At 50.1% G+C, this 56,466-nt stretch carries 49 protein-coding genes; 8 read left to right on the plus strand and 41 right to left on the minus strand.

The features are described 5' to 3' along the window. Positions 1 to 358: 358 nt before the first annotated feature. From HMPREF1548_RS02145 to HMPREF1548_RS02180, 8 genes are all read right to left on the minus strand, one after another. Positions 359 to 913, minus strand: coding sequence for a flavodoxin family protein (locus HMPREF1548_RS02145; protein WP_021634040.1), 555 nt, complete (start codon positions 911 to 913; stop codon positions 359 to 361). Beyond that, a complete protein-coding gene (locus HMPREF1548_RS02150) occupies positions 901 to 1,905 on the minus strand; it encodes an NAD-dependent epimerase/dehydratase family protein (protein ID WP_021634041.1) in 1,005 nt (334 codons plus the stop codon). The genes HMPREF1548_RS02145 and HMPREF1548_RS02150 overlap by 13 nt, the downstream gene beginning before the upstream one ends. Positions 1,906 to 2,418: 513 nt before the next feature. Beyond that, complete coding sequence (gene pfkB / locus HMPREF1548_RS02155) at positions 2,419 to 3,345, minus strand: 1-phosphofructokinase (RefSeq protein ID WP_021634043.1); 927 nt, start codon at positions 3,343 to 3,345, stop codon at positions 2,419 to 2,421. Positions 3,346 to 3,563: 218 nt separating this feature from the next. Then, entirely contained in the window at positions 3,564 to 5,333 is a 1,770-nt protein-coding gene (gene recJ / locus HMPREF1548_RS02160) for a single-stranded-DNA-specific exonuclease RecJ (RefSeq protein ID WP_035320726.1), read from the minus strand. 134 nt (positions 5,334 to 5,467) lie between these two features. Continuing rightward, positions 5,468 to 7,645, minus strand: a complete 2,178-nt coding sequence (locus tag HMPREF1548_RS02165; RefSeq protein WP_035320708.1) for a protein translocase subunit SecDF — start codon at positions 7,643 to 7,645, stop codon at positions 5,468 to 5,470. A 19-nt stretch (positions 7,646 to 7,664) separates the two neighbouring features. Then, the gene (gene scfB / locus HMPREF1548_RS02170; RefSeq protein ID WP_021634046.1) at positions 7,665 to 9,092 is read right to left on the minus strand and encodes a thioether cross-link-forming SCIFF peptide maturase; all 1,428 of its coding nucleotides are present in this window, start codon (positions 9,090 to 9,092) and stop codon (positions 7,665 to 7,667) included. Between the two features lie 206 nt (positions 9,093 to 9,298). Continuing rightward, positions 9,299 to 9,442: a six-cysteine ranthipeptide SCIFF gene (scfA, locus tag HMPREF1548_RS02175; RefSeq protein WP_009250044.1), complete on the minus strand. Its 144-nt coding sequence runs from the start codon at positions 9,440 to 9,442 to the stop codon at positions 9,299 to 9,301. Positions 9,443 to 9,687: 245 nt separating this feature from the next. Continuing rightward, positions 9,688 to 10,062: a TIGR04086 family membrane protein gene (locus HMPREF1548_RS02180; protein WP_021634048.1), complete on the minus strand. Its 375-nt coding sequence runs from the start codon at positions 10,060 to 10,062 to the stop codon at positions 9,688 to 9,690. A gap of 340 nt (positions 10,063 to 10,402) precedes the next feature. Here HMPREF1548_RS02180 and HMPREF1548_RS02185 point away from each other — a divergent pair, with 340 nt between their 5' ends. Next, a complete protein-coding gene (locus HMPREF1548_RS02185; protein ID WP_025490876.1) occupies positions 10,403 to 11,752 on the plus strand; it encodes an HlyC/CorC family transporter in 1,350 nt (449 codons plus the stop codon). A 111-nt stretch (positions 11,753 to 11,863) separates the two neighbouring features. On the opposite strand, the gene HMPREF1548_RS02190 is transcribed toward HMPREF1548_RS02185, so the two are convergent. Next, on the minus strand, positions 11,864 to 12,544 hold the full coding sequence (locus tag HMPREF1548_RS02190; protein WP_157065616.1) for a hypothetical protein: 681 nt from the start codon (positions 12,542 to 12,544) through the stop codon (positions 11,864 to 11,866). A 255-nt stretch (positions 12,545 to 12,799) separates the two neighbouring features. Further along, positions 12,800 to 13,402 (minus strand): hypothetical protein, encoded by a 603-nt coding sequence (locus HMPREF1548_RS02195; RefSeq protein WP_021634052.1) that lies wholly within the window; start codon positions 13,400 to 13,402, stop codon positions 12,800 to 12,802. Between the two features lie 471 nt (positions 13,403 to 13,873). Between HMPREF1548_RS02195 and HMPREF1548_RS02200 the strand changes: the two genes are divergently transcribed. After that, a complete protein-coding gene (locus HMPREF1548_RS02200) occupies positions 13,874 to 14,419 on the plus strand; it encodes an N-acetylmuramoyl-L-alanine amidase family protein (protein WP_021634054.1) in 546 nt (181 codons plus the stop codon). A 158-nt stretch (positions 14,420 to 14,577) separates the two neighbouring features. Here HMPREF1548_RS02200 and HMPREF1548_RS02205 read toward each other — a convergent pair whose 3' ends face one another. The 5 genes from HMPREF1548_RS02205 to HMPREF1548_RS02225 all read right to left on the minus strand — a co-directional run bounded on the left by HMPREF1548_RS02205 (position 14,578) and on the right by HMPREF1548_RS02225 (position 19,282). Continuing rightward, positions 14,578 to 14,955, minus strand: coding sequence for a DUF6709 family protein (locus HMPREF1548_RS02205; RefSeq protein ID WP_021634055.1), 378 nt, complete (start codon positions 14,953 to 14,955; stop codon positions 14,578 to 14,580). A 63-nt stretch (positions 14,956 to 15,018) separates the two neighbouring features. Beyond that, on the minus strand, positions 15,019 to 15,966 hold the full coding sequence (locus tag HMPREF1548_RS02210; protein ID WP_021634056.1) for an AEC family transporter: 948 nt from the start codon (positions 15,964 to 15,966) through the stop codon (positions 15,019 to 15,021). Positions 15,967 to 16,004: 38 nt separating this feature from the next. Beyond that, a complete protein-coding gene (locus HMPREF1548_RS02215; protein ID WP_051358296.1) occupies positions 16,005 to 17,900 on the minus strand; it encodes a GH25 family lysozyme in 1,896 nt (631 codons plus the stop codon). Positions 17,901 to 18,039: 139 nt separating this feature from the next. Further along, positions 18,040 to 18,291, minus strand: a complete 252-nt coding sequence (locus HMPREF1548_RS02220) for a fatty acid kinase subunit FakA-related protein (RefSeq protein WP_021634058.1) — start codon at positions 18,289 to 18,291, stop codon at positions 18,040 to 18,042. Positions 18,292 to 18,331: 40 nt separating this feature from the next. Next, the gene (locus HMPREF1548_RS02225) at positions 18,332 to 19,282 is read right to left on the minus strand and encodes a peptidoglycan recognition protein family protein (protein ID WP_021634059.1); all 951 of its coding nucleotides are present in this window, start codon (positions 19,280 to 19,282) and stop codon (positions 18,332 to 18,334) included. A 177-nt stretch (positions 19,283 to 19,459) separates the two neighbouring features. On the opposite strand from HMPREF1548_RS02225, the gene HMPREF1548_RS02230 reads away from it, so the two are divergent. Beyond that, positions 19,460 to 20,644 (plus strand): DUF4190 domain-containing protein, encoded by a 1,185-nt coding sequence (locus HMPREF1548_RS02230; RefSeq protein ID WP_021634060.1) that lies wholly within the window; start codon positions 19,460 to 19,462, stop codon positions 20,642 to 20,644. A gap of 146 nt (positions 20,645 to 20,790) precedes the next feature. On the opposite strand, the gene HMPREF1548_RS02235 is transcribed toward HMPREF1548_RS02230, so the two are convergent. The 8 genes from HMPREF1548_RS02235 to HMPREF1548_RS02270 all read right to left on the minus strand — a co-directional run bounded on the left by HMPREF1548_RS02235 (position 20,791) and on the right by HMPREF1548_RS02270 (position 32,094). Further along, complete coding sequence (locus tag HMPREF1548_RS02235; RefSeq protein ID WP_021634061.1) at positions 20,791 to 22,335, minus strand: bifunctional diguanylate cyclase/phosphohydrolase; 1,545 nt, start codon at positions 22,333 to 22,335, stop codon at positions 20,791 to 20,793. Positions 22,336 to 22,453: 118 nt separating this feature from the next. Next, positions 22,454 to 24,250: an aspartate--tRNA ligase gene (gene aspS / locus HMPREF1548_RS02240; protein ID WP_021634062.1), complete on the minus strand. Its 1,797-nt coding sequence runs from the start codon at positions 24,248 to 24,250 to the stop codon at positions 22,454 to 22,456. A gap of 68 nt (positions 24,251 to 24,318) precedes the next feature. Beyond that, positions 24,319 to 25,578: a histidine--tRNA ligase gene (gene hisS / locus HMPREF1548_RS02245; protein ID WP_021634063.1), complete on the minus strand. Its 1,260-nt coding sequence runs from the start codon at positions 25,576 to 25,578 to the stop codon at positions 24,319 to 24,321. A gap of 323 nt (positions 25,579 to 25,901) precedes the next feature. Further along, positions 25,902 to 27,365 (minus strand): coproporphyrinogen dehydrogenase HemZ, encoded by a 1,464-nt coding sequence (gene hemZ / locus HMPREF1548_RS02250; RefSeq protein ID WP_021634065.1) that lies wholly within the window; start codon positions 27,363 to 27,365, stop codon positions 25,902 to 25,904. Between the two features lie 120 nt (positions 27,366 to 27,485). Then, entirely contained in the window at positions 27,486 to 28,118 is a 633-nt protein-coding gene (locus tag HMPREF1548_RS02255; RefSeq protein WP_021634066.1) for an MBL fold metallo-hydrolase, read from the minus strand. A 4-nt stretch (positions 28,119 to 28,122) separates the two neighbouring features. After that, on the minus strand, positions 28,123 to 30,384 hold the full coding sequence (locus tag HMPREF1548_RS02260; protein WP_235930743.1) for a RelA/SpoT family protein: 2,262 nt from the start codon (positions 30,382 to 30,384) through the stop codon (positions 28,123 to 28,125). A 250-nt stretch (positions 30,385 to 30,634) separates the two neighbouring features. Next, entirely contained in the window at positions 30,635 to 31,159 is a 525-nt protein-coding gene (locus HMPREF1548_RS02265; RefSeq protein WP_021634068.1) for an adenine phosphoribosyltransferase, read from the minus strand. A gap of 191 nt (positions 31,160 to 31,350) precedes the next feature. Further along, positions 31,351 to 32,094 carry a YdcF family protein gene (locus HMPREF1548_RS02270; RefSeq protein WP_021634070.1) on the minus strand — a complete coding sequence of 248 codons (744 nt, stop codon included), beginning with the start codon at positions 32,092 to 32,094 and terminating at the stop codon, positions 31,351 to 31,353. A 195-nt stretch (positions 32,095 to 32,289) separates the two neighbouring features. Here HMPREF1548_RS02270 and HMPREF1548_RS02275 point away from each other — a divergent pair, with 195 nt between their 5' ends. Further along, a complete protein-coding gene (locus HMPREF1548_RS02275) occupies positions 32,290 to 33,183 on the plus strand; it encodes a sensor domain-containing diguanylate cyclase (RefSeq protein ID WP_035320716.1) in 894 nt (297 codons plus the stop codon). Between the two features lie 72 nt (positions 33,184 to 33,255). Here the strand turns inward: HMPREF1548_RS02275 and groL are convergent, their stop codons facing one another. From groL to HMPREF1548_RS02290, 3 genes are all read right to left on the minus strand, one after another. Further along, a complete protein-coding gene (gene groL, locus HMPREF1548_RS02280; RefSeq protein ID WP_021634072.1) occupies positions 33,256 to 34,878 on the minus strand; it encodes a chaperonin GroEL in 1,623 nt (540 codons plus the stop codon). 44 nt (positions 34,879 to 34,922) lie between these two features. After that, positions 34,923 to 35,210: a co-chaperone GroES gene (locus HMPREF1548_RS02285; RefSeq protein ID WP_021634073.1), complete on the minus strand. Its 288-nt coding sequence runs from the start codon at positions 35,208 to 35,210 to the stop codon at positions 34,923 to 34,925. A 410-nt stretch (positions 35,211 to 35,620) separates the two neighbouring features. Beyond that, positions 35,621 to 36,547: a GGDEF domain-containing protein gene (locus HMPREF1548_RS02290; protein WP_021634076.1), complete on the minus strand. Its 927-nt coding sequence runs from the start codon at positions 36,545 to 36,547 to the stop codon at positions 35,621 to 35,623. A gap of 251 nt (positions 36,548 to 36,798) precedes the next feature. On the opposite strand from HMPREF1548_RS02290, the gene HMPREF1548_RS02295 reads away from it, so the two are divergent. Then, a complete protein-coding gene (locus HMPREF1548_RS02295) occupies positions 36,799 to 37,713 on the plus strand; it encodes an alpha/beta fold hydrolase (RefSeq protein WP_021634078.1) in 915 nt (304 codons plus the stop codon). A gap of 429 nt (positions 37,714 to 38,142) precedes the next feature. Here the strand turns inward: HMPREF1548_RS02295 and HMPREF1548_RS02300 are convergent, their stop codons facing one another. From HMPREF1548_RS02300 to HMPREF1548_RS02315, 4 genes are all read right to left on the minus strand, one after another. Next, positions 38,143 to 38,394, minus strand: coding sequence for a Smr/MutS family protein (locus HMPREF1548_RS02300; protein WP_021634079.1), 252 nt, complete (start codon positions 38,392 to 38,394; stop codon positions 38,143 to 38,145). A gap of 20 nt (positions 38,395 to 38,414) precedes the next feature. Beyond that, the gene (locus HMPREF1548_RS02305; protein WP_055725848.1) at positions 38,415 to 38,960 is read right to left on the minus strand and encodes a DUF2812 domain-containing protein; all 546 of its coding nucleotides are present in this window, start codon (positions 38,958 to 38,960) and stop codon (positions 38,415 to 38,417) included. Positions 38,961 to 39,051: 91 nt separating this feature from the next. Then, positions 39,052 to 39,426 carry a PadR family transcriptional regulator gene (locus HMPREF1548_RS02310; RefSeq protein ID WP_021634081.1) on the minus strand — a complete coding sequence of 125 codons (375 nt, stop codon included), beginning with the start codon at positions 39,424 to 39,426 and terminating at the stop codon, positions 39,052 to 39,054. Between the two features lie 148 nt (positions 39,427 to 39,574). Further along, entirely contained in the window at positions 39,575 to 39,964 is a 390-nt protein-coding gene (locus tag HMPREF1548_RS02315) for a hypothetical protein (RefSeq protein ID WP_157065619.1), read from the minus strand. On the opposite strand from HMPREF1548_RS02315, the gene HMPREF1548_RS02320 reads away from it, so the two are divergent. The 3 genes from HMPREF1548_RS02320 (at position 39,948) to HMPREF1548_RS02330 (ending at position 43,464) form a co-directional block, all read left to right on the plus strand. Then, positions 39,948 to 41,585, plus strand: a complete 1,638-nt coding sequence (locus HMPREF1548_RS02320; protein WP_035320718.1) for an ABC-F family ATP-binding cassette domain-containing protein — start codon at positions 39,948 to 39,950, stop codon at positions 41,583 to 41,585. The genes HMPREF1548_RS02315 and HMPREF1548_RS02320 overlap by 17 nt on opposite strands. A gap of 195 nt (positions 41,586 to 41,780) precedes the next feature. Continuing rightward, on the plus strand, positions 41,781 to 42,638 hold the full coding sequence (locus HMPREF1548_RS02325; RefSeq protein ID WP_035320720.1) for a PHP domain-containing protein: 858 nt from the start codon (positions 41,781 to 41,783) through the stop codon (positions 42,636 to 42,638). Further along, a complete protein-coding gene (locus HMPREF1548_RS02330; protein ID WP_021634086.1) occupies positions 42,631 to 43,464 on the plus strand; it encodes an HAD family hydrolase in 834 nt (277 codons plus the stop codon). The genes HMPREF1548_RS02325 and HMPREF1548_RS02330 overlap by 8 nt, the downstream gene beginning before the upstream one ends. Positions 43,465 to 43,624: 160 nt before the next feature. Here the strand turns inward: HMPREF1548_RS02330 and HMPREF1548_RS02335 are convergent, their stop codons facing one another. The 11 genes from HMPREF1548_RS02335 to folP all read right to left on the minus strand — a co-directional run bounded on the left by HMPREF1548_RS02335 (position 43,625) and on the right by folP (position 55,908). Then, on the minus strand, positions 43,625 to 44,713 hold the full coding sequence (locus HMPREF1548_RS02335; RefSeq protein WP_021634087.1) for an acyltransferase family protein: 1,089 nt from the start codon (positions 44,711 to 44,713) through the stop codon (positions 43,625 to 43,627). Between the two features lie 443 nt (positions 44,714 to 45,156). Further along, entirely contained in the window at positions 45,157 to 45,423 is a 267-nt protein-coding gene (locus HMPREF1548_RS02340; RefSeq protein ID WP_021634089.1) for a hypothetical protein, read from the minus strand. Between the two features lie 108 nt (positions 45,424 to 45,531). Beyond that, positions 45,532 to 46,365, minus strand: coding sequence for an HAD family hydrolase (locus HMPREF1548_RS02345; RefSeq protein WP_025490851.1), 834 nt, complete (start codon positions 46,363 to 46,365; stop codon positions 45,532 to 45,534). A gap of 64 nt (positions 46,366 to 46,429) precedes the next feature. Then, positions 46,430 to 47,080 (minus strand): HAD family hydrolase, encoded by a 651-nt coding sequence (locus HMPREF1548_RS02350; RefSeq protein ID WP_021634092.1) that lies wholly within the window; start codon positions 47,078 to 47,080, stop codon positions 46,430 to 46,432. Between the two features lie 85 nt (positions 47,081 to 47,165). Next, entirely contained in the window at positions 47,166 to 47,753 is a 588-nt protein-coding gene (locus tag HMPREF1548_RS02355; protein WP_021634093.1) for a Maf family protein, read from the minus strand. A 118-nt stretch (positions 47,754 to 47,871) separates the two neighbouring features. Then, entirely contained in the window at positions 47,872 to 50,013 is a 2,142-nt protein-coding gene (locus tag HMPREF1548_RS02360; protein WP_021634094.1) for an RNA degradosome polyphosphate kinase, read from the minus strand. A gap of 51 nt (positions 50,014 to 50,064) precedes the next feature. Further along, complete coding sequence (locus HMPREF1548_RS02365; protein ID WP_021634095.1) at positions 50,065 to 51,600, minus strand: Ppx/GppA phosphatase family protein; 1,536 nt, start codon at positions 51,598 to 51,600, stop codon at positions 50,065 to 50,067. A 35-nt stretch (positions 51,601 to 51,635) separates the two neighbouring features. Next, positions 51,636 to 52,928, minus strand: a complete 1,293-nt coding sequence (locus HMPREF1548_RS02370; RefSeq protein WP_025490848.1) for an ATP-binding protein — start codon at positions 52,926 to 52,928, stop codon at positions 51,636 to 51,638. 59 nt (positions 52,929 to 52,987) lie between these two features. Next, a complete protein-coding gene (gene pheA / locus HMPREF1548_RS02375; RefSeq protein WP_021634097.1) occupies positions 52,988 to 54,112 on the minus strand; it encodes a prephenate dehydratase in 1,125 nt (374 codons plus the stop codon). Positions 54,113 to 54,186: 74 nt separating this feature from the next. Beyond that, positions 54,187 to 55,047 (minus strand): 2-amino-4-hydroxy-6-hydroxymethyldihydropteridine diphosphokinase, encoded by an 861-nt coding sequence (gene folK, locus HMPREF1548_RS02380; RefSeq protein ID WP_021634098.1) that lies wholly within the window; start codon positions 55,045 to 55,047, stop codon positions 54,187 to 54,189. Between the two features lie 45 nt (positions 55,048 to 55,092). Then, positions 55,093 to 55,908, minus strand: a complete 816-nt coding sequence (gene folP, locus HMPREF1548_RS02385; RefSeq protein ID WP_021634099.1) for a dihydropteroate synthase — start codon at positions 55,906 to 55,908, stop codon at positions 55,093 to 55,095. Positions 55,909 to 56,466: the final 558 nt, after the last annotated feature.

Here is a 56,466-nt window from a genome sequence, read left to right on the forward strand (position 1 = left end):
GGTATCCCCCTGACAGACCATCCCCCCATATAGCCCCCCAGGGAAACACAGGGACACGCAGGACTCTCCTTCGCCCCCCCCACCGCAAGATCTTCTTCTCTTTTTCTAAAGAAAACCTTAAGACTTTTTATTTTCTTTTTCTAAAATAGACACACTCACGTCACAATTTTCCGTTATCATATATTTCAGATAGTTAAACAACTCAAAACTATCTCCCCCCTCATAAGAAAACGAAAAGCTGTCATGCGGATTTCCGCCGGCAGCTTTTTCGTTTGTATACCGCAGAAAAAATGACATACGGCCGCATCCCCCATGCCTGCCGTATGTCATTTTTTTACTTCCCCTACATACTTTATACTTACCTTCCGGGATTTTCCATCCATTCCCACGCCAGCTCCACCAGCCTGCTTCTCACCTCCCGGCTCTCAATCATCCTGTCCTGTGTAGCTTTCATTCCATACTTCACTGAAGAAAAGGCCGTTACAGCCGGTTTCACCCCGGCGTTTTCATATATATCCTTCAGCGTCTGAACGGCCGGTTCCAGGCCATGTTCCGGATTCCCAACCAGAATAATTTTCACCTTTTTCCAGAAACGCTTCTCCTCCGCTTCATCGTGAAGCCTGGGAGACATGCGTTCCAGCAGCCGGTAGAAAGCCGACGGTAAATTACCATTGTAAAGCGGCATGACGAAAATGCTCTGTTCTTCCTTATCCATCCACGCCGTCAGCGCGGTCAGCCCGTCCTTTTTCGGGCAGCTGCCGTGGATGCACTCATATTCACATGGTCCGCAGCCCTCCAGGCTGAAATCATGAATTGACCGGATCACAAGCCGGTTATTCGTCTGCTGACGCAGAAACAACAGAAAATCTCCGCAATTGCCGTTCTTTCTGGAACTGAAATTTAATCCAAGCATATCTGCCGCTTCCCTTCCTTCAGCCACCGCACCGTATCCTGAATGGTCTGCATCAGGTCACGCGGGCTGTAGCCTAATTCTTTTGTAGCCTTATCATGTGAGAACCTGTCATTGCTTCTCAGCGTATACAATGAATAAACCGTGTACAGCGGACGTTTCTTTTTCCATCTGGCATAGCCCGCCAGCAGAGGGGCGGCCGCCTTCGCCAGCCACATGGGAAGCACCGGGACGCTTCTGCATTTACAGGTTTTTTTAGCCATGGCAAGCACCTCGCGGATTTCGTAGTGGCGGTTGGAAAGAATATAGCATTCCCCCTTTCTGCCTTTCTCCGCCGCCAGCAGGCAGCCCGTTGCCACATCACGCACATCCACAAAATCATAACCGCCTTTGACGCAGGCCGGAAGCCGTCCCTGAATATAATCGCTTACCAGCTGTACCAGGTAATTTCCCGTGCCGCCAAAGGGGCCGAGAATTCCCGACGGATGGACAATCACCGCATCCAGCCCCTGCTTTACCATATCAAGCACCGCTCTGGTCGCTTCCGCCTTGGTTTTGGCATAGCCGCCGAACACTTTCTTTTCAGAAAAATCCGTTACTTCCTGCATAACCCCAAAGCTTCCGTTTTCCGGAATGGCATGGACCGAGCTCACGTAAACCAGACGTTTTACATGCTTTTCCAGACACAGCCCGGCTACTGTCTTCGTTCCATTCACATTCACATCATAGATCAACGGGGTTACCTCATCGGAAATATCAATCATTCCCGCCGTATGAATAACATAAATCTGCATTCCCTCCAAACCTTCAAAAAGGGGAAGAAGCGACTCTTTTTCCCTTACATCCCCTTTATAATAGGTGACATTTTCAAGCTCCCTCTCCTCCTGTCCCGGCAGTATCAGTCCCCTCACCTGACAGTTTTCATTTGCAAGCATACGGACAATCGTGTTCCCAAGATGTCCGTCCGCGCCCGTGACGATATACATTTTCTTCATGGTGAACCTCCCAATCCAGAATAATTTTCCTCAGGCCGCAACGCATCCCGTCTGATGCCAGTCTGTCTGCACCAGGGTATTAACCGACGTTTCAGTATGGAAATAAAACATCTGATTTCTTTCTTTATTTGTAACAGTTCAGGACGGCATATCGTCCTGAACTGTTCCCTTTACTTTATTATATCAACCTGTTTTTTTCTCTACAATGGACAGTTCCACGCCAGTTGTGCAGCTTTTGAACACATTGGAAAAATTTGTTGTCCATTCGATTTCTTTTATGTTTTATAAAGAAACAGTTAATAAATTTTATAGCTTTTTATGAAAATAGTCATACTCCTGACACATTTTTCGGGTATCATAAATTTCAGATAGATGAACAACACCTATCTCCCCCTCATAAAAGATAAGATAAAAAGGCACCTGTCCGCAGGCGCCTTTTTATCTTATCTTTTCACGGCCAGCCGGCCGCTTATTATCCGGATGGATATTATTCCCGACACTCCACAATTCCGGTTATATTTCCATAATCTCTATATCCTTCATCATTTCCTCCGCCAGCTTCAGAGGCACATTCCCGCTTTCCAACGTGGTCGCATTGGCCGCGGAAACAGCCGCCGCTCTTTGCAGCAGTTCTTCTTCCCCGATGCCAGCCGTCATGGACATGGCCAGGGAAGCCACCACGCTGTCCCCGCAGCCCACCGTGTTCATCGCCATAACCCTGGGCACCCTGGCGTAAAGGCAGCGTCCTTCCCTTGCCAGTATCAGCCCCTTGTCCCCCAGGGAAATCATGACCATCCGGATGCCGGAAGCCAAAAGCACATTGGCCGCATCCTTCACATCCTCCCGATCCTGCAGCCGTCTTCCGATAATGTATTCCAGCTCCTTACGGTTGGGCTTCACAACAGCGGGAGCAGCCTGAATCCCTTCCTTCAGCAGCTCTCCGCTGGTATCCAGAATCACTTTTTTCCCCATCGCGGCCGCGCTGCGTATCAGCCTTGCGTATATATCTGCAGAAATGCCCGGCGCCGCGCTGCCTGAAAGGATAATCAGGCTGCTCTCCTCCGCCAGCCGGATAAAGCTTGCGCCGAACTCCTTCAGATGCGCTTCACTTATGTGCGGTCCCGGCTCCAGAATCTCCGTTACATAGCCGTTATCCGCCACAATATTCATACTGCTGCGTGTTTCCTCCTCCACATGGACAAATGCGCTGCGTATTTTCAGCCTGTCCAGCTGGGCCTCCATCCATTTTCCCTGATAGCCTCCAAGGAAACCAGTGGCAGTCACCTCATAATCGTACTGCCTGAGGATTTTGCTTACATTGATTCCCTTTCCGCCCGGGATATTATCCACCGACCGCATTCTGTTCACACGGCCGGGAAAAAGTTCTCCTGTCCTGTAGGTCTTATCCACCGCCGGATTCAATGTTACCGTCAAAATCATATCTGCCTTCCGTTCCGCCCGCCGGCTTCCGTTTTCCTGCGGGCCTTCTGTTATTTTCTGTAAATTGCAGCTGCTTCGTCCCACCACAGTTACTGCAAATCCTTCTTCATTCCTATTTTATCATACTTCCCCGTTTCACGGCATCATATATGGAGAAATTTTATAACAGCCAGCAGCAGCCCGCCTGTTACCCAAAATCTGTTTTTCCGGCGGCTTGCTTACTGATACTGCTGCATCACCAGCTGGAGCTTCGTATTTCCCTGATAGGTATTGAGGGAAGGATAATAGGTTACGGACATGCGTATATCCTGGGTCTTTCCCAGATAAAGCCTGTCCACAGCTTCCTGCCCGAACCGTGCAGCCATGTACGCATTCAAAGGCGCCGGATCGCCGAAGGCCATCATCTCCCATCGCTTTCCGCAGTCATCCAGCACGGTAAAGCGCACGGCATTCCCATTTTTCCCCAAAATGCGGGCTGAAAGGAAGGCCATATCCTTCTGGGCAAATACCGGCTTGGGATTTCCGTTGCCAAAAGGCTCCAGCAGCTCCAGTTCCCGCACAAAATCCATGGATACATGGGAAACAGGCATCGGTACGTCGATATGTACTCTTTCCTCCAGATCGCTTTCCGTCAGGGTGCAGACAGCATTGATTTCCCTGCGGAAATTCTCCACATCCTTTTCCTCCAGGGAAAGGCCGGCCGCCATTTTATGTCCGCCGTATTTGGTAAAAAGCTGTTTTACCTTCGTCATTTCCTCAAACATATGATAGGTTTCGATGGAACGTCCGCTTCCCTTCACCCCCTCTTCCCCTTTTGTGAGGACAAAAACGGGCTTGTAGTATTTTTCCCGCACCCTTCCGGCAATGATTCCCGCCAGGCTTTCATGGCAGTCGGGCAGGTACACCACCAGCACCCGATCCTTTCCAAGCCCGCTTTCTTCCACCAGCTTAACCGCCTTTTTGACAAAAATATCGGTCATTTCCTTCCGGCTGTCGTTAAGCTGCTTCAGATCGGCCGCTATCCGCACTGCTTCCCCTCTGTCCTCAGCTTCCAGTAGCTGAAGGGCTCTTACCGCCGTATCCAGCCGCCCGGTGGCATTCAGGCACGGCCCCATGACAAAACCGATGTGATAGGCAGAAAGCTTTTTCTTATCGATGCCGTTTACCTCCATCAGCGCCCGAAGCCCCTGGTTAACAGTACTCTGCATGTGGGAAAGGCCGAATTTCACAATTATCCGGTTTTCATCCAGAAGCTCCATAACGTCACATACCGTGGCGAATGCCGCCAGCTCCAGCAGTTCTTCCAGAAGCGCACTCTCCCTTTTCTCCAGCCCCAGCCTCCTGAAAAGGCTCATAATCACCTTATAAGCCACCACAGCGCCGCAGATGCCTTTGTAGGGATAATTATCCCCTTCCTGCTTCGGGTCAATTACCACGTCCGCCGGAGGCATCAGATAGCGTCTTTCCCCGCCGCTTTCCTCATAGGGAACCTCATGGTGATCCGTGACGATCACCGTCATTCCCTTCTTCTTTGCCAGCTCAATCTGGGGCGCGGCGGCGATGCCGTTGTCGCAGGTAATGATGGTATCAACTCCTGCCTCCCACGCATCCTCCACCAGATGCTCATTCAGGCCATAGCCGTCCTTCATCCGGTGCGGAATGGCGGTATCCGCCAAGGCCCCCGCATGTAGCAGGCCCTTATGCAGGATAAAGGTGGAGCAGATACCGTCCGCATCATAGTCTCCTATAATCCTGATCTGCTTATTTTCCCTGATTTTTCTTTCCAGAATTTCCACCGCGCACTCCATGCCCAAAAGCAGCCCGGGATCATACATTTCCTCCACGGTCCCCTGCAGGTATTTCCGGATATCGTCTTCCTCCACAATATCCCTGTTTCTGATAATCCGGGCGAGTACCGGACTGATACCGAAGGTTTCACCAATTTTCTGAAAGTCCGCTCTCTTTGCGGCTACGAACCATTTTGCCATATCAACATTCTCCGTTATAATCCAGAGCGGCAGAACCATTCAAAAAATCCGCCCCGGACAATACAGTTTCTCTTACATTTATGGGTTTAAAAAGGCGTTCTGACAAGCAGAACGCCTTTCCTATCAATCAGCTTTTATCTGGACTTGACTTTCACCGCTGTGTTCTTGCTCTTTCCCGCAATCCTGGTACGCAGGACAAACCACAGCGCACCGGTAATGCATACGGAAGAATAAGTACCGCAGACGATACCAACCATCAGAGGCAGTGCAAATTCACGGATAGAGCTTACGCCCATGATATAAAGCACTGCAACCATAATAAAGGTTGTCAGCGAAGTAAAGATACTTCTGGACAGTGTCTGTGTGATACTCTTGTTCACCAGTCCGTTCAGCTCACTCTTTCCTTCCAGATTAATATTTTCACGGATACGGTCGAAGATAACGATGGTAGCATTGATGGAGTAACCTACAATGGTAAGCATACATGCAATGAAGGTGCTGCCCACGGATACCCGCACCGCCGCATAGAAGGCCAGTACCACCAGTACGTCGTGAATCAGGGCTGCAACAGCGCTGGCGCCGAAACGGATATCCTTGAAACGGAACCAGATGTAGATCAGCATGCAGACAGTTGCTATCACTACCGCAACGACTGCTTCCCTTCTCATTTCACCGCTGATGGTAGAGCTGATGGTTTCTGCCGTAATCTTCTCCTGATCCACGCCGAAGCTCTCCTCCAGGGTATTATTCAGCTCTTCTCTTTCCGTCACATCCAGTGTCCTGGTTTTGAAAATTACCTCATTGGTTCCCTGTACCTTCTGGGTCTGCACGTTACCGTCGCCGGTAATCTTCTCGATCATGGGAACCACATTGGCATCGATATCCTCAATGGACATATTTTCATTAAAGGTAACGTTGGTGGAGGTACCGCCGATGAACTCCAGGCTGTAGTTCAGGCTCTGGCCGGTTCTTCCCTTGTTCACACCCATAAATACGAAGCCTGCAACAATCAGGACGATAGAAATTGTAAAAAATACCGCTTTTTTGGAAAGGAAGTTCACAGGCTTCTTTTCCTTTGCGCGTCCGTACAGCTTTTCGTTCTGCATGCCCACTGCATAGAAAGCATTCAGAATCAATCGCGTTATCACCAGCGCCGTGAACATGGAAACCACGATACCAAGAGCCAGTGTCTGTGCAAAGCCCTTAACCGTACCTGAGCCCATGAAGCCCAGCACCGCAGCTGCGATAAGTGTGGTAATATTTCCGTCCAGAATTGCGGAAAGCGCCTTCTGGAAACCGATTTTTATAGAAGATTTCACCGTCTTGCCGGTGGCGATTTCCTCACGGATACGAGCGAAAATAATAACGTTGGCATCCACCGCCATACCGATAGACAGGATAATACCTGCAATACCGGGAAGTGTCAGGGTGATTTCAAAACCGTTGAGCAGCAGGATCATCAGCACTACGTACATGCACAGTGCCAGGGAGCTTGCCACACCGGGAATCCAGTAAACAGCGATCATGAATACCATAACGATAGCCATGCCGATAGCTCCTGCCATAAGGCTCGTCCTGATGGCTGCAGAACCAAGCTGTGCGCCGACCACGTTGGAACGCAGCTCTTCCAGCTCCAGCTTCAGTCCGCCGATACGGATGGTGGAAGCCAGCGTTTCCGCCTCTTCAAAGGTGCCCATACCGGTAATTACCGCAGAACCGTCTGTAATTTCAGACTGTACTGCCGGCGCGCTTACCACGGAACCGTCATAAATGATGTAAATAATGTCCCGTGTGGGAGCCGCCTTCTTGGTGGCTTCTGCAAATTTGACTTTTCCTTCTTCCGTCAGCGTCAGCTGAACTACCGCCTCCTGGTTGCCCAGGCTGTTCTTCTGGTAGCCGGCCTGTGCATCCGCCACATCCGTGCCTTCCAGAACCACATTTCCCTGGGAATCCTGGAAGGAAAGGGAACCGGGCTTGCCCAGCTCCTCCAAAACCGCATTGGCATCGGATACACCGGGGATTTCAATATTGATACGATCTGAACCCTCCTGGTATACCTGCGCCTCGGTGGAGTAATTTTCCACACGCTTCTGCAGCTTGTAGATGGTGTCATTCATGTCAGCGGCGCTGGGTGCCTCGTCCCCAACCACCTGATAGGTGATGCTGACGCCGCCCGCCAGGTCAAGTCCCTGCTTAACGCTGGAAGCGGAGCCTGATTTGTTCTCGCCTACACCAAAAATGGACACATAGCCCAATCCGGCCAAGATGACGATGAACGCAATCAGGGTAAAGATTCCTTTTTTCTTGTTCATTGCTTTTTTCTCCTTCATTCTAGTCGGCCAGTGCCGCTTTTATCATAATCGCACATTCGATACGCTTTTTCTGGAGTTCGCAGCCCAAATCATAGGTGCCGTTGATATTGCCCGTAAAGTTATAGGCATTTGCCGCACAGCCGCCGCTGCAGTAAAACTTGGCGAAGCAGTTCCTGCACTTTTCCTTGGCATAAACATTGCAGGTCTTGAATTCATCCCGGATATCCGTCCTGACGATTCCGTCATCCACATTTCCCATGAGGAACTCTTCCTTGCCCACGAACTGATGGCAGGGATAAAAATCGCCCCACGGCGTCACAGCCAGATACTCTGTCCCTGAGCCGCAGCCGGAAAGCCGCTTTGCCACACAGGGGCCGCCGCTTAAATCTATCATAAAATGGAAGAAATTAACGCCCTTGCCTTCCTTCTGCCGCTTTAAAAGCTCTGCTGCCAGCTTGTCATATTCCTCAAGCAGCACGGGAAGATCCTCTTCTTTGAGGGCATAGGGTTCCGAAGGCTCCGCCACCACCGGCTCCACGGAAATTTGCTCAAAGCCCAGATCCGCCAGATGCTTTACATCCTCGCCAAAGTCCAGGTTATTGTGGGTGAAGGTGCCGCGCACATAATAATTGAACTGATCACGGCTCTCCGCCAGCTTCTGGAACTTGGGAACAATGATGTCATAGCTTCCCTGTCCGCCTCTGTGAGGACGCATTTTGTCATTTACTTCCTTACGTCCGTCAATGCTGAGGACCACATTGGACATTTCTTTATTAACAAACTCCTGAACCTCGTCGTTGAGCAGGATTCCGTTGGTCGTCAGGGTAAAACGGAATTTCTTATGATTGGGCTCCTCCAGGCTCCTGCCGTAGGCTACCAGGTCTTTTACCACCTGCCAGTTCATCAGAGGCTCGCCGCCGAAGAAATCCACCTCAAGATTCACCCTGCTGCCGGAATTGGCAACCAGAAAATCCAGGGCCTTTTTCCCCACTTCAAAGCTCATCAGGGCGCGTCTGCCGTGATATTCCCCTTCCTCCGCAAAGCAGTAGCGGCAGGCAAGGTTGCAGTCATGGGCAATATGCAGGCACAGCGCCTTTACCACCGTCTGCCTGTTCTTGAAATCCCCGATATAATTTTCGTAAATATCCTCCGTAAACAGCTGTCCGGCTTCATACAGCTCCAGAATTTCTTCTACAGCTTCCTCCAGCTCCTGTTCTGTATAAGAAAGCTTTTTTTCAGAGAGCTGCTCTTTTTCAGACTGCTGTCCTTCACCGGAGCGCTCCGCTTTCAGCGCTGTAAGGATACCCTCTTTTTCTTTTACTCCGTTATTGATGCATTCCTCAATCCGTGGTATCACATCATAGACACAATCGTCCACAACATGTACGCTTCCGCTGTTCACATCCATTACGATGTTGTAGCCGTTGTTTTTGTACTGGTGTATCACTGGAAAACTTCCTTTCTGTTTTATAGAAACTGTCCGGGGCCGGACTCCGAACGCCAGTCCCCAAACAGTCCTTTATCCATTTCCGTCCGCCCTCTCAGGCCGCAAGTAAAAAAGCTGCGCCCCGCCTCGGCCATGTCTTCACGTATAATAAGCAGCGATGGGTATCGCTGCTTATAAAAACCTTATGCGGTTTCTTTCGGAGCTGCTTATTTCATTTTCTCGCAGCTCTGGTTTCCTACTGTGCAGGATGTCTTGCAGGCTGACTGGCAGGATGTCTGGCATTCGCCGCAGCCGCCCTTCTTCATGGATTCTTTTAAGTCTCTTGTGGTCAGTGTTTTAATATGTTTCATACCATTGCCTCCTTGCATGAGAAAATCCGCGGAAACGGATGCTCTTTATCTGGACAGAGGTCGGCCTGAACCCCAGGCGCCATTGTCTAAGCTAGTATATCATAGTTTTTTATTGAGGGAAAGTATTTTTTGTCAAAAAAGTGCTGTAAAAAAAGGGTTAATCATGAAAGATGATGTAACGGTCCGGACCGGTCAGAGCTCAACTGCTGCCGGCTGATAACCGCTGCCTCGCAAAATGCATCGTCTCAGCTGAGCATCCCGCCCAGCATCCCGCCGGCCGCACAGATTGACAGCGTGGTAAAAAAGTGTGTGCCCAGATCCTTAAATTCGTGGTTCACCGCCAGCGATATCAGCGCCATCACCGCGAAATAGGCAAGTCCCACCGCAAGCCCCCAGAGGAACTTTCTGCTTCCCATTCTTTTTCCCGTCATAAACCCGGCAAAAAACACGGCAATCACGTAAATGACGATGATGGCAATGGATACGATTTTCTCGGACAGCTGGAATTTGTAGAGAAACAGCGCCAGCAGCAGCAGGAAGCCTCCTGTCAGTATGTAGGAAAACAGCAGGCACTTCAGCAGAAACAGTATGTTGGAACTCCTGATTTCTTTTTTGTCCATATTCCTCTCCTCCTTGAAACATGTATATTCCCTTCCCCCTCCGATTTATTCCTTTTTCCTCATTACTGTCCGGCCAAATGCAGCTTCATCCAGTGGCTTCTTAGCCCGGAAACGGCTATTGTCAGGAAACGGGGGCCTTACTTTCTTTCTCTTCCCCGGCGATTCCTTTCTCTTCCTTAGTGATGTGCTTGACATTTCGCTCAGTTTTATGTAAGATTCCTATAATTACTCATAATAATTCAGGCAACATCCTGTCCTGAATTTTTACAAATACTTAGGAAAATTTATCCCCGGAGCTGAATGCTCCCGGGACTTATTAAAAAAAGGAGTGAAATTTTACGTGGATTCATCGTCGGTCCTACAATTTATTTTTCTGATTGTTCTTATTGCCCTGTCGGCATTCTTTTCTTCTGCGGAAACCGCCCTCACCACCGTCAACCGGGTGCGTGTGCGTACGCTGATAGATGAAGGGAACAGGCGCGCTGCGGTGCTCCAGAAGGTCCTGGACAACTACAGCAAGATGCTCAGTTCCATTCTTATCGGCAACAACGTGGTAAACCTCTCCGCTTCCGCCCTCACCACCACACTTGCAATGAAACTATGGGGAAATTATGCGGTGAGCATCGCCACCGGCGTCCTGACGCTGGTCGTCCTGCTTTGCGGCGAAATCGTCCCCAAAAATGCCGCCACCCTGAATGCGGAAAAAATATCCCTGGCTTACGCCCGCATCATCTATTATCTGATGAAGCTGCTGACGCCGCTGATTTATATTGTGGATCGGCTTTCCGTAGGCATCATGATCCTGCTGCATGTGGATCCGAATAAGAAAAAAGATCAGATCACGGAATCTGAATTGAAAACCTACGTGGATGTCAGCCATGAGGATGGCGTGATTGAATCCGAAGAACGGGAAATGATTTACAATGTGTTCGACTTCAGCGACGCCGTTGCCAAGGATATCATGATACCCCGTATCGACATGAGCACCATCAATGTGGAAGCAGGCTATGAAGAACTGCTGGGGGTTTTCAAGGAATATATGTATACGCGTATTCCTGTCTACCAGGACGATAATGACAATATCATCGGTCTCGTCAACATCAAGGACTTTATCCTGGTGGAGGATCGGGAAAACTTTAAAATCACGGACATCCTCAGGGATGCCTATTACACCTATGAATTTAAAAAGACTGCCGATCTTATGATAGAAATGCGCGAGAAACGCTTTAACGTGGCTTTCGTGCTCAATGAATACGGCTCCTGCGTGGGAATGATTACCCTGGAAGACCTGCTTGAGGAAATCGTAGGGGAAATCAGGGACGAATATGATGCGGACGAGGATGAACTGATTCAGGAAATCGGCGAACGCCAGTATCTTGTGGAAGGCGGCATGAAGCTGGATGACATCAATGACGCCCTGGGAACGGAGCTGGAAAGCGAGGACTATGATTCCATCGGAGGCATCATCATTGAAATTCTGGACCGCATGCCGGTTCCCGGCGATGAAGTGACCACCGAAGCCGGAATCATGCTGCGCGCTGAAAATGTGCAGCAAAACAGAATTACCAAAGTTCTGATGACGCTTCCTGAACCGCCTGCACCGCAGGAGGATGAAGGCGACGGCAATGGCCGGGATTCCTTTTTTGATAAAGGGGGCCGGGAAGAAAATTCCGGCGACCAGCAAAGCTGATTTAATTACACTGCAAAAACGGACTGCAGGCTGGCAGTCCGTTTTTACTATATAAAAGGGAGGTTTATGTAAAAGGAAGAATGGATGCATTCCTCCTGGAACGAAATAAATCTAAAACCCGGACGATCCTTCAAAGGAAACGCCTTCCTTCCCAAAATAGCAGATACACTCATGGCCCTCCCCATCCGTAATGCGGATGGCTTCCTGAATATTATCCCCCACAGTCAGACCGACTCTGGCGGCCCGGGCTGAAGCTGGAGCAATCCCGTTTGCTTCCAGTCCGGCCAGAACAGCTTCCATGTTGGAATCCAGATCGTACGGATAGGAGGTCTCCGCACTGCTGATTCTCTGCAGGCCGCCGCCGTCATATGCCAACACTATATAGCCGCATTGTCCTTCATCTGCGCAATAAGTACAGTAATACAGTTCCTTATCCGATAAACTGTTTCCATCCCCATCCAGCATCTGATAAGCAGCAAAGCTGTCGTAGCTCCACACCGCATTTTTCAGATTCCGGCAGGTCCAGTCATTTATCAGTTTTTTGAATATATTTTTCTGAAACATTCCAAAAGCTCTTTTGTCCTGGCCTTCATAATAGGACCGGCGCAGGGCGTCTGCCATAAGCTCCTTATTATCTGAGGGAGCTCTGGTCACAGTTTTCTGTGTTTCTTCCTGTATCTCTTCCTGGGATTCCGAGGTATTCTGCCGGCCGTCCGCCTGTATCCCGCACACCGCCAGGCTTATTCCGAAAACACAGACTGTCATGTAAAAAATACCTGTCTTCTTTTTCATAACATCCCCCATCTTCCCGGCTTTGCCTTGAATAAATTCTTCCGCAGCTGCGAAGGAACTCAACAGCCGCTTTTTTGTATCTATATCCATAATATCCCTGTTTTCTAAATAAAAAGCGGGGTTATTTCTCAATTTTTCCTGAAGATTGGCGATGTATTTTCTTTATGTCCCGGGGATGCCTTCCGCTCAGGCCTATGACTGCAGCTTCTCCTCCTTTGGCTGCAATTCTTCTGCTTTGGGCTGCAATAATTCTGTCTATGGCTGCAGATCCTCTGCCTTCACCCGGACTTTCACCGTCCTGTTCGTCCATTCCTCCGGTATATCCTCAAAGCCTGTAATCACAGGAGGCGTATTATCAATATTGATAATATTCAGCTGCAGCTCTCCCTCTCGGACCGTATAGTCTTCACCGCAGTTCAACCGGCAGGTAACAATACCATTTTCCTTTACTGTAAACGATTCATTTCCGCCGGGAATCCCGTTCCAAATGTAGCTTTCCGGCGGTACTGACGCTTCGCCCAGCTTTTCATATTCGGCGTGAAGGACCACTTTTTTCGTCCAGTCCGCAGTATCCGCCGAAAGCCTGAAGCCAAAAACAGGCTCACCCTCTTCCATCAGACCGGAGGAACTGAAAATCAGCACGCTGGTACTGCTGCCCGGCCGTGCCGCCGATACCTCGCGGGAAAAGCACAATGACAGACCAGCCAGCGCCGCGGCAAATACCGCCGCCTTCCTGACTCTTCCCGGCGTCCGCCCGTTTTTTCCTCCGCGGCCTCTCTTAAACTTCCTGATTTCGGCTTTTTTCAGCCTGATTTCTTCTATTACTTTTTCATAAATTTCTTTTTCTTCTTTTTTCATACTCTTCTCCTATCTACCCCTTTCTGCGGGCATACGACTAATGTCGGGCTGCTGCACACGCCCTTTTCACCCCGTTTTCCTCGGTTGTCGTATTCCCCCCTTTCAGGAAGACAAACGGGCTCTCCTGCAGCTCTGCCGCAGCGCGGATTCGCAATCCATGCGCGGTAATCCGGCAGAATGTCTACTGTAACAGATAATAAAATGGGAATAATTGAGCGGAGCCGTCTGCCGCTTTCCTGCGGATGCTCCCTGAAAAACAGACTGCGCTGCCGTGCATAACGGCCCAATGCCGCGCACGATAGTGCCAAATGAGAATAACACCGGAATGGTGTAAAAATATATTACACGAAACCGTTATGAAATGCAACCATAATTTTATGATTTTTTACTGATGATTTTTTCCTGGAATTTATACGCACCGATACACGGGCGCGCCATAGAATAATAGCAAGAAAATACAGGTGATTTTATATGGCCGAATTTACTTATACCATATTTCTGGATGCAGGACACGGCGGTTCTGATCCCGGAGCTACATTCAACGGACGGCAGGAAAAGGACGATACGCTGAACCTTACCCTTGCCGTGGGAAAAATCCTGGAAAGCTATGGCTTCCGGGTCATTTATGCCAGAACGGAAGATATCTATCAGTCTCCCTATCAGAAGGCAGCGCTGGGAAATGACTCCGGCGCCAATGTATTTATCTCCATACACCGTAATTCCAGCCCTTATCCGAACCAGTACAGCGGTGTGGAAAGCCTGGTATACAATGCATGGCTTCCTGCCGGGACCATTGCAACCAACATAAACCGCCAGCTTGAACAGGTCGGCTTCAAAAATCTGGGCGTGAACGAACGTCCCAATCTGGTCGTCCTGCGCCAGAGCAATATTCCCGCTGTCCTGGTGGAGGTCGGGTTCATAAATAACGAAAAGGACAACGAGCTTTTTGATCGGGAATTTGACGCCATAGCCAGAGCGATTGCCGACGGCATCGCAGGAACACTCTGGAGCTGGTAGCCTCCCTTTCCCAAAGTCCAATTTCCCGTAACGGTCTGTCGGTTATCAGACCCTCGCTGCAGCAGCCGGCAGGATGCCCCGCGTAACTACCCGACTCGCTGCCACAGAAAAAAATACTGTGAAGCTCTACCATATTTCAGGAGCTTCACAGTATTTTTTTAATTTTTATATTTTTCCTTTTTCTCAGGAGAAAACCCGATATCCGCAGCCGGGTTCCTGCGGGCAAGCCAGGCAAGAACCGTCTCGGCATCCTGTTTTTCCTCCAGGCGGATGTCCGTCCGTCTGCCACCCTCTGTCACAAGGATCAGATGCTCCACCTCATAATTGGTGGTGCCGCAGCAAAGCCTGCTCTGCACATCCTCTACCTGCCTGTAGGCCCATAAGATTTCCCGCCACGCCAGATACCAGACGCCCAAAGCCTTTTTTCGGAACAGATAAGTCTCTCCCAGATGGAATTTCCCCTGAACCGTGCTTTTCTCATAGTCCGCCGCCAGCTGCTCATCTTCAGCCCTGCCCGCTCCGGGTATCCATTTCATAAGGCACCTCCTCCTTTTTCCCGGCCGCAGGCCTGCAACACAGGCCCGCAGCTGTCAAATACACTACAGAAACAGCGATACCAGCGGTATTGTAACGATACTGAAAAGCGTACTCAACACCGTTCCCCTGGTACAGCAGGTTTCATCCGCCCCGTATTCCGCCGCCAGCGGCACCACGATGCTGCCCACCGGCATTCCAAGCATGAACACGAAAATTCCCGCCAGCTCCGCAGGCAGCGCAAAATTCCTGATGACCAGCGCTGCCGTCATGGGAATAATAAGCAGCTTGATTGCCAGAAAAGCATATATTTTCGCCTCTCCCAGAAGCTCCTTCAGGTTTGCCTGGGCGATAGACGCCCCAATCAGCATCATGGACATGGGAATGGCCGCATTGCCCATGTAGCCTGTGAAGCTTTTCACGCTCTCCGCCGCCGGTATGTTCCCCGCAAAAACCACAACGGATACCAGGCAGGCGGCCACGCCGGGATTCATCAGTTTTTTAAAATCGGTCTTTTCCTTTTTCCCGCCCGAAATCAAATGGATCCCATACGTATAAAGCAAAATATTATAAATCAGGATATAAAAAGATACATAAAAAACACATTCCTCGCCATAAACACTGGAAACAAGAGGAATTGCCATAAATCCCACATTGGAAAAAACAGTCATCATACGGTACAGATGGTTCTGGGAGGGCTTCACGCGCAGCAGGCGCACCACCAGAAAGCTGACCGCAATCAGGATGATAAAATACAGGAGGATAAGCAGCAGGTTTATAAAAACCTTTTCTCCGTTCTCCCCGCCGCTTCTTCCCAGCACTCCATTGATGATAATCAGCGGATTCAGTATATTTACCACAATTTTCGACAGTTTGCCATAGGCATTTCTGTCAATCCATTCTTTTCTATAGCTGTAATAGCCGATGGCCATCATTGCAAGAAGTATCAGCATCTGCTGCAAAACAACAAAGGTGTCCATTTCCTTAATCCCCCATGCCGTCCATTCTATCACAACCTGCAGGGGATTTCCACAGGAAAAGCTTTTCCATGCTACTGTGCCGCAGTCAGGTAATTGGTGACGGCATAAACGGTCTGTCCGCCTACGGTCAGCCTGGACCAGCCATTGCTGCCGATACCGGTACGGGCCGCCGCCTCTCCGTTATGAAGCACGCCCACTATCGTATCCGGGCTGTCGGTGCTTGGCACCGAGCGCAGATTGGTTTCACTCTTCGCAGTAACCACATCATTTACCGGGGTAAAGGTAATTCCCGCCTCCGGATTCTCCGGGGTAGGGGTACTGTTTGATTTATAGTTTAAATCCGTGGTCAGATAGCTGCTTACCGCATAGAGAATCTGTCCGTTATAGCTGATCTGCGACCAGCCGTTGCTGCCGATGCCCACCCGTGTTACCGTATCTCCGTAATGGATGGTTGCCGCAATGGTATCCGGATTGTCCGTACCGGGGGCTGTGCGCAGATTGGTGGTATCCTTGGCTGTCACGGTTTCATTCACCGGTTCGTAGGCCGGCCCGGTCTGTACGGGCGTCTGCGCTTCAGAAGGCGCCTGATAGCCCAAATCCGCCGTAAGGAAGCTGCTTACCGCATATACCTTCTGCCCATTGTATTCCAGACGTGACCAGCCGTTGCTGCCTATGCCGGTACGTGTCGCCGTCTGTCCGTTAACCAGCCTGGCCACCACCTGTGAACCTTCCGCCGTAGTGGGCGCAGTGCGCAGGTTGGTCTCTATCTTGGCCGTTACCGTCTCGTTTACTTCCGTGAAATTAATACCCACCTCAGGATTGGCTCCTACCTCCTGCGCCGGCGTGGGATCCTTCGCTTCCGCCTCCCTGCTGTAGCCAAAATACGCCACATTCACATCCACCTTTTTGCTGATGCCCGCCACTTGGCCCTGGCTGGTATACTGCCACATGGCATGCGTACCCGAATATGCGGAAGCCGGCGTTTCCGGAAAAGGTTTCTCAGGATACTGGGACACCCATATTTTATATTTGTTTCCCAATGCATTCATATCCCATTCCTTACTGCCTTCCATTTCATTTCTTGAGGCGTAAAACATGGGCGTATATCCCGAAGCCTGCACCGTATCAAGGAAGGCGGCCGCGATACCCGTGCGCACCGACTTGTCCAGGCCGTACTGCCTGCTGTCCGGCGATGAAAAATCCTCACAGTTATAAGCCACCGGATAGGTGATTTTATATTTTGCAATAAAATTCACCACCCAGGAGGCCTCTTCCCTGGCTTCCTGCTCCGTAATGGCTGAAGAAAAGAAATATGCGCCCACTTTAATGCCGTTTTTCTGGGCCTCCTGCATATTATAGCGGGCCGTGGGATCCTCATAAATAATCCCCGTGGCCTTCGTACGATAGCCCACGCGCACCATTACAAAATCGATTCCCGCCTCCTTCACCTTCGTCCAGTTGATATTACCGCCCTGGTATTTGGAAACGTCGATCCCAAGCGTTGCCTCTGCGGTTTCTCCTGCGGCTGCGGACATGGTATCCGTATTGATGCTTACTGCCGCTCCGTTCCCCTGTCCGGAAGCATTCGAAGACTTCTGAGGGTCCTCCTTATCCTCCATGCTTCCCACCTCGGCCGCTACGGCAGGCTGTGCAGCCGGTTCCCGGCCCATATCCTCCGCCTGTCCGGAAGCCGTTTCCTGCACTGTTTCCTGCATTTCTTCCGTGCCGTCCGGGCCACTTTCCGGAATGCTTTCCGCGGGCGCCGTGCTCTCCGGCTCCCTCTCACCTTCTGTGACGCTTTCCGTGAACGTCCCCGTCTCCTGCTTTTTCCCGCCTGTGGTAAATTTCAGAATCAGAAAAACCGCAGCGGCAACTGCCAGCACCGCCAGAATAACCGGCAGGACCATCAGCAGCGTATCCTTCGTCCTCCGTTTTCCACGTCTTCTTTTGTATTTCCTGTCGCTCATGTCCATCCCCCTTTTTTGGCTGAATCATGCCCTGCCTGTACGGCCTCCTTTTACATCAAAGCCCTTCCTTCCCACCCGGGAAACAAAAACCCCTGTTTACGGAAGCTGCCATAAACAGAGGTCACTGAGCAAAACTGTATTATCCCTGAAGCCCATTAGCCTGACGCTCCATATTTTCCACCACCACATCATGGATATCGCCTAAGGAAGCGCAGTATTCCAGGACCTTCCAGGGTGTATTGGTATGAAAATGAATTTTAATCAGTTCCTCATCCCCAACGGCTAGCAGGCAGTCACCCTCGATATTTTCAGTGATGTACTCCGTAACGGCGTCCTCTGACAGATCCTCTCCTTCAATTAAAAGCTGTGTATCAAATTTGTATGCGAGCATAATAATCCTCCGGTAAATATTTTCGTTTTACCGCTATATTCTACTCCTCCATAATGTAATCTGTCAAATCCTGCCTGAACTGTTCCCAGCTGTCCTCATGCTCCACAAAATACAGCGGACATTTTTTCCCGCCCACATCATAGTGACGGAGCACATCGTTCGGCGTAAGCTTATATTCACGCAGCAGCCACGCCGTCAGCTGCAGCAGAGACTGGTAGGTGGCGTCCGTAAATTTCCCGTTCTCATCCACAAAACAGCATTCGATGGATATGGAATCATAGTTTCTTGTCTTTACCGCATAGGCGATTTCACCCAGGGGCAGGCACTGGATAATCTCGCCCTCATAGCCGATCACAAAATGCGCGCTGGCCGAACGCTCCCCTGTAATCCCCAGGTTTTCAAAATAGCTTCTGTTCTGTTCCGCCGAGGTGTCCTTATTGGCCGTATAGTGGATAAAAATATTCCTCACCTCAGTGAGCGGCTCCGCCGGCCGGGAATAAGGATTCACTGTGAGAAATTCTTCTTTAATCAGCGGTTTTTTCGTATCATTTTCCCGGATCAGCTCCCGTTCCTCCCTGGCGTTCCCGGAAAGCACGTCCGCATCCCGAAAGCGGCCCACCACTTTCCACAGAAGCGTTCCCAGCAATCCCCCCACAACAATAACGCCGGCCACAAGAAATGCTCCGGCCAGTAACCGCTGCCGTTTCCGTCTTCTCCTGCGCGCTATGGCCGCCGCACTTGCCCGCCTGCGCCCCTGGTTCTCTCTTTTTATACGCCTGTCTGACGGATATTCTTCCACTTTTCGTCTGTACGGCATATCTTCTTCTCCGACGCGCCTGCGCGCATCTGACGCCTTGCGTGACGCTCTGTATTCCGGTTCTTCTTCCATATTGGATATGTCAATAAACTGGAGATTCCTGACAGCCATATTGCCCACACTGTCTCCATAATGTCTGTTCCGTCTTCCTGTCTGTCCCCCTCGATTCGCCATGACTGTTCATCCTTTGTTGACATTTTTTCTGAATTATCTATAAAAGTATAGCAGATCTATTGGAGTTAATATTTAATAAAAAATGAAGTTTTCTTTAAAATTGTTTCCCCTATTCCCAAAAAACGGCATTTGCTTTATAATTAGTAACAGATTCTGTGTAAAAATGAGGAAATACATATGTATAACAATGAAAATAACCAGGGCTTCGGCCCTTTTGAAAATGGAAATAACGGCGGTTATCCTTATGGCGGCCAAAACGGCTCCGGGCAGCCGGAAGTAAATCTGAACGGACAGCCCTGGCAGAATCCCAATAGGCAGCCAGGAGCAGGCTCAGACGTGCCGCCCCAATATTACAATTCCCAGGCCTCCGGCCCCTATTATACCGGCCAGGGCGCAGCAGGAGCAGGCGGCTATGGCTTTCCCCCGCCCTACCAGGGCGCAGGGCAGCCCAACATGCCTTATGGCCAGGCCTCAGGAGACGTATACGATTCCCGGAAAAACAGCGGGCTGGCTATCGCCTGCCTTGTATTGGCTATCCTCGGCTTTCTCAGCGGCATATTTTTTGTGGGAATCGCGCTGGATGTACTGGCGGTCATCCTGGGCATCATCGCTCTCATCCAAAACAATAAGAAAAAAGGGCTTCCTGTTGCAGGGATGATTGTGGCTGTACTTTCCATCCTGCTTACCTTCCTCTTTTATTATGTAATGGCTATGGATAAAGACGCCTCTGTCCGCGGGATTAAGGATGCGGACAGGTATCTGCCCACAGCGGAGGAAAAGGCTGCCAGCAGCGAATTGATGGAAAATATCGTCCAGCAGGACTATGCCGCCTCCCGGAACCTGATACTGATTTATGAAAACAAAAATACGCAGGACATACAGCTGGAAATTACCGTTACTTATTATGATGAAAATGATAACCTGCTTTTCCTGCGGAACAATTATATCTGGAGCTGTCCGGCAGGAGGGAAAGCTGCCGTAGAGGTAACGCTTCCCTATGATAAAGATTACAATGATATCCCCTACAGCCGCTATGAGGTGGATACGATTGCAAGAAAAACCGATCCCCAATATTATACGCCGAACTACGGGAAGGATTTTCAGATAAAATCAAATCAGGGGCTTCAGGGCGGCGTGATCGCTTCCATCAAGAATCCCACCGGAAAAACCTTCGACTCCGTGGAGCTGATGTGCGTTTATTTTAAAGACGGCGCCGCAGTCGGCAGCGCCTATGAATTCATCTCGGATATGGGAAAATCGGCAACTGTGGAGTTTTCGTCTCCATATGACGTAAATTATAATGATTTAAGCTATGATGATTATGAAATATTTATCAACAGCACCACCATATATTCTGATTAATATTCCCGCCGGCCTGAACCGTTACGTTTTGGCTTTAATACCGAACAAATCCGGAAATGCCGAAAGCACCTGCCTTTGCCTGTTATTATGCAAAAGCAGGTGCTTTTTGATAACTATGGAAGATTTCTTTTTTCCGCCGCCGGCCTTCAGTCATCCCCACGGCCCCATACCTGAATCTCTCCTTCTTCAATCAATCGCAGGAACACATCTGTCAGATACGGATCAAACTGGGTATTTTTCCCTTTTTCCAGTTCCTTTACCGCATAGGAAATCTGCATCGGTTCTTTATAAGGCCGTCTTGCCGTCATCGTATCAAAACTGTCGGCCAATGCAAGGCAGCGGGCTCCCAGGGGAATCGCTTCACCCGCCAGTCCTGCCGGATAACCTTTTCCGTCGTATCTTTCATGATGCCCCACCACCGTCGGAAGCACATAGTTCATATCCGGCAGATATCGTATCATCTCCACCGCATTTTCCACATGTTCCTTCATTACCATGTATTCCGCTTCCGTCAGCCTGCCCTGTTTTTTCAGAATGCTTTCCGGGATTCCAATTTTTCCAATATCATGAAGCAAGCCTGCTTCCCGGATGATTTCCACCTCTTCCTCCTTCAGTTCAAGCGCCTGGGCAAGAAGGGTGGCGTACTCTGAAACCTTGAGGGAATGGCGGAAGGTAATCTGATCCTTTGCGTCAACCGCAGCCATCAGCGCGTAAATAGTAGGGGCAATCCGCTCAAAGGAAGTCCGGTAATAGCCGGAACGTTCCCTGGGACGGTCCTCTTTTCGCCACAGGGCGGTCTGATCCTTTCCCCTCGTTTTCGCATAATAGGCAGCGCGGACACAGCAGCCCAGAAGCTCCTCCTTATCCTCCACATATTCCGGATAAATTACGATTCCGCAGCTTACCGTCAACTGATGGAGCAGATCTTTCTTTTCCCGGCTGCTGTCCCTGATCCGCCTGCGAATCCGCTCTGCCGTATCAAACGCCTGCTCCTCCGTCATATCCGGCTCAAGCAAAAGGAACTCATCCGCTCCAAAACGGTAAATTTCTCCCTGTCCAGTCTTTTCCCTGCGAATTGCATCCGCCACGAATTTCAGAAGCGCATCGCTGTTCATATATCCGTACATTTCGTTATACAGCTTGAAACCGTCCACATTAATATCAATGAGCGCGGCGTTTCCGATTTTGGTACCCATGTCCTCCTGCAGCCGCTGTAAAAGGCAGCTGCGGTTCAGCGCGCCGGTTATTTCATCCGTCATCGCATCCCTGTGCGCCTTTCCGCGAATCCAAAGCTCTTTTTGCACCAGCGCTCCCATACCGCAGATTAACTGCAGGCATTCCCTGTTTTGCGCCGTCATAAGCTCCGGCTTTGGACGGAAAATCATAAAAATCCCGTCTTCCTTCTCCTGCAGACATACCTTTCCAATCATAACAGTCTCAAAGGAAACAGGATGCTCCCCTCCAAAGAGTTCTGCCTGTGTTACACCTTCCATTTCCGGGAATTTCCCCAGACGGCATACCTGCTCAAAGCAGTCTTCGCGGCGTATAAAAAAAGACAGCCCTTCACTTGCCGTCAGCCAGGCGGCAGCCTCTGCCAGAAGAGCATAAATTTCATCCGTACACGATGCCCTTACCAGCCTATTCTGCAGTTCGTCCAGGAACTCCTGTCTCAGCTTCTCTTTTTCCGCCATAGGCACACTCCTTGGGATATGATTTTAGTGAAAACAGCCGGTTCAGGTAAAAATCCCCCACCGGCTGTTTATATTTCCGTGTAACTGTTCAGTCCCTTCACAGTTACGTTTCTGTCTCTTATTCTTTTTCTTCTGTAGGATTGATGGAAATTCCCAATTCATCCAGCTGCTTTAAATCCACCACATTGGGAGCGTCCGTCATCAGACAGGAGGCGTCCTTTACCTTGGGGAATGCGATTACTTCGCGGATGCTGTCCGCACCGGTAAGCAGCATGACAAGACGGTCCAGGCCATAAGCCAGTCCTGCATGCGGCGGCACTCCGTATTTGAAAGCATCAAGCAGGAAACCGAAACGTTCATAAGCGCTTTCCTTTGTAAATCCAAGGGCTTCAAACATCCTCTCCTGAATCCCGTCGTCAGAAATCCTGACGCTTCCGCCGCCCAGCTCCGTACCGTTGAGCACGATATCATAGGCCTTTGCACGCACCTTGCCCGGATCAGTCTCCAGCATATGCAGATCCTCTTCCATCGGCATGGTAAAAGGATGGTGCATTGCCATGTAACGGTTTTCTTCCTCGCTCCACTCAAAAAGAGGGAATTCCGTAATCCAGAGGAAGTTGAATTTGCTGTTGTCAATCAGGTTCATCTGCTTTGCCAGCTCAAGACGCAGGCCGCCCAGCACGTTCCAGACAACCGTATTCTTGTCTGCGGCAAACAGCAGCAGATCTCCCGGTTCACCGCTCATTGCTTCTACCAGCGCTTTGAGCTGATCCTCGGTCATGAATTTTGCAAAAGAAGATTTATAGCTTCCGTCAGGCAGCACGCACAGATATGCAAGGCCCCTGGCGCCATAGCCTTTGGCAAAGTCCACCAGCGCATCAATTTTCTTTCTGGGCATTTCCGCCTGTCCTTTGGCATTGATGCCCCGGACGGATCCGCCGTTTTCCAATGCGGAGGTAAATACACCGAAACCGCAGCCCGCTACTACGGAGGAAACATCCGTCAGCTCCATTCCAAAACGGGTATCCGGTTTATCGGATCCAAAACGATCCATGGCCTCCTGCCAGGTCATACGCTGGATTGGAAGCTCCACCTCAAGGCCGATTGCTTCCTTACAGATATATTTCAGCAGCTTTTCATTCACTGCAATCACATCGTCCACATCCACAAAGGACAGTTCCATATCCACCTGTGTGAATTCGGGCTGTCTGTCCGCACGCAGATCCTCATCACGGAAGCATCTTGCGATCTGGAAATACCGGTCATAGCCTGAACACATCAGTAACTGCTTGAAAATCTGAGGGGACTGGGGAAGCGCATAAAAATTCCCGGGATGCACACGGCTGGGCACCAGATAATCCCTTGCCCCTTCCGGTGTGGATTTGGTGAGCATGGGGGTTTCAATTTCCAGGAAGCCTTCCTTAGACATAAACTCCCGGATCGCCATGGTGATCTTGCTTCTCAATATGATTTTGCTCTGCAGATCAGGTCTTCTCAAATCCAGGTAACGGTATTTCAGGCGAAGCTCTTCCTTGGTTTTGGAGTCCTCTTCTATGGGGAAGGGAGGCGTAAGCGCTTCAGATAAAATACGTACCTGGGACGCCCTGACCTCGATTTCTCCGGTAGCCAGGTTTTCATTGACAGCGCCGGCTCTCTTTTCTACTTTTCCCACAACGGCAACCACATATTCACTGCGCAGCTTTTCCGCCTTGGCAAAGCCCTCTGCGCCCGCGTCGCTTTCTTCAAATATAACCTGCAGTATCCCGGAACGATCCCTTAAATCCACAAAAATGATACCGCCTTTATTTCTCTGCTTGGCAACCCAACCCATAACGGTTACGGTTTCTCCCACATTGGCAACGGATAATTCGCCGCATCTGTGGGTTCTTTTCAGCCCCTTCATTGACTCAGACATGATGTGCCTCCTTTGTTTTTTCTGTCTCAAATATTATAACTGTCCCGTACCTTCACAGCTGCCGATATTTACTTTAAAGGCTCCCGGTAGAACTCTTTGAATTCTTCCCAGCCTTCTTTCATCAGCTGTTCCTTCTGGAACTTTTTATTTTTATTCATTCTGGCAATCAGCACCTGCATGCCGTCCGCCCTCTGCGACTGCGCCTCGGCAATGACTCTGCACAATTCTTCTCCCGCAACACCCTTTTCAATAAGGTAAGCGATTTTCTTCGGTTTGCCCGGAATCTGGAAACCATTTTCCATCATCAGAAGGATGATGCGTTCAAAACCGATAGAAAATCCGCAGGCCGGCACATCGCTGCCCGTAAATTTACCAACCATTTTATCATAGCGTCCGCCGCCTCCGCAGCTTCCGCCGAATTCAGGGATTGCGATTTCAAAAATAGTCCCTGTGTAATAGGACATGCCTCTTACCAGCGTAGGATCGAATACCATTTCAAAATCCGCTGCCTTGGTAGCACTCACGCTGTCCGAAATTTCACGCAGGTTGTTTACAACTTCCGCTTCCAGTACGCCCTCCAGCTTTCCGGCAAGATATCCCAGGCCGTCCTGCGCTGTTTCCAGGCCGCGGAACAAATCCAGGTATTTATTTATGCTTTCCTCTGAGAAGCCGCATTCCTTCAGTTCCGCCGCTACGCCGTCAAGGCCGATTTTATCCATTTTATCCAGAATAATGAATACCGTGTCGAAGCTTTCCTCCGGGAAGCCGCTGTATGCCGCCATAGCCTTCAGGATTCTGCGTTCATTGATGCGGATCTGGAAATTGCGGAAGCCCAGTTTTCCCAGTGTGGTTGTGGTAGCAAGAATCAGTTCGATTTCAGCCAGGTTGGAGGGCTCTCCCAGGATATCTATGTCACACTGCATAAACTGACGGTAGCGTCCTCTCTGAGGCCTGTCCGCACGCCATACATTCCCCATCTGCAAGGCCTTGAAGGGCGTGGGCAGCTGACTGGCATTATTGGAATAGAAACGGACCAGCGGCACCGTCAGGTCGTAGCGCAGGCCGCCGTCAACCAGATCAGCTTCTTCCTTTGCATTTTCCAGGTTCAGTTTCTCTCCCCGTTTCATAATCTTGAAAATCAGTTTTTCATTGTCTCCACCCTGCTTGTTTGTCAGGTTTGCAATATTTTCCACACAGGGCGTCTCGATGGAGGTAAATCCGAATTTACCATAAGTATCCTTTATTACGCTGATTACATAATCTCTCAGCTGCATTTCAGCCGGCAGAATGTCTTTCATGCCAGTTACCGGTTTTTTACTTAAAGCCATTTTCCTGTATTCCTTTCCCGCCGCCTGCCGCGGCTGTCCATTCTGTTGCTGCCATTTTACGGTTCGCGCAGCAAGTGCGCTAACCTGCCGGACAGCATTTTGATTCTAACTGTTCACTTCGTTCTCAGTTATGCAAAAATCCATGAAAATCGCCTTCGGCGATGGATTTTTGCTGTCCTGCCCTACATTTTTTACGGTTCGCGCAGCTGGTGCGCTAACCTGCCAGACAGCATTTTGATTCTACACTTTTTTCCTTTTCTTTTCAAGAGGAATTGGAAATCCACCCGGAGGCTGAAGCTTTGGTGAACCTGAGCAGTTACATATCAGCCGCCGAGGAGTTTTCGTTTTCGGTCTATCATTTCATCAATTTTTTCGATGTAGAGGGCTACGTCCTTCACGTTATCGCAGCGTTCGATGCGGCCGTCGGGATATACGGCTTTGGAAATTGTGCCGGCGCCCAGGGCCATGATGGTCTGTTTTTCCTCCATGATGAGGATGTTGTAAATACCATAGTTGCCCTCGGTGGCATAGCCTACATTTTCAAAATTGCCGGACATGTTCTTCTGGCGGTAGAGATAATAGGGCTTCATGTTCATACGGGCGGCGCCCTCCGCTGCTATCTCCATGGTTTCGTCCGTATTATGAAGGGTCTCAATGCCATTTTCTTCTATCCACAGGCTGAGTCTTGAGGCACGTTTTATGGCGAGGGAGTGGACTGTCAGGCTGTCAGGGCAGAGCCTGGTTACCGCCTCCATGGTCCGCTCCACATGCTCCTTTGTTTCTCCGGGAAGCCCCAGGATGAGATCCATGTTGATATTGGTAAAGCCTTCTTCCCTGGCCAGCCGGAAGGCTTCCTCCACCTGCTCCACCGTATGGCGGCGGCCGATTATGTTAAGAGTTTCCTGATTCATGGTCTGGGGGTTGACGGAAATGCGTGTCACGCCGAACTCCTTTAAAACCCTCAGCTTGTCCCTTGTGATGCTGTCGGCGCGTCCGGCCTCCACAGTAAACTCCTTTACCTGGGAAAAATCAAAGGAAGCTCTCACTTTTGACAGCAGTCTTCTCAGCTCCTCCGGCTCCAGCGTGGTGGGGGTGCCTCCGCCGATATATACGCTGTCCAGGATTTTATCCTGGCAGGCTTCCCTGACGAAATCAATCTCTTTTTCCAACGCTGTCAGATACTCTCCCACTCTGTCCTTCCAGGAAAAAATGGGGAAGGAGGTGAAGGAGCAGTAAAGGCAGGTGGTGGGGCAGAACGGAATGCCTATATAAAGGCTGTAGCCTTTTTCGTAATGGATATCCGCCAGAATGCGCTTTTCTCTCTTTGCTATGTCTATGGCCAGCAGGGCTTTTTCCTCGCTGCAATAGTAGGTTTCCTGCATGTAGGATAGGATATCTGCCTCCGTCATGGGATTCTGCGTCCCCGGCGCATTTTCCTCCAGGAACTGCATGGCTATCTTAGTAGGGCGGATACCGGTCAGCGTGCCCCAGGGAAGCTCTTTTCCCGTATGGTCGGAAAGTACGCGGTAAAGAAGCTGTTTCAGCTCATTCTTCACAACCGGGCGTTCCTCCGGCCTGCTCAGGACAGCCTCATGCTCCGTACCGGATAAATTTACCCGGATAGCCCTTTCTTCAAACCATATGGCTATGGATGGGTTATCCCCGTCCGATTCAAAATCTTTTGTTCCTTCTTCAAACACCTTCACCGTCTCCGCCGGATAAAAAGCTTTGACGATGGAATGGATGTCGTATTCAAATTGCGGTTTGTTCAGTCTGACTGCAAGCATGTTGTCCGACCCTTTCCAAGATTAGTAAAACCAATCCAGCCTTCCGGCCGATTGGTCTTTGCTGATGTCCCTGCCTAAAATAATGCATAGACATCTCCGTTTATTTTATTATTGAAGCGATTACTGGCAGTAAGGATTATACTTCTTCTCGTCCGCGATTGTAGTTTCATCGCCGTGTCCGGGATATACGATGGTGTCCTCAGGAAGCACCAGCAGGCGTTCCTTGATGGAGTGAACCAGACGTCCCATGCTTCCTGTGGGGAAGTCGGTCCGTCCCACGGAGCCTTCAAAAAGAGTGTCTCCCGCAAAAAGGACTTTTTCCTTTTCCATGTAATAGCAGCAGCTGCCCTTGGTGTGGCCGGGAGTTGCTATCAGCTGGAAATGCATACCAGCAAGATCCAGCTGCGCGCCGTCCTTCAGATAATTATCCGCCGCCACGGTTTCCGGGCGGCCGGCCTGATCGGAGACGTTTTTCGAAGCGTCCTCGCAGACCTCCTTTTCCTCTTCATATGCATAGATCGGCGCGCCGGAAAGCCTGCGCAGTTCATTTGCGCCCCAGATATGGTCAAAGTGGCCGTGGGTCAGGAGGATAGCAGCCACCTGCAGACCTTTGCTTTTCAGCGCTTCATAGATCTGACCGCCCTGATCCGCAGGATCAATGAGGACCACTTCCTTCTGATTTTCCGGGGAAACAAAATAGCAGTTCGTCTGGCACATGCTCAGCACCATGCGCCCAATTTTTAATTTTGCCATATATTTAACTTCTTTCTATATCGATAACACTGTCAATGGTCCTTATTTTATCAATGATGCGGATTAATTCATCTCTGCTTGCTATCTCAAAGGAGGCAGACAGAGTTGCCATTCCCTGCTTGTTGGTACGTGTATTCATGGCGAGAATATCGATGTTCTTTTCCGTGAGCGCCCTGGAAATGTCGGCCAGGAGTCCGCTCCGGTTATTGGCGTAAATATTGATTTCCGCCAGATATTTTTCATCTGTACGGTTTTCCTGGGAAGCCTCCCATTCCGCATCAATCAGCCTGGCGCGCTCAGACTCCGGCAGGTTGATCACATTCACACAGTCCGTCCTGTGGATGGAAATTCCTCTTCCTCTTGTAACAAAGCCGATGATCTCGTCTCCGGGAACCGGCGAACAGCATTTGGAAAAACGGACCGCCACATCATGGATGCCCTTGACCACAATGCCGTTTTTACTCTTGGCGCGTGGCAGCATCTGCCTGGCCTGGGCATTTTCAGCCACATTGGCCAGAACCTCTTCGTTGCTTAATACCTTGGGATGATCCTTATCATACAGCTCCTGCATGCGGTTCAGAATCTGGCCTTCCTTCAGGCCGCCGTGCCCTACGGCTGCCAGCAGGGATTCCCAGTCCTTGAAGCCGTACTTTTTCATCTGCGCCTCCATGTAGGGAGGCTTCATGATTTCGGAAATATTAATGCTCTTTGCCTTGCAGTAGGCAAGCAGCATTTCCTTGCCCTTGACGATGTTTTCCTCTTTAAATTCGTTCTTGAACCACTGGTTGATCTTGTTTTTCGCCTGAGTGCTCTTGACCAGGTTCAGCCAGTCGCGGCTGGGTCCCTTGGAATTCTGGGAAGTAAGTATCTCGATACGGTCGCCGTTCTGGATCTCATAATCTATGGTCACAAGCTTGCCGTTTACCCTGGCGCCAATCATCTTATTGCCCACCGCCGTGTGTACGCTATAGGCAAAATCAATGGGCGTGCTGCCCGCGGGAAGCGTTTTCACATCGCCTGTGGGCGTAAAGCAGTATACACTGTCGGAAAACAGATCCAAATCGCTCTTGAGCAGATTCATAAATTCCTTATTGTCCGACATATCTCGCTGCCATTCCAGGATCTGGCGCAGCCATGCAAGCTTTTCTTCCTCCTGGGCCGCCACCTTCTTGCCATCGGAGGCTTCCTTATATTTCCAGTGGGCGGCAATGCCGTATTCCGCCGCCTTATGCATTTCCATGGTACGTATCTGAATTTCGAAGGGCTGTCCCGAAGAGCCGATAACCGTGGTGTGCAGTGACTGGTACATGTTGGGCTTGGGCATGGCGATGTAGTCCTTGAAACGCCCCGGAATGGGCTTATACATTTCATGGATGACGCCGAGCGCCGCATAGCAGTCTTTTACAGAATCCACAATAATTCTCACGGCAAACAGATCATAAATCTGATCCAGTGTCTTGCTCTGGTTCTTCATTTTCTTATAGATGCTGAAGAAATGCTTGACACGGCCGTCTATCTGGGATTTGATTCCCGCATTTTTCATGTGTTCGGTCACTTCGTCCACAATCTGCTGGATGTACTCTTCCCTTTCGCTTCTGCGTACTGCAATTTTATCCACCAGGTCATAGTATACATCCGGCTCCAGATATTTCAGGGAAAGGTCGTCAAGCTCCACCTTGATTTTGGAAATGCCCAGGCGCTGTGCGATGGGCGCATAGATTTCCATGGTTTCCCTGGCTATCTTCTGCTGCTTCGCCGGAGGCTGGTACTTCAGGGTACGCATATTATGGAGCCTGTCGGCAAGCTTTATCATAATGACGCGGATGTCCTTTGCCATGGCAAGGAACATTTTACGGAGGTTCTCTGCCTGCATTTCCTGCTGATCCGCGGTTTTATTGTCCCCGTTCCCCTTATCACTGGGGAAGTTAATCTGCTGGAGCTTTGTTACGCCGTCCACCAGAAGGGCCACATCAGGGCCGAATTCCTTTTCGATTTCCTCTTCGGTCATGATCGTGTCTTCCACCACGTCATGAAGAAGGCCTGCTTCTATCGTTTCCTTATCCAGCTCCAGATCCGCCAGGATAATGGCCACGCAGAGAGGATGGATGATATAAGGCTCGCCGGACTTACGCACCTGCCCTTCGTGGGCGGCATAGGCAATTTTATACGCTTTCTCGATCATAGAAATATCATCTGACGGGTGGTATCTGCGCACACGGGAAATAAGGTCCTGATAAAGCTCCTCAGGACTTAAATATTCCTTCATGGCCTCAATCCGTCCATCATCCAGCACCAGGCTTTTTCCTTTCTTCTGCTGCCGGGCAAGATTTCCGCCGCCCTCGTATACGATTTTGCTTTTTTCTTCCGGCTGCACCGCTGCTTCTTTCTGAAGTCCGGTCTGCATTCTATCCGTTGTCTTTTCTTCCGTCATACTCATATCATCACCGGCGCCACTTTTTATTGTTATAGCCAAAAACCCTGATGTACAAGGTCTTCACCTGTTAAATCCTGTTCTATTATTTTCCTTCATAGCAGATTGCGGACTCCAGTCGGTAGCCCTTCAGCTTTTCCCTGCCCTTAAGCCCTGCAAGCTCCATAAGTACCACTACTCCGACCACTTCGCCGCCCAGGGATTCCACCAGGCGGATCATTGCCTCCGTGGTGCCTCCTGTCGCAATCAGATCATCCACAATCAGAATCTTCTGGCCGGGCAGTATCGCATCCTTATGTATCTCGATCACTGCAGTGCCATATTCCAGCTCATATTCCATGGAAACCGTCTCACAGGGGAGCTTCCCTTTCTTTCTGATGAGCACAAAGGGCTTATGATTATTATAGGCTATAGGGGTCCCGAAGATAAAGCCTCTGGATTCCGGCCCCACCACAATATCAAAATCCAGATCCTTAACTAACTCCTGCATGGTGTCAATCGCCAGGTGCAGGCCGTCTGCATCCTGCAGAACGCTGGTCACATCCCTGAACATGACCCCTTCCTCCGGGAAATCCGGAATACATCTCACATATTCTTCCAGCTTTTTCATTCTGTCCTCTTTCCGCCGCAAACCGGCCTTTCTTTTACTGGGCTGCCGAATTGTCCCTGCCCTTTATGTCTTTTCCGGAAAGACTTTTTCCTTCTGGTCATTTTTCCCTAAAAAACTATTATTTATTATATTATTTATCCGTGTATAAGTCAACCGCCCAAAATGCCTGTATTTACAGGGTTTTTGACCTGTCACAGCGTCATATTACCATAGAGAAGGTCCTTCATTACGCCAAAAAATTCCCTGACCATGTTGTTCGCCTGCATAGGAATATCTGAAGGCGCCGCCAGTCCGCATACGGTACGAAAGCCCTGCTTAACCGCAAGCCGTGTTCCCCGGTAGACATGGAAATTATTCGTAACAATCCCCACGCTGGCTGCTTCGGGAATCAGTTTTTGGGAGAATTCCAGATTTTCCTTGGTATTCGTGGACTTGTCCTCCATCACAATCCGTTCCGGCGCAATTCCTTTCGCAACAAGGTAATCAAACATTCCCTGCGCCTCGCTCACCGGCTCATTGCTTCCCTTCCCTCCTGAAACCACCACAAGCGTAGCTTCATTTTCTTCCAGGTAGGTCACCGCCGTATCCAGCCGCAGCGCAAGCGCTTTGCTCGGGCCGCTGTCCCGCATCTGCGCCCCGAGGACAATCAGATAATCCAGCCCCGGCTCCCCCTTGCTGTGAAACCTGCTGATAATCAGGCCTTCAATAAAAAGGAACACCAGAATTCCGGCCGCCAGCACGATTACAAGCAGCAGCTTTATCGCTGCCGGAAGACGGCTTATTATATTATTTTTCCACATCCAGGCCAGTGCCATAAAGCCCGCACCGGCCGCTCCCCAGATCAGGAAAAACCAGGAACCGAAAACTCCTGATATCAGAATTCCCGCACAGTAAAGCAGGCACAATATCCCCACAGTTAAAAAAATATATGTCATTTTTATTTACACTCCTTTTTATCTTTTCCTTTATGGCCTTCTTATTTTAACACACTCTGTCCTTTCCTGTCCTGTTTTGTCATAAAAATACGTTCTGTAACGCGTTGTCTGCCGCTTGCGTCAATGATAACATTATGATATGTACGTGCCATGTATAGTGCCAGAAATAACAAGAAAGGCGGTGGGTACAGACAAATGAGCCGGGAATGGACGAAAAACCCACAGAAGCTGGAAATCCTTCTGCAGAATTTTGCAGATATAATATGGGAATACGATACACAGGCAAAGGATCTATATCCGGAAACGGAATGCGCGCAGCGCTTCGGCCTGCCGCCTGTCATACATAACGGGGCGCAGGGGCTTGTTCAGTCGGGCATCCTGCATCCTGATTATCTGCCGTCGCTTTCCCATGTTTTCCGCTCGCTGGAATCCCAGGAATGCACACTGTCGGCGGAGCTTCTCTCCAGGCTTGGCGCCTGTCGGGATTACCGGTGGTACCGGGCGGTTTTTACCTCTTATTTGGACGATGCCGGAAATATGCAGGCAGTGGGTTTTTTTCAGGATATTGACAGCGAGGTGCAGCACAGGCTGAAGCTGCAGCATCTGGCAAATATGGACGGCCACACGGGAGTCTACAATGCAGCCGCCGGCAGACAGCTCATACAGAGCCGGCTGATGCAGCAGAGCCCCTGTACGCACAATGCCATGTTCGTCTTTGATGTAGACAATTTTAAAAGCATCAACGATACCTACGGACACTGCCAGGGAGATGAGGTACTGTTCCGTTTTGCATCCATTCTGCGGAATATATGCCGCCGTACAGATACTGTTTTCCGCATTGGAGGGGACGAATTCGGGTTGTTCGCATACCAGACCTGTGACGAAGGGCTTGTGGAACGTGTCTGCAAAGAAGTACTTCTGCGCACCAGGGAACTGAACGGAAGCTGTGTTCCCGTCAGCGTAAGCATCGGCGCCGCAATCAATAAAGAGTATGCCCCTTCTTATTTTGATTATTACCGGGCGGCTGATAAAGCCATGTACCAGGCAAAGAAAAACGGAAAAGGCAGCTACGTAAAAACTATCTTCTAAAATTCCAGTAAACAAAAATCCGGCCACAGAAAATTCTGTGACCGGATTTAAACTTATAGGTTAACTGTTCAGTTACATCATTCCCATTCCGCCTGCTCCGGCAGGTGCTGCGGGAATATCTTCTTTGATGTCTGCAACAACGGTTTCTGTTGTCAACAATGTGGATGCAACGCTTGTTGCGTTCTGCAGTGCGCTTCTGGTAACTTTGGCAGGGTCAAGAATACCTGCTTCTACCATATTTACATACTCTTCCTTCAGAGCATCGAAGCCCATGCCTACTTCCATTTCTTTTACTTTGTTGATGATAACGCTGCCTTCCAGGCCTGCGTTTGCTGCAATGTGGTACAGAGGTGCTTCCAGGGCTTTGAGTACGATTCTTGCGCCTGTCTTTTCATCTCCGTCCATACCTTCAGCCAGTTTGGAAACTTCCTTGGATGCATGGATATATGCAGATCCGCCGCCTGCGATAATGCCTTCCTCAACTGCTGCCCTTGTAGCTGCAAGAGCGTCTTCCATACGCAGCTTCGCTTCCTTCATTTCTGTCTCGGTTGCAGCGCCCACACGGATAACCGCTACGCCGCCAGCCAGCTTCGCAAGTCTTTCCTGAAGCTTCTCTCTGTCAAAATCAGAAGTGGTCTCTTCGATCTGTTTCTTAATCTGGGAGATTCTTGCCTGGATTTCATCCTTGCTGCCTTCGCCGTCAACGATAACTGTATTTTCTTTCTGTACCTTAACGGATTTCGCACGTCCCAGGTCTGTGAGCTGGGTTTCTTTCAGATCAAGGCCCAGTTCCTCGCTGATTACCTTGCCGCCTGTAAGGATAGCGATATCCTGAAGCATTTCTTTTCTTCTGTCGCCATAGCCGGGGGCCTTAACAGCTACAACGTTGAAGGTTCCGCGCAGTTTATTTACAATCAGGGTGGTCAGCGCTTCGCCTTCCACATCCTCAGCAATAATTAACAGCTTGGCGCCGCTCTGTACAACCTGCTCCAGCAGAGGAAGGATTTCCTGGATGTTGGAGATCTTTTTATCTGTAATGAGGATATAGGGATTTTCCAGAATCGCTTCCATTTTGTCCATATCTGTGCACATATAAGCGGAAACATATCCTCTGTCGAACTGCATACCTTCTACCAGGTCGAGTTCTGTCATCATGGTCTTGCTTTCTTCGATGGTGATAACGCCGTCTCCGGAAACTTTTTCCATAGCGTCTGCTACCATTTCCCCGACTTCGTCATCTCCTGCGGAAATAGATGCAACTCTTGCGATCTGCTCTTTGCCGTTGATCTTGGCGCTCATTTTAGCAATAGCTTCCACTGCGCATTCGGTGGCTTTCTTCATACCCTTTCTGAGGATAATCGGGTTAGCGCCTGCTGCCAGGTTCTTCATTCCTTCGTTTACCATTGCCTGAGCCAGGACGGTTGCTGTCGTGGTACCGTCGCCTGCTACATCATTGGTCTTGGTGGCAACTTCCTTTACCAGCTGTGCGCCCATGTTTTCGAAAGCATCTTTCAGCTCGATTTCCTTTGCGATGGTTACACCGTCGTTTGTGATAAGGGGAGCTCCGTAGGATTTATCAAGAACTACGTTTCTTCCTTTCGGTCCAAGTGTTACCCTGACGGTATCTGCTAACTGATCTACGCCGGCTTCCAGAGCTGCACGGGCTTCTGCGCCGTATTTAATTTCTTTTGCCATGATTCAAACGCCTCCTGAATTTATGATTTTGGTTTCGTGTCTGCTTATTCAATTACTGCAAGAACATCGGACTGCTTTACGATGATGTATTCCTGATCGTCATCCAGCTTAACTTCCGTACCGGCATATTTGGAATAGATTACCTTGTCGCCGGCTTTCACTTCCATCTTAACTTCTTTTCCATCGATTACTCCGCCGGGGCCTACGGCAATAACTTCTGCCTGCTGGGGTTTTTCTTTGTTCTGTCCGGGAAGAACAATTCCGGATTTTGTTGTCTCTTCTGCTTCTAACTGCTTCAAAACGATTCTGTCACCTAAAGGTACTAATTTCATAAAAATGCCTCCTTAATGAATTCTTTCTTTCACCGGTTTTATTTTGTTGTTAGCACTCATCTTGCTTGAGTGCTAAACACTATACATATATTATGTTTTTGGTTTATTTTATGCAACGCCCTTCACAAGACTAAAAATGTTGTTTACTCAATATATCTTAATTTATCTCTTGTTTTCTCTCTTTTTCTTAATTTCACCGTTTTTTATAAATTTATTATAAACAAATTCCGGTGTTTTCAAACCTTAATACAATGAGGATTATTCTTTTATTTTCCGGCAGCAAAGCTTTTGCCCGGGCCGTCTGCCGCAGTCCGGCAAAAAAACGCGGCCGGCAGAAAAAATCTGCTCCGGCCGCGGCCATATTTTAATATATTCCGTAACTGCCCTGTACCCTCACAGTTACCATATTCCTATCTTTGCAGCCCCTTCTCCAGACGCTCCCTGTATCCCGGCATATTCTTTTCATCAAATTTATCCCGGAACATCTCATACTCCGCCTCGGAAAACAGCGCCGTAAAATCCTCTTCCACGCTCGCCCTGTTTACCATGCCAATGGCAACGGAAGGCGCCAGTATGGCATCCTCATAAGCCCTGCAGGCTTCCCTGACCCGCCGGCAGTAGGCTTCTGCCTCACCATCCTCCGGCACTTCTATCACCACATAAAAAACATCGCCGTCCACACGGCCCATGACATACTCAGGTTTTGCTTCCTGTTTCAAAATTCCTGCCACAGTCTTTATCAGTCTGTCGCTTTCTTCATCGCCGTAGTTTTCGTTTACAAACTTCCAGTCATTGATATTCACACAAATCAGCGCATCCGGCGCAGTCCCCGTCTCAGCCAGCTCCTTCAGCCTGCTGTCAAAGCTTGGTCTGCTCAGAAGTCCTGTCAGCGCATCCACATGCTCCCCATGCTTTGCTTGATATCTGTCCTTCTCCAGCGCTTCCTCCAGTTCATCCGCATAAATGGCGGTTTCCCGGAATCTGTACTGCTTTTCTCCCAAAGAAGAATACAACTCCACGACATTGTCAAGAACGGCTTCTGCCGTCTGTCCGGCGGCCTGTTGATTCAGCTTTGCATAAAGATGGCCGACGGTTCTGTCCGCCACGCGGATCTTCCGCCCCGGATCGCTTACCACATCCGGTTCAAATCCGGAGAAATCACCAACGCAAACCACCTTTTCCCCGTGCCGCTCCGTAAGCAGCAGCTCTGTACCCAGCACCTCGCACAAACTGCAAAAGAGCCTTTGTATCTCGTCCAGATCATATAAATTTTCCAGACTGTAGTATTTTATGTTTTCCTTTAATCTTTTTTCCAGGGAAATCAAACCGTATGCCATACCCTCGCCCTTCCTTCTGCCGGCTTATGCCCGCGTTCTGCTGTTATTTTACCGCGGCTGTACGGAGCATTTCCGCGCAGCAGTACAGCCAAAATTATTATACTTTTTTTCCTGCTTTTTGTCCAGTTCCGGGCAATGGGAGAAAAAATTGATTTTTGTCCGGTTGATTTTTATACGGTTGATTTTCTCCCGTTTGACACGGCCTGTTCCAGACGTTAGAATATAAAATAAATAGTTTTACGGGAGGGAATATGTTTATCAACGAACAGTCCTTAATAAGCCTCAACGGCATGCCCCAGTATGTTTCCATACGCGCACAGAAAAAGGATGCGCCGCTGCTGCTCTATCTTCACGGCGGCCCCGGAGATGCCGCGCTTCCATTAGTCATGAAATTCAACCGCGGGCTGGAGGAGAACTTCACCGTCGTTGTCTGGGAGCAGCGCGGCGCAGGCAAATCCTATTACCGTTTTGAGGACGGCGCGGTCACCATGGAAACCTTTCTTCAGGATCTCCTCTCGCTTACTGCCATTTTGCTGGAACGATTCCGTCAGAACTGCCTGTATCTTGTGGGCCATTCATGGGGCAGCGTTCTGGGACTTATCTTCACCGCGCGGCATCCTGAGCTGGTGAAAACCTACATCGGCTGCGGCCAGGTAGTCAACATGAAGAAATCCTGCCGCACAGCCTATGAATACGCTCTGGCACATGCCGACAGTAAGTCCCTGGAACGGCTTCGGACAACAGACTGCACCTACACCGGTGACAACTGGCTTTCCGATCTGCTTTTTGTTACGAAGCAGGTGGTAAAGCACAAAGGTTCTCTTTATGGAAAAACCAATTACAACAAGCTGATCACTCCCTTCCTTTTTTCCGGGTGCTACTCCCTTCCCGATCTGCTCCGCAGGCAGAAAGGCAGCCTGCAGGCAATCCGGCATCTGTGGCCGGAACTGATGGAGACGGATTTTGGAGGCGTGACCCGTTTCGGCACACCTGTCATATTTATAGAAGGCAGGTATGACAGCCATGTATCCTCTGAATTAGCCAGGGAATATTTTGAAACCATAGAAACAAAAAAGCAGTTTTTCTGGTTTGAAAAGTCCTGCCATTTTCCGCAATGGAGCGAGAATGACCGTTTCAACCGGCTCCTGGCTGAAGTGTTGTTATAGCTTGATTATCGTTATAGCCGCCCCTTTGTAAATTTATAAGACGAATAAAATGGCTTTTGATATTATAATGCCCAATATTCCCGCCGTCCCGAACTGTTACATTATAAAAACGGAGCAGGCATTTATCATGCCTGCTCCTCTACATAATCCATATAGTCAGCCTCGTCTGCAAAAAGCATATACTGTCCGTTCACACATCCCATGTAACCTTCACCAACATAAAAACCTTTCATACCGCGGCTCCTTTCTGCTATCTCAACTAAAACGTTTCTCTGTTTCCAATGTCAGGTCTCTGCGAGCCCTTCCATAGTCTAAGAATAGCATATAATGAGTCCAATAATCGGGACTTTGGCTCTGTCCCATTCGTTTTCCAGGCAGTATTTTTACAGGTTTTTATGATTTACTGCAGCATTTGCAGGACGGGAAAATTTAGTAGTCCCTCAGAACCAGCTCCGTGATGCCCGGATTATTTCCTCCCTGCACCCGGATAATTTTCGGTTCTCTGCCGTAGCCATATTCCTCCTGAAGCATACTCCGTATGCCCGTGCCTCCGTGAAACCCGTGAATTATCCGCAGCCTGTATACACTGCTGTCCGTCCTTTTCAGCACGGCATCTACCTCAGCTTTTGCCTGAAGCACATTTTTCCCATGAAGATCGATTTCAATAATGCCTGCGTTCATCCATCTGCCTCCCGTCTAAGTTAATTTATCCCATCTCCCAGGAGCTTCCTCTTCAGCTGGTGTATTCCCCACTGAATCCAACAGAACATCCCTACATAGATTATGATGAGAACGGGGCTTAAATAACCAGCGTTTATTCCCAGCGCCACATACAGCCCAAGCTGTGAAATTGCCAGGGCGCTCAGCAGATAGGCCAGCTTTTTCCATCTTTTTACAAGTTCCGCCAGAGATTCTGAATCCGTATAAATTTCATATTCTTCCTCCGGCGTTCCCGGAATGTACTGTTTTTTCAGGTAAATCCACCCGTTGAAGGTTTTCCCCACGAACTCCCAGCCCTGTTCCTCAAACAGCTCCAGATACCGTCTTTTCTCCGCCGGGTCGTTCATTACGTCCGGGTTGTAATCAATCCTGTGACGATAAAGGATTCCCGGCTGCCTGGTGTAAATACTGAAAAAGCAGCCTCCTTTTATCAGCTGCCAGCCCTGTTCCGACATTCTGTCAAGGTCCTGCTCCTCCCTGTCATAATTCCATGCCATATAGCCTCTGAATGATACTTTGGTATCCATAAATTCTCCTTTCCGCATCAGCCTGCCGGATATGTATTTCTGCGGGCCAAATTTTTCCCAATCCACTTTTTCAATGAAAATTTTTCCTAATCTACTTTTTCAGTAAAAGTTCAGGCGGCCGGCCTATAATCTTTTCCGCGCTTTTGAGCATCTCAATCAGCCGGACAAGCTCTGCCTCCAGAGCCTGTCTGCCGGTATCCGTCAGAACATACAGTTTTTTCCTCACTCCTGTATTCCTGCTTTCCCCTGCCGTTCTATACTCCGGTTCTGCGTCACATTCCGCAATCCAGCCCTTTTTCATCATATTGCTGACCGCTCCGTACATGGTGCCCGAACCAATCCTGACCCGGCCGCCCGACAGCTCCCCGGCCTCCTGCATAATCCCATATCCGTGATTCGCATGCCGGTACAGGCAAAGCAGTATATAAAAATAACTCTCTGTAAGCGGTTCCTTCTTAGGCTCCATCCCTTTCTCCTTTCACAGTCCTGCCTGTGCATCTCACAGAACTATATCGTCTTCCGTTATGTCGTCTTACGATATATCAACTTTCCTATATCGTAGCACGACATATGTCGTCTGTCAACATATTGCAGCAATTTCTGTTGCGGCCCTGTTATGATTTCTTCACTATTTTTAAAGAATAGCTTGCAAATTCCCGTTTTTTCTGTAAAATAGGTAAAGGCGACATGAAACAGGACATAATTAAAATAAGAAGAAAGCCGCCATGGCAGGTCGCCGTAAAGGAAATCCGATTCCTTATTCTGCCGGCTTTTTCAGTCATTACCGCCGCTTTTCGGCATTCGGAGGAAAATCCCCTGCCCGCCAAAGGGCAAATTTCTAAAGAAATTGCATTTTGCTCCGCAAAACATGGAGGAAAATCCCTCTGCTCGCCAGAGGGCTCGCATTTTGCTCCGCAAAACATGGAGGAAAATCCCTCTGCTCGCCAGAGGGCTCGCATTTTGCTCCGCAAAACATGGAGGATTAAAATGATTAGTGCAAACAACGTTACCCTGCGTCTCGGGAAAAAGGCGCTTTTTGAGGAAGTTAACATCAAGTTTACGGAAGGCAACTGTTACGGCCTGATCGGTGCCAACGGCGCCGGTAAATCCACCTTTCTGAAAATTCTTTCCGGGCAGCTGGAGCCTACCAACGGCGATGTGGTAATCACTCCCGGCCAGCGGCTTTCCGTCCTGGAACAGGATCACTTCAAATACGATGATTATACGGTTCTTGATACCGTAATTATGGGCAATTCCCGCCTTTATGAAATAATGAAGGAGAAGGATGCCATTTATGCCAAGGAAGATTTCACCGATGAGGATGGCATCCGCGCCAGCGAGCTGGAAGGCGAATTCGCCGAAATGGACGGCTGGGAAGCCGAATCCAACGCCGCCAGCCTTTTAAACGGCCTGGGAATTGAAACCGATTACCATTATTCCCTGATGAAGGATCTGAACGGAAGCCAGAAGGTAAAGGTCCTTCTTGCCAAAGCGCTGTTCGGCAATCCCGACATACTGCTCCTGGATGAGCCTACCAACCATCTGGATCTGGATGCCATCGCCTGGCTGGAAGAATTCCTCATCAATTTTGACAACACGGTTATCGTGGTATCCCATGACCGTTATTTCCTGAATAAGGTCTGCACCCATATCGCGGACATTGACTATGGCAAGATTCAGCTGTATGCCGGCAACTACGATTTCTGGTATGAATCCAGCCAGCTGCTCATCAAACAGATGAAGGAAGCCAACAAGAAAAAGGAAGAGAAAATCAAGGAGCTGCAGGACTTCATCTCCCGTTTCTCCGCCAATGCTTCCAAGTCCAAACAGGCTACCTCCAGGAAACGTGCCCTGGAAAAAATAGAGCTGGATGAAATCAGGCCCTCCAGCAGAAAATATCCTTATATTGATTTCCGTCCCGATCGTGAAATCGGCAATGAAGTGCTGACCGTAGAAGGGCTTTCCAAAACGATTAACGGGGAAAAGGTGCTCAACAACATTTCCTTCATTGTGGGGCACAATGATAAAATTGCATTTGTGGGAAGCAACGAGCTGGCAAAAACCACGCTTTTCCAGATTCTCATGGGTGAAATTGAGCCGGATGAAGGAACCTTCAAATGGGGTGTTACCACCTCCCAGGCTTATTTCCCCAAGGACAGCTCCAAAGAGTTCGACAATGACTACACCATTGCCGACTGGCTGATGGGCTATTCCCCGGTGGACGATATCACCTATGTCCGCGGCTTCCTGGGACGTATGCTTTTTGCCGGGGAAGACGGGGTGAAAAAGGTCAAAATCCTGTCCGGCGGTGAAAAGGTCCGCTGCCTGCTTTCCAAGATGATGATTTCCGGCGCCAACTGCCTGATATTGGATGAGCCTACCAACCATCTGGACATGGAATCCATAACCGCACTGAACAACGGACTTATCAAGTATCCCGGCGTTGCACTTTTCGCCTGCCGCGATCACCAGTTCGTTCAGACCACGGCCAACAGAATTATGGAAATCCTTCCTGACGGCAGCATGATCGATAAGATCACAACCTACGACGAATACCTTGCAAGCGATGCTATGGCAAGAAAACGTACTGTTTATACTGCCAATAAGGAAGACGATGAAAATTAACCAGGACGGTTTCCCATGCGGATGCCCCTGGAAACGAGCTGCCTGTTAAATCCGGCAGCCCGGCATATAAAGGGGGAAGGCTGCCGTGAATCACGGAAAAGGTGCTTCCCTCTTTTGTTTCCTTCCGGCGGCTTTCACCCTATGCTCCGGAGTAAAAATGAATGCGGCTTGTTGTCGCAGAAATCGAGGTAACAGATGAAAACAGTTGACTTACATGTACACTCCGATAAATCCGACGGGAGCATGAGTCCATCCGAACTGGTTGACCTGGCCCTGGAAAAGGGGCTCAGCGCCTTCGCCCTCACGGATCACGATACCACCGCTGGACTGTCGGAAGCTATTTCCTACGCTGCCGGGAAAAATATTGAAGTCATTCCCGGCATTGAATTTTCCACGGAATATTTGGGAAAGGATGTTCATATCCTGGGGCTTTTTATCGATTATGATAATCCGGAATTCAGCCGGAAAATCCAGGCCTTCGTGGATTCCCGGATCCTGAGGAACCAGAAAATGTGCGCCAACCTGCAGGAGGCGGGCATTGATATTTCCTATGAAAAACTTACCGCCGCCTTTCCTGATTCCGTGATAACAAGAGGCCATTATGCCAGATATCTTCTGGAACACGGCTATGTCAAAAGCATGCCCGAAGCTTTCGACCGCTACGTGGGCGACCGGTGCAAATATTTTGTCCCCCGTGAAAAAGTAACGCCTGAACAGGCGGTCCGGCTTATCCTTGATGCGAAGGGCCTGCCCGTGCTGGCGCATCCAACTCTCTACCATATGGGAAAGGACGCGCTGCAGAAGCTGGTTGCCCGTCTGAAGGAGGCAGGCCTTATCGGCATCGAAGCAGTCTACTCCACCTATAACGCGGGAGAAGAACGGGAAATGCGCCAGCTGGCGGAGCACAACGGCCTTTTGATTTCAGGCGGTTCCGACTTTCACGGCAAAAACAAGCCCGGACTTGAAATGGCCACCGGTTACGGAAAGCTCCTGATACCGGCTGATATCCTGGAAAAACTCCGTCAGAAAAGAAAGGAACTTTTTCATGCATAACCCCAATGATTCCATAAAAATTCTCTTTACAGACATGGATGGGACCCTGCTGCTTAATAACAGCACAGTTTCCGATGAAATGAAAGCAGCGCTGGACCGGCTCATCCGGAACGGCCACAAACTGGTCCTTACCTCAGGCCGTCCCCTGGACAGTATTTTAGAAGTCATGCAGGCCTCCGATTTGTTTTACCCCGGGACCCTGGTGATTTCCAACAACGGAAGCCTGATTTACGACTGCACCGCAGGGGCTCCTCTCATGGAAAAAACGGTCCCCTTCCCCATTGCCTCCGGCATCATACGGGAAGCGGAGGAACTGGGAATCCATATACAGACCTACACCGATCATGAAATCGTATGTAAAAAAGAAGACGAAGAGGTAATTTATTACCGTAAGCGCATTCATCTTCCCCTCATTACAGCGCCTGATATTTTATCCGTACTGGAACGGCCGCCCTATAAACTCCATACCATTCATCTGACGGACAAAACACTGCTTCTTAAGCTGAAGGAACGAGTGGAGGAAAAATACGGGACGGAAATTACCGCACAGTTCTCCAATGATCAATATCTGGAATTCTACAATCATGAAGCCGGTAAGGGAAATGCCATCCTGGCCGTATGCCGTCATTTCAATATTCCTGTGGGAAACAGCATCGCCGCAGGCGACGCACCCAATGACATTTCCATGCTGCAGGCCGCAGGGATTGGCGTAGCCATGGCAAATGCCGGGCCAGGCGTAAAAGAGGCTGCCGATTTTGTCACTTCACTGGACAATGAGCATAACGGCCTGACGGAAGCGATTGAAAAATTCATGCCTGGCTGCTGATATCCCAGACGTTTGCTAACCCACCCGACTTTTGATCCATGCCTGGCTGCTAATCCCACCTGACTGCATATTCAGAAAAAAGCGGCTGCACAGATGGTTTCTTATCTGTGCAGCCGCAGCCAGTTAACAGGATACTGCCATAATTTAGCGTTCCTGTTCTCTATTTTTCCTTCAGCAGCATTTCCTCTTTCCGTGTCTTTCGTACCATTGCCCTCTTCAGCCAGTCATACAGGTTCTTTCCAGCCAGGGGAAGCAGCAGCATTCCTGCCATATACACCAGGATTTTAAGGAATGCAGGCCCATTATCCAGAAATGTCAGCTTTGGGAGCAGTGTGTCCAGAATCAGCGTATGATAGAGGAAAATATAAAGGGTATATTTCCCCATGTACTGCAGCGCCTGCAGTATCTTATCCACCACCCGGTTTTGGAGCATTGCCAGGAAGGTGCATACGGAAAACAGGAAGGAAATTACCGCCAGTGAATATAATATCAGAGTAATTCCCGGAGGATTCACGCGCAGCAGCCAGCCAAACATGGATTCATCCCAGGCCAGCCGGTCATGCAGGAGAAATGCCATCGCTCCAGCAAGAAGCACTATGGACGCTGCTGAGGCAATTCCCGCCTTCTTTTTGCCGGACAGCGTAATATGCATATCGGCCGCAACCATCCCCGCCGCAAAGACGAACAGATACGTCCCTCCCAGCAGATATTTGCCTCCGCCATAGGTCTCCAGGGCAAAAGTATGCTTCATGCAGAACATGGATGTAAACCATGCCAGTACCAGGAAAATCCCCCGAAACAAAAAGGCCGCCTTACCTCTCCTGCAGTTCATCACCAGCAAATAAAGCACCGGCGCCGCCGCAATCAGCTGTATATAAATAAGCACATAATAAAACTGCCCTTCCAGGTTGAAGTTCACCGCCCACAGCACAAAGGCTCCCAGATTCAGCTGGAACCCGGTGCGCACATACTGATAAACAGCCACTGCCGCCAGATAGGGAACTAGGATTCTTCCAATCCGCCTTACCACCCATCTGCCGGGCGATTCCTCCGGCTTCCTGTTCTGCAGGGAATAATAGGCGGTCATCCCCGCAAGGAAAAGAAATACGGTTACAGAGTAAAAGAAAATATACTGTACCGCCTCATCCTCATACAGAATCCCCTTTACGTGATCAATTACCACCGCCAGAATTGCAAAGAACTTGGCACAGTTGATCCATCCAATCTGCTGTTTTTTTCCCAAACCCATTGAAATAAAATCTCTCCTTTTTTCAAAAACAATGCCTGCGATTTCTTTTCACACGGGCCTCAGGGTCTCTTTCCCAGACCGGGAAGCCGTTTAAAAGCTTAAGCAATGCCGCAAAAACCAGCACAGCTGCCAGCATGTTCTTCTCTTTATTTCACGATCTCCTAATTGTGTCCAGTATACCATCCTCCTTTCCTTACGGTCAATCCTTTTATCAAAAATTATTTTTGACTTTTCCGTGTAACCAGCCGGCGGTTACCGTTCACAACGCATTATGGCTGTAATTGGCAACACAAAAACAGGTGCGTAAAACCATGCGCCTGCATGCTCTTACACACCTGTTTTCCACGGGCCTTCGCTTCCGGCAGCTTAACGAATCCCGCCGCCGTATGCTGTTTCATTCCGTCTGATAAATTTTATAATACTGTCTTTTCCAGGACCGGGGGTCAGCCTTCAACGATCAAATATCTTCCGTCACCCACTTCAAATACTTCATCCGCTTCCAGAATTTCGTCCAAATCAGCACCGTCCATGTCAATGCCTTCTTCTTCAAAATATTCCTTTACTTCTTCTGCAGATTCAACTACAACCGCCATACACTCTTCCAGAAAAGCTTCTGCTTCTTCCAGATTGGAAGCAACATCTTCTTCAGGAAAGAGCTGGCTCTGCTTCTTCAGAAAACACATTAAAACCGCGTCATCAAACTCGTGCATCTTCTTCCCTCCTTCCTCTTTGTTTCTTCTGCGTAACCGTTCAGTTCCTTCACAGTTACTCTTCTACATAAAATATACAGTCTATGCGGCCTTTGTGCAAGACTTTTTTCAAATCCCGGCGCTTCTCTTTTCATCTTCTGAGCCGGAAGGGCCGCATTTTTCTGAAATAACCTTCCACACGCCCTTCTCCAGATAAGAGGGACAGATAAAACGGGCGGCTTCCTTTACCTCGGGCCTGGCATTTTCCACCGCATAGCTGAAGCCCGCGGCTTTCATCAGGCCAATGTCATTGGTATTGTCCCCAAAGGCCATGGTCTCCTCCCTGGACACGCCGAAATAGTCCTGCAGTATCCTCAGCGCATTTCCTTTATCCACAGAGGCGTCCATGAAATCCACCCATTCCTCGCCGGCAACACAGGTCTGCACCTTTTCACCCCATTGAGGGATCAATACCTCTTCTCCCAGCTGCCGTATGCTTCCTCTGTGATATACCGCAACCTTCAGGATAACCGCCTCCTGGGCCAGCACATCCTCTACCTGCCGGAAGGTATTGTGGTAGCCGTATTTCATCATATCGAGGAATGTGCGGTTCTTCGTTTCCAGGAGACTGCCGTGGGGCGTTGATACCACAAATTCATATTCATTCCCCAGGCCGCGCAGCTGATGGATAATCTGCTCTGCATATTCCCTGTCCATGCTCGTCAGGGATATGTCCTCCCCCTTATAATGGATATGCGCCCCATTCTCCGCAATATAGCATATTTTATCGGATACCTCCCTGAAAACGTTCTGAATGCTGCACAGCTGCCTGCCGCTGGCGCCGCAGAAAATGACGCCCCGTTCCGCCAGGCTTTTGATTTCCTCCACAATTTCCGGATACAGATTCGGTGTGGAATCCGGTATCAGCGTACCGTCTATGTCAGATGCGATCAGTTTTATCATAACACTCCTATCCGCGCGCATCGGCGCATACGGTATTTTCCGCGGCGTATGCCCTGCTGTCTGTCTATAAAAATTCCAGCAGTTCAGCGGGTTTTTCAATAATCACGTCCGCGTGGTTATCCTCCAGCTCCTTCCGGTCGCGGAAGCCCCACAGAACGCCAACCGTAAAAAGCCCTGCGCTCTTTCCGGTGCGCATATCCACACTGGTATCCCCCACATAAAGGAAAGCCTCCGGGGCAAGTCCCAGGTATTCTTCTATTTTAAAGACCCCGGCGGGATCCGGCTTTTTGGGGATGCCCGCCTTCTGTCCCTGGATGCAGTCGAAATAATCCTTGCCGAACAGGGTTTCCACCACGCTGACGCTGTTTTCATGGGGCTTGTTGGATAGAACCGCAATACGGATTCCTTTTTTCTTCAGTTCCTCCAGCAGAGGGATGATTCCATCATAGGGCCGGACCTGATACATGCAGTCTTTGGCAAACAGTCTGCAGTATTCCTCATAAACCTCATCATAATGGGTCAGCTCAGCGTCTCCCGCCTTTGTCAGTGCCCTGCGCACCAGCACGGCGGAGCCGTCTCCTACAAAATATTTATAATCCTCCTGTGTAAAGGAGGGCAGACCAAACTTTTGAAGCGCCCGGTTCCCGCAGTAGGTCAGGGATTCTATGGTATTGGCAAGCGTGCCGTCCAAATCAAATATCACAGCTTTTTTCATGCAGGTTCTCCTTTTCTTGCAAAACAGACTGGCAGAAGCGCCGGCAGGTCACGTAAACGGTTGGTTTTGCCGCTTCGTAAAAATGTCAGCCGATCAGCTGTCTTTTTTTCAGTTCCTGGTAGACCCTGCCCACCGGCAGGCCCACCACGTTATTGTAATCCCCGCATATCCCCTGTATAAAAGCGGCGAAACCGCCCTGTATCCCGTAAGCGCCGGCCTTGTCCATAGGCTCTCCCGTCTCCACGTAACACCGGATTTCCTCTTCTGTCATAGGATAAACCCGCACGTCTGTGCATTCATAAAAGCCGGCGGTTTCCGTCCTCCCCTTTTCTTTCCACACAAAGGCAACTCCGGTATAGACCTGGTGCGTGCCGCCCTGCAGCTTACCCAGCATCTTCTCTGCCCGTTCCCTGGTGCCGGGCTTTCCCAGAATCTGCCCTCCGCAGGCCACAATGGTATCCGCGCCTATTACGACGGTTCCTTCCTCTGTGACGTTTCTTTCATAGACTTCCATTGCCTTATGATAAGAAAGCTCCTGAACGACCTCCTCCGGAAGCTCTTTGTCCGTAACCTCTTCCCATTCGCTGGGACAGACCTCAAACGTCAGACCTATCTGCGTCAGCAGCTCCTGCCGCCTGGGGGATGCGGAAGCCAGTATTATCCTGCTTTTCATCTTTTTTACTCCTGTTTTTTAACCTCTGTTTTTACTTCTGCTTTTATTTCTGTTTTTATTTCTGCTTTTACTTCTTTTTTTATTCGCTGCCTTTCCTTCGCTGTCCGGCGCTTCCCGGTTATTCCTCTTCCTCACTTACATGCTTTTCCGGGATGAACACCCGGTCATCGTGAGGCGTCTCCTGGGCTTTTGCCGCTTCCATCGCTTCAACGCAGAAGGCAACCTGGGAATTAAAGGTTTCCTTTCCTCTTCTGTCCACCTTTTCGTAGCTGCCGTCCGGCTGCAGCAGGTGGGCCTTCACCGTATCCCGCAGCTGCACGTCAAGAATGTGCAGCACCTTTTCCTTCAGCTTCGGATCCTCCACAGGGAACAGGATTTCCACACGGCGTTCCAGGTTCCTGGGCATCCAGTCCGCACTGCCGCAGTAAACCTCGCTCTTGCCCGCATTTTCAAAATAGAAAATACGGCTGTGCTCCAGGAAGGTGCCCACGATAGAACGGACGGATATATTCTCGCTGACGCCGGGTATGCCCACCTTCAGTGAACAGATGCCCCGGACGATAAGCTCTATTTTTACGCCCGCTGCGGAGGCTTCATACAGAGCAGCTATGATATCCTGATCGCAGAGGGAGTTCATTTTGGCAATGATATGGCCCGTTTCCCCGGCCCGCACATTTTTCACTTCCCGTCCGATAAGGTAAAGGAACTTATCCTTCAGCCACAGCGGTGCAAGGGAAAGCTTATTCCAGGAAAGAGGCTCGGAATAACCGGAAAGCATGTTGAATACCGCCGTGGCATCCTCGCCGATGGCTTCGGAACAGGTCATCATGCCGATGTCCGTATATAGCTTTGCCGTGGCATCGTTATAGTTTCCGGTTCCCAGATGGACATAACGGCGGATGCCGTCTTCCTCACGGCGCACCACAAGCGTGATTTTGCTGTGGGTTTTCAGGCCCACCAGGCCGTAAATTACGTGGCAGCCCGCCTTTTCCAGCTTTCTCGCCCATACGATATTGTTTTCCTCGTCAAAACGCGCCTTCAGCTCCACAAGCACGGAAACCTGCTTTCCGTTTTCCGCCGCCTGGGCCAGCGCCGCAATGATGGGCGAATTGCCGCTGACGCGGTACAGTGTCTGCTTGATGGCCAGCACCTCCGGATCCCTGGCGGCTTCCCGGATGAACTGCACCACAGGGGCAAAGGTCTGGAAGGGATGGTGCAGCAGAATGTCTCCCTGCCTGATTTTATCAAAAACAGAACCCTCTTCCATAAATTCCGGCACCGGCTGGGGCACATACTTTTCTTCCTTCAGATGCTCAAAGCCCTCCAGGCCGTACATTTTCATAAGGAAGGTAAGATCCAGGGGGCCGTCGATATGGTAAATATCCTCTTCCTCAATGGAAAGCTCATCCTTGATGATGCGCAGCAGGCGTTTATCCATGCCGGCTTCCACCTCCAGACGGATTGCCTGCCCCCACTGCCTCTTTTTCAGCTGTTTTTCGATTTCCTTCAGCAGATCCTCCGCCTCGTCCTCATCAATGGTCAGATCCGCATTTCTCATGATACGGAAAGGATGGGAGCACACCACGTCATAGTTGAGAAAAAGCCTGGAAATATTCCGCTCAATCACCTCTTCTAACAGGATGACCGCCTTGCCGCCGTTGTCCCCGGCCGGAATGGGCACAATACGCGCCAGCACGCTGGGCACCTGGACCGTGGCAAATTCCAGCTCCCCCTTTTCTTTCCGTTTGGAAAGCAGCGCCCCGATATTTAAGGATTTATTCCTGATGAGGGGGAAGGGCCTGGAGGAGTCCACCGCCATGGGGGTCAGCACGGGATATACATTTTCATCAAAATAGGCGTCCACATATTCGGCCTGATCCTTGCTCAGCTGCTCGTGCTTTTCTACAACCGTAAGCCCGTTTGCCTTAAGCAGCGGCAGCAAGGAACGGTTGTATGTAGAATACTGCTGGGCCACCAGCTCGTGGGTCACCACGTTCAGCTTATCCAGCTGCTGGGCGGCGGTAAGCCCCGCAATATCCTTTTTGGTATATTTCGCATTTACCATGTCCTTCAGCGATGCCACGCGCACCATGAAAAACTCATCCAGGTTGGATGCGGTAATGCTTAAGAATTTCAGTCTTTCAAACAGCGGGATCTGTTTGTCTCTCGCTTCCGACAGCACTCTTTTATTAAACAGAATCCAGCTCAGTTCCCGGTTGGTATAAAGCTCAGGGTCCAGATAATCTTTTTTCTCCGCCATAATTTTTCTCCATTTATATGAATTCTTTGTAACTGCTTCTTCCCTTCACGGTTACAATTTTTTCTGCTTAATGACTGGATGTAAACTGAAAACCTCTTCGAAAAATGACGCTTTGGCCTCAAACAGCCCTCTTTCCAGGGTGATATCCTCCGCGGTGTTCACAGTGATGATCAGCTGATCCTCCTTCAGGGTCGTCCTGAAATCCCGGAACTTCTGCTTGTGGCTGCGATCCAGGCCGTTTGCCACCCGCAGGATGGCCGTCAGCTTGGCAATGGTAAGATAGGACTGGGTGTCCAGCGTTGTGGTGGTCCCCAGCTCTTCATAATAGTCAAAATCCTGATGGTTATATTTAACCACGTTGGCGACAATTTCACGTTCCCTGTGGGAAAGGCCGATGATCTCCGTGGACATGACAATGCTGTAGGAACATTCCCCCAGGTTCACCATGCTGATATATTTCCCGCAGTCGTGGAGCAGGGCGGCAATGCGCAGCAAAAGCCTCTCCCTCTTCCCCAGGCCGTGCACCTTTTTCATGCTGTCAAAAATCGTGACGCAGATATGCTCCAGGGTTTCGCCGCGGCGCCTGCTTCCCATGAAGCGCTTGCTGATATTCCTGGCACAGGCTACGATATCCTGTTCAAAATCATGCTTCGGCCCGATGATTTTATTTTTTTCCGCATATTCATAAGCAATGCCGTCGCAGAGCGTCACGCCGGGCGCCCACAGCAGCTTGGCTTCCATGAGCTTCGCCACGTTGTAAATCAGTACGGCGGAAATAAATATCAGCGGAAGGCTTTCCACGGAAACGCCGAAGTGAGCCGCCACTTCTTCCTTAGTATGGCTGCGCAGGGCTTCCATGAAAACGCCGTAGCTTGCGCTGTCCACATATCCCGGCGTCTGGGAGCCGGTGAGCCTTTTCTGAATCAGCGTTGACACATAATCATCCACAATGATAATATTTTCAACGATTCTGTCCTTCAGATACAGCTTTTTGAAAACGGAGAGCTGGCTGTCGATCATTTCCTCCAGCAGCCCTTCGTATTTGGCGGGCCTGGCGTTCAGCTTGTTTAACAGCTCCTGGAGGCGCAGCACGCCCAGGCGCAGGTTCTGGGTGGCTACCAGCGTATCCTTGTCAAACAGGGAAACCTGGATGCTGCCGCCGCCGATATCCACAATCGCCGTCCCTTTTTCAATAATTTTGTTAAAATCCTGGCCCTTCAGCGCAATGGATTTGTAATCCAGGAAACGCTGCTCGGAATTGCTGAGCACATCAATATGGATTCCCGTGCGCTGCTGGATCTGATCCAGCACGATCATGGTGTTTTCCGTTTCCCGTATGGCGCTGGTGCCGTAGGCCCTGTAGTCCTCCACCTTGTAGCTGCGCATGATTTCTTCGAATTCACGGAGGACACGGCATAGTTCATCTACCTTTTCATAGCTGATTTTTCCGGTAGCGAAGGTATCGTTTCCCAGATCGATCCGATGGCGGATATGGTCGATTTCCTTCATGCTTGTTTTCGCCGAAAATTCAAATATCTTCATGGAAAGCTCATAAGATCCCACGTCTATGGCGGCAAAAGTCTTCACCCTGCATCCCTTCCTTTCTTCCCCTGTTTTCGCTCCTACATCCGGCCCAGCAGATAATCGATAAACTGCTGCGCCGTCCTGCCGGAAAGCCCGCCGTGGTACAGCTCCCACTTATTGGCTTCTGCCAGCAGTTCCTCCTCCGGCATGGTTACCCCGTAACGGAGCGCCAGCGTTTTTACGATATTCTGGAACTGGGCTTTATCCGGCGCACCGAAATAAATGGTCACGCCGAAGCGGGATACCAGAGACAGCTTTTCCTGTACGGTGTCGTTGTTGTGCAGATCGTCATCCAGCTCCCTCTTATCACTGAATTTTTCCCTGACCAGATGCCTTCTGTTGGAGGTGGCATAAATCAGGACGTTGGCCGGCTTCTTCTCCAGCCCGCCTTCGATAACCGCCTTCAGGTACTTATATTCGATTTCAAAATCCTCAAAGCTCAGGTCATCCATATAGATGATAAACTTATAATTTCTGTTTTTAATCTGGCCGATCACATCATTCAAATCCTGGAACTGGTGTTTATATACCTCAATGATGCGCAGCCCCTGTGAATAATATGCATTGGCAATGGCTTTGATGCTGGAGGATTTTCCGGTTCCCGCATCGCCGTACAGCAGGCAGTTGTTTGCCTTCTTTCCTAATACAAAGGCTTCCGTATTATCAATGAGCTTTTTCTTGGCAGTTTCATAGCCCACCAGATCGGAAAGCTTCACGTGGGCGATGTTCAGGATCGGTTCGATTACCGTTTCCCCTTCCTTATGGGCGATGCGGAAGGCCTTGTGCAGGCCGAATTTGCCGACGCCGTATTCCTTATAAAATTCCGTCAGGGTCGCCTTCATCTCCTCCGGCGTCCCATCCTCCCGGAAACGCACGGCCAGCGTGCAGATGCGGTCACGGATACGGGTATTGTACACCTTGCTCTCCTGCATATTCCCTTCATAGGAAAGAGCCATGGAAAAAGCAGGCGCTTCCAGCTTATCCATCATATCCGTAAAGTCATAATCAAAAAATTCTTTAAAAATAGCAATGTCATGCAGCACCGCCTCATTGATGGTGCCCTCCACAGCTCCCCTGATTTCACAGGCGCGGCTGTAGCTGTTTTCATTATTCACAAGCAGGTTCGTCAGATAGCAGTGCCACAGATTGCCTGAAAAGCCATGGCTTCCGGCCATTTCCAGCAGCCCGTGCATACACTCGTACAGCAGGGAGCTTTCCTTCTGGATGCCCTCCTCACCGGTACCGTAATGCTCCATCAGCCAGACCATGTCCGCAAGCAGCGCTCCGTCCTCTCCAAAATCCTTATATACAATCAGCTCTTTTTCTCTCATTGTGCCTGTCCTTCCCATCCTCTTTATAATCAAAAAACATCACTTTTAAGGCTCTGCCGTCAGTAATTTCCCAAAATCCGCATGTTCTGCGCTTCATCCCTCAGCCCGCGCAGCGCATTCTTCACCGCGCTGTCAGCCAGGTTGCCATCAAAGTCAACGAAAAACCGGTATTCCCAGTTGCGTCCTTCAATGGGACGGCTTTCTATTTTGGTCATATTCAGATTGTTGTAGATAAAATGGGACAGCATATGATAAAGGGAACCGCTTTCATGGGCGATTTCGAAGCAGATGCTCACCTTTTTTGCATCCTTGCGGAAAATCTTCTGGTTGGTGATTATAATGAAGCGGGTGGAATTCGTCTCAGACTGGTTCACGGGCTTTTTAAGCACCTCCAGCCCGTATACCTTGCCCGCATATTCGCTGGCAATGGCCGCCTGCGTACAGTCGCCCTCCTGCGCTACCTTTCTGGCGGCAAAGGCGTTATTGGGCAGGCTGATCTGCTTCCAGTCATGCTCCGCCAGAAACCTTGCGCTCTGCATCAGTGACTGGGGGTGGGAAAATACCGTCCTGATATCCTCCATCCTTGTTCCCGGGACGCCCAGCAGGCAGTGCTCTATCCTGATTATCTGCTCTCCCACAATATAATTTTCAAATTCCACAAGCAGATCATAAATTTCATTCACGATCCCGGCGGTGGAATTTTCAATGGGAAGCACGGCGAAATCCGCGCTGCCTTCCTCTATGGCGCAGCAGGCATCCCGGAAGGTATCCACATGGAAGCTGTTTACCTCCTCTCCGAAGTACTGATGCATGGCTGCCTGGGAATAAGCCCCTTCCGCTCCCTGAAAAACCACTCTCACCCGGTCATCCACCAGGGAATCCACCCCGATGAAGGGAAGGCGCCCCATGCTTCCTTTTTCCGCCAGCAGCTGATACTGGAGCTTGCGGCTCATGGACATGATCTGCTCAAACAGCTCCCCGATCCCTGTGCGGTTAAAATCATTATGTGTCAGGGATTTTACCCTGGCGATCTTTTCTTTTTCCCGTTCCCTGTCAAAGACCTTCTTCCCTGTTTCTATCTTCACCTCGGCCACATGCTTACAGATGTCCATCCGTTCCTCATAGAGGCTGACAATCTGCTCATCCACCGAATCTATCTGTTTCCTCAAATCCCCTAAATCCATGCTTCTTCGCTCCTTCGTCCTTCACATACCAGATCAGATGAGGCTGAACCGGTCCTGTGCAAACTTATTTTTCTTCAATCCAATTTATTTTGCGCTGTGTCAACCACATGCTTTTCACCATTGTGCTTAAGCTCCTCCAGCATCTGTTTTGCCGTCTTTCCAGTGAAAGGATGCCTTACGAACGGCGCTATTTCACACAGCGGCGCCAGCACAAAATCCCTGTTCTGCATGTCGGGATGAGGCACTGTAAGCGTCTCGGTATCGATCACACAATCATCGTAAAGCAGCAGATCCAGATCCAGCGTCCGCGGCCCCCAGTGTACCTTACGCTCCCGTCCGGCCTGCCTTTCCACCTGCTGCAGCTTCTCCAGCAGCTCAAAGGGCGTAAGCAGCGTTTCCAGCTCCATGACGCCGTTGAGGAAATCCTCCTGCTCAACGCCGCCGTAGGGCGTGGTCCTGTAAACCTTCGAAACCTTCACCGGACGGCAGAGCGGATGCTCCTTCAGCTCCTTCAGCCCTTTTTCCAGATAATACTCTTTATCCCCCATATTGGAGCCAAACGCAACGAACGCCCTGTGCCAGCCCCGCTCAATCCGCACCGACACATCCCCGAAGGGAAGCGGAATCGGCGCCTCCGGCTTATGCAGCTCCAGCTCCAGCCGCCGGATCAGCGGAAATGCCAGCAAAACCTCCTGCGCAGTCTGCTCCGCCGCCCGTTCTATCAAATCATAGGTCTGGGCGCACATAACCTCGTTCATCAGCCTGCACACCTCTCCATAATCAGTGGAGAGCTCCAGCCTGTCCGTCAGCCCCGCTCTTCTCGTATCCGTATATAACACCGCATCCAGGAAAAAATGCTGTCCCTTTTCCTTTTCCTCCGGATAAACTCCATGATGCGCAAAAATTTCCAGTCCCTTAATCCGTATCTGATCCACAACGGCACCTCCTTATTATATTACGGTTCACTCCGTGACCAGTAACTACCTGCCCTCCTGCAGGATCGCCTCCGCCATACGAATGGCCCTCTTATTCGCCTTCACATCATGCACACGCACAAAGGAACACCCGCTCAGCACCGCAAATACCGTGGTCACCAGCGTACCCTCCAGCCTTTCGTCCGCAGGCAGATCAAGCGTCAGCCCTATCACCGACTTCCTGGAAGTCCCCAGCAGCAGCGGACAGTTAAAAATCCGCAGGCTGTCCAGATGATTAATCACCTCCAGATTATTTTCATAGGTTTTCCCAAAGCCCACGCCCGGGTCCAGGATAATCTTATCATCCCTGATTCCGGCCGCTTCCGCAATTCGCAGCGTATCCGCCAGATCCGCCGCCAGATCCTCCAGGAAATTCCCGTAATCCGCATTCTGTCTGTTATGCATCAGGCAACAGGGCAGCCCGCTTCCCGCAATCGTCTCCGCCATCTGGCCGCCGTCATATTTCAGTCCCCAGATATCATTAATCAAATCCGCCCCTGCCGCGATTCCCGCCTGCGCCACCTTATACTTATATGTATCCAGGGAAACCGGCACGTCAAACCGTTTCTTCACCGCCTCAATCACCGGAGCCACCCGCGAAGTCTCCTCCTCCTCCGAAAGCAGCGTATACCCCGGCCTTGTGGACTCCCCGCCGATATCCAGGATATCCATCCCATCCCCAATCATCTCCTCCACATGCCAAAGCGCCCTGTCCATCTCATTAAAACGCCCCCCATCCGAAAAAGAATCCGGAGTCACATTCAAAATCCCCATCACATATGTCTTCCCGCTGTCAACAAATTCCCTGCCGCCTATAACCATCCTGCCTGCCTCCTGAAAAAAATATTTTTTTCACACCCGCCCTAGATTCATCACTACCCTATTTTCTCTCTATCCGCCCTTCTCCCCTCTTCACAGCCTGCCTCCCCTCGCCGTGTCATTTTCTGCGGGGTGTCCGGCGCTGTCCTCCCTTCCTGCTCCCGGCAGGTGTTCAGTGCGTGAGTCACGGAAAAATGGAGTGATTTCTTACTGGTTTGTTATTCTCTTCTGCTGCCCGCCCAAAGCGGCGCTGTTTAACGAACGCCAGTGAGGAGTTCGCGCCGCTTTGGCAGCAGAAGAGAATAACAGACCGGTTAGAAATCTCCCATTTTTCCGTCCGAACGCGCGGAACACCTGCCGGGAGCAGGAAGGGAGAACAGCGCCGGACACCCCGCAGGAAATGACACGGCGAGGGGACACAACACTCACCACTTCAGCAGAAGGTTCTTTTTGGAGGGCGGCCAGCTGCAGGCGCCTTCCGCCGGGCATGCAAAACAGGACCGGCTTTTCTTATCCGCCCTGTAAAGCACCCCGCGCAGGCTCTCCTCCTGTGCCAGCTTT

The sequence above is a fragment of the Clostridium sp. KLE 1755 genome (assembly GCF_000466465.2).
In the GTDB taxonomy this organism is placed as follows: Bacteria; Bacillota; Clostridia; order Lachnospirales; family Lachnospiraceae; genus Eisenbergiella; species Eisenbergiella porci.

What these genes read in the sequence shown, in the direction of transcription:
- HMPREF1548_RS02145 (WP_021634040.1), bottom strand. Translation starts at nt 913, where the DNA reads ATGCTTGGATTAAATTTCAGTTCCAGAAAGAACGGCAATTGCGGAGAT.
- HMPREF1548_RS02150 (WP_021634041.1), bottom strand. Translation starts at nt 1,905, where the DNA reads ATGAAGAAAATGTATATCGTCACGGGCGCGGACGGACATCTTGGGAAC.
- pfkB (WP_021634043.1), bottom strand. Translation starts at nt 3,345, where the DNA reads ATGATTTTGACGGTAACATTGAATCCGGCGGTGGATAAGACCTACAGG.
- recJ (WP_035320726.1), bottom strand. Translation starts at nt 5,333, where the DNA reads ATGGCAAAATGGTTCGTAGCCGCAAAGAGAGCGGACTTTCAGAAAATT.
- HMPREF1548_RS02165 (WP_035320708.1), bottom strand. Translation starts at nt 7,645, where the DNA reads ATGAACAAGAAAAAAGGAATCTTTACCCTGATTGCGTTCATCGTCATC.
- scfA (WP_009250044.1), bottom strand. Translation starts at nt 9,442, where the DNA reads ATGAAACATATTAAAACACTGACCACAAGAGACTTAAAAGAATCCATG.
- HMPREF1548_RS02180 (WP_021634048.1), bottom strand. Translation starts at nt 10,062, where the DNA reads ATGGACAAAAAAGAAATCAGGAGTTCCAACATACTGTTTCTGCTGAAG.
- HMPREF1548_RS02190 (WP_157065616.1), bottom strand. Translation starts at nt 12,544, where the DNA reads ATGAAAAAGAAGACAGGTATTTTTTACATGACAGTCTGTGTTTTCGGA.
- HMPREF1548_RS02195 (WP_021634052.1), bottom strand. Translation starts at nt 13,402, where the DNA reads ATGAAAAAAGAAGAAAAAGAAATTTATGAAAAAGTAATAGAAGAAATC.
- HMPREF1548_RS02200 (WP_021634054.1), top strand. Translation starts at nt 13,874, where the DNA reads ATGGCCGAATTTACTTATACCATATTTCTGGATGCAGGACACGGCGGT.
- HMPREF1548_RS02205 (WP_021634055.1), bottom strand. Translation starts at nt 14,955, where the DNA reads ATGAAATGGATACCCGGAGCGGGCAGGGCTGAAGATGAGCAGCTGGCG.
- HMPREF1548_RS02215 (WP_051358296.1), bottom strand. Translation starts at nt 17,900, where the DNA reads ATGAGCGACAGGAAATACAAAAGAAGACGTGGAAAACGGAGGACGAAG.
- HMPREF1548_RS02220 (WP_021634058.1), bottom strand. Translation starts at nt 18,291, where the DNA reads ATGCTCGCATACAAATTTGATACACAGCTTTTAATTGAAGGAGAGGAT.
- HMPREF1548_RS02225 (WP_021634059.1), bottom strand. Translation starts at nt 19,282, where the DNA reads ATGGCGAATCGAGGGGGACAGACAGGAAGACGGAACAGACATTATGGA.
- HMPREF1548_RS02230 (WP_021634060.1), top strand. Translation starts at nt 19,460, where the DNA reads ATGTATAACAATGAAAATAACCAGGGCTTCGGCCCTTTTGAAAATGGA.
- HMPREF1548_RS02235 (WP_021634061.1), bottom strand. Translation starts at nt 22,335, where the DNA reads ATGGCGGAAAAAGAGAAGCTGAGACAGGAGTTCCTGGACGAACTGCAG.
- aspS (WP_021634062.1), bottom strand. Translation starts at nt 24,250, where the DNA reads ATGTCTGAGTCAATGAAGGGGCTGAAAAGAACCCACAGATGCGGCGAA.
- hisS (WP_021634063.1), bottom strand. Translation starts at nt 25,578, where the DNA reads ATGGCTTTAAGTAAAAAACCGGTAACTGGCATGAAAGACATTCTGCCG.
- hemZ (WP_021634065.1), bottom strand. Translation starts at nt 27,365, where the DNA reads ATGCTTGCAGTCAGACTGAACAAACCGCAATTTGAATACGACATCCAT.
- HMPREF1548_RS02255 (WP_021634066.1), bottom strand. Translation starts at nt 28,118, where the DNA reads ATGGCAAAATTAAAAATTGGGCGCATGGTGCTGAGCATGTGCCAGACG.
- HMPREF1548_RS02260 (WP_235930743.1), bottom strand. Translation starts at nt 30,384, where the DNA reads ATGAAGGAATATTTAAGTCCTGAGGAGCTTTATCAGGACCTTATTTCC.
- HMPREF1548_RS02265 (WP_021634068.1), bottom strand. Translation starts at nt 31,159, where the DNA reads ATGAAAAAGCTGGAAGAATATGTGAGATGTATTCCGGATTTCCCGGAG.
- HMPREF1548_RS02270 (WP_021634070.1), bottom strand. Translation starts at nt 32,094, where the DNA reads ATGACATATATTTTTTTAACTGTGGGGATATTGTGCCTGCTTTACTGT.
- HMPREF1548_RS02275 (WP_035320716.1), top strand. Translation starts at nt 32,290, where the DNA reads ATGAGCCGGGAATGGACGAAAAACCCACAGAAGCTGGAAATCCTTCTG.
- groL (WP_021634072.1), bottom strand. Translation starts at nt 34,878, where the DNA reads ATGGCAAAAGAAATTAAATACGGCGCAGAAGCCCGTGCAGCTCTGGAA.
- HMPREF1548_RS02285 (WP_021634073.1), bottom strand. Translation starts at nt 35,210, where the DNA reads ATGAAATTAGTACCTTTAGGTGACAGAATCGTTTTGAAGCAGTTAGAA.
- HMPREF1548_RS02290 (WP_021634076.1), bottom strand. Translation starts at nt 36,547, where the DNA reads ATGGCATACGGTTTGATTTCCCTGGAAAAAAGATTAAAGGAAAACATA.
- HMPREF1548_RS02295 (WP_021634078.1), top strand. Translation starts at nt 36,799, where the DNA reads ATGTTTATCAACGAACAGTCCTTAATAAGCCTCAACGGCATGCCCCAG.
- HMPREF1548_RS02300 (WP_021634079.1), bottom strand. Translation starts at nt 38,394, where the DNA reads ATGAACGCAGGCATTATTGAAATCGATCTTCATGGGAAAAATGTGCTT.
- HMPREF1548_RS02305 (WP_055725848.1), bottom strand. Translation starts at nt 38,960, where the DNA reads ATGGATACCAAAGTATCATTCAGAGGCTATATGGCATGGAATTATGAC.
- HMPREF1548_RS02310 (WP_021634081.1), bottom strand. Translation starts at nt 39,426, where the DNA reads ATGGAGCCTAAGAAGGAACCGCTTACAGAGAGTTATTTTTATATACTG.
- HMPREF1548_RS02320 (WP_035320718.1), top strand. Translation starts at nt 39,948, where the DNA reads ATGATTAGTGCAAACAACGTTACCCTGCGTCTCGGGAAAAAGGCGCTT.
- HMPREF1548_RS02325 (WP_035320720.1), top strand. Translation starts at nt 41,781, where the DNA reads ATGAAAACAGTTGACTTACATGTACACTCCGATAAATCCGACGGGAGC.
- HMPREF1548_RS02330 (WP_021634086.1), top strand. Translation starts at nt 42,631, where the DNA reads ATGCATAACCCCAATGATTCCATAAAAATTCTCTTTACAGACATGGAT.
- HMPREF1548_RS02335 (WP_021634087.1), bottom strand. Translation starts at nt 44,713, where the DNA reads ATGGGTTTGGGAAAAAAACAGCAGATTGGATGGATCAACTGTGCCAAG.
- HMPREF1548_RS02340 (WP_021634089.1), bottom strand. Translation starts at nt 45,423, where the DNA reads ATGCACGAGTTTGATGACGCGGTTTTAATGTGTTTTCTGAAGAAGCAG.
- HMPREF1548_RS02345 (WP_025490851.1), bottom strand. Translation starts at nt 46,365, where the DNA reads ATGATAAAACTGATCGCATCTGACATAGACGGTACGCTGATACCGGAT.
- HMPREF1548_RS02350 (WP_021634092.1), bottom strand. Translation starts at nt 47,080, where the DNA reads ATGAAAAAAGCTGTGATATTTGATTTGGACGGCACGCTTGCCAATACC.
- HMPREF1548_RS02355 (WP_021634093.1), bottom strand. Translation starts at nt 47,753, where the DNA reads ATGAAAAGCAGGATAATACTGGCTTCCGCATCCCCCAGGCGGCAGGAG.
- HMPREF1548_RS02360 (WP_021634094.1), bottom strand. Translation starts at nt 50,013, where the DNA reads ATGGCGGAGAAAAAAGATTATCTGGACCCTGAGCTTTATACCAACCGG.
- HMPREF1548_RS02370 (WP_025490848.1), bottom strand. Translation starts at nt 52,928, where the DNA reads ATGAGAGAAAAAGAGCTGATTGTATATAAGGATTTTGGAGAGGACGGA.
- pheA (WP_021634097.1), bottom strand. Translation starts at nt 54,112, where the DNA reads ATGGATTTAGGGGATTTGAGGAAACAGATAGATTCGGTGGATGAGCAG.
- folP (WP_021634099.1), bottom strand. Translation starts at nt 55,908, where the DNA reads ATGGTTATAGGCGGCAGGGAATTTGTTGACAGCGGGAAGACATATGTG.